This window comes from Enterobacter sp. BIDMC 29 (assembly GCF_019378755.1).
Classification (GTDB): domain Bacteria; phylum Pseudomonadota; class Gammaproteobacteria; order Enterobacterales; family Enterobacteriaceae; genus Enterobacter; species Enterobacter ludwigii.
The window spans coordinates 1,069,216-1,114,461 of the sequence record NZ_CP080000.1 but is presented as its reverse complement, the minus strand read 5'-3'; the positions used below and the strand labels follow the sequence as shown (position 1 = coordinate 1,114,461).

At 55.5% G+C, this 45,246-nt stretch carries 43 protein-coding genes, 1 other RNA gene and 1 other annotated feature (1 of these 45 only partly in view); of the genes, 17 read left to right on the top strand and 27 right to left on the bottom strand.

Annotation, left to right across the window (positions count from 1 at the left end):
• The 6 genes from JTA15_RS04955 to JTA15_RS04930 all read right to left on the bottom strand — a co-directional run.
• A partial coding sequence (locus JTA15_RS04955) for a response regulator transcription factor (RefSeq protein ID WP_047744524.1) occupies window positions 1-660 on the bottom strand: 660 nt, incomplete at its 3' end.
• A gap of 47 nt (window positions 661-707) precedes the next feature.
• Window positions 708-1,223: a fimbrial protein gene (locus JTA15_RS04950; protein ID WP_014169728.1), complete on the bottom strand. Its 516-nt coding sequence runs from the start codon at window positions 1,221-1,223 to the stop codon at window positions 708-710.
• Between the two features lie 8 nt (window positions 1,224-1,231).
• A complete protein-coding gene (locus tag JTA15_RS04945; protein WP_020884374.1) occupies window positions 1,232-2,179 on the bottom strand; it encodes a fimbrial protein in 948 nt (315 codons plus the stop codon).
• A 2-nt stretch (window positions 2,180-2,181) separates the two neighbouring features.
• Window positions 2,182-4,707 (bottom strand): fimbria/pilus outer membrane usher protein, encoded by a 2,526-nt coding sequence (locus JTA15_RS04940; protein WP_219372926.1) that lies wholly within the window; start codon window positions 4,705-4,707, stop codon window positions 2,182-2,184.
• Between the two features lie 44 nt (window positions 4,708-4,751).
• On the bottom strand, window positions 4,752-5,429 hold the full coding sequence (locus JTA15_RS04935) for a molecular chaperone (protein ID WP_020884376.1): 678 nt from the start codon (window positions 5,427-5,429) through the stop codon (window positions 4,752-4,754).
• 54 nt (window positions 5,430-5,483) lie between these two features.
• Window positions 5,484-6,014, bottom strand: a complete 531-nt coding sequence (locus JTA15_RS04930) for a fimbrial protein (RefSeq protein WP_020884377.1) — start codon at window positions 6,012-6,014, stop codon at window positions 5,484-5,486.
• Window positions 6,015-6,464: 450 nt separating this feature from the next.
• Here JTA15_RS04930 and JTA15_RS04925 point away from each other — a divergent pair, with 450 nt between their 5' ends.
• Together JTA15_RS04925 and JTA15_RS04920 are read left to right on the top strand one after the other, a co-directional pair.
• Window positions 6,465-7,124, top strand: a complete 660-nt coding sequence (locus JTA15_RS04925; protein ID WP_025204381.1) for a winged helix-turn-helix transcriptional regulator — start codon at window positions 6,465-6,467, stop codon at window positions 7,122-7,124.
• A 67-nt stretch (window positions 7,125-7,191) separates the two neighbouring features.
• Complete coding sequence (locus JTA15_RS04920) at window positions 7,192-7,821, top strand: winged helix-turn-helix transcriptional regulator (RefSeq protein WP_044867629.1); 630 nt, start codon at window positions 7,192-7,194, stop codon at window positions 7,819-7,821.
• A 51-nt stretch (window positions 7,822-7,872) separates the two neighbouring features.
• Here JTA15_RS04920 and JTA15_RS04915 read toward each other — a convergent pair whose 3' ends face one another.
• The 3 genes from JTA15_RS04915 to JTA15_RS04905 form a co-directional block, all read right to left on the bottom strand.
• Window positions 7,873-8,067 carry a YdiH family protein gene (locus tag JTA15_RS04915; protein ID WP_003857766.1) on the bottom strand — a complete coding sequence of 65 codons (195 nt, stop codon included), beginning with the start codon at window positions 8,065-8,067 and terminating at the stop codon, window positions 7,873-7,875.
• Between the two features lie 85 nt (window positions 8,068-8,152).
• Window positions 8,153-8,563, bottom strand: coding sequence for a 1,4-dihydroxy-2-naphthoyl-CoA hydrolase (menI, locus tag JTA15_RS04910; protein ID WP_020884381.1), 411 nt, complete (start codon window positions 8,561-8,563; stop codon window positions 8,153-8,155).
• A complete protein-coding gene (locus JTA15_RS04905; RefSeq protein WP_219372925.1) occupies window positions 8,560-11,616 on the bottom strand; it encodes an FAD-binding and (Fe-S)-binding domain-containing protein in 3,057 nt (1,018 codons plus the stop codon). The genes menI and JTA15_RS04905 overlap by 4 nt, the downstream gene beginning before the upstream one ends.
• Before the next feature lie 197 nt (window positions 11,617-11,813).
• Between JTA15_RS04905 and ydiK the strand changes: the two genes are divergently transcribed.
• Together ydiK and rprA are read left to right on the top strand one after the other, a co-directional pair.
• On the top strand, window positions 11,814-12,929 hold the full coding sequence (ydiK, locus tag JTA15_RS04900; protein ID WP_020884383.1) for an AI-2E family transporter YdiK: 1,116 nt from the start codon (window positions 11,814-11,816) through the stop codon (window positions 12,927-12,929).
• A 208-nt stretch (window positions 12,930-13,137) separates the two neighbouring features.
• Window positions 13,138-13,245, top strand: an RNA gene (rprA, locus tag JTA15_RS04895) — antisense sRNA RprA.
• 5 nt (window positions 13,246-13,250) lie between these two features.
• Here the strand turns inward: rprA and JTA15_RS04890 are convergent.
• From JTA15_RS04890 to ppsA, 3 genes are all read right to left on the bottom strand, one after another.
• On the bottom strand, window positions 13,251-15,626 hold the full coding sequence (locus JTA15_RS04890) for a glycoside hydrolase family 3 N-terminal domain-containing protein (protein ID WP_219372924.1): 2,376 nt from the start codon (window positions 15,624-15,626) through the stop codon (window positions 13,251-13,253).
• A 3-nt stretch (window positions 15,627-15,629) separates the two neighbouring features.
• Entirely contained in the window at window positions 15,630-17,030 is a 1,401-nt protein-coding gene (locus tag JTA15_RS04885) for an MFS transporter (protein ID WP_219372923.1), read from the bottom strand.
• A gap of 232 nt (window positions 17,031-17,262) precedes the next feature.
• Window positions 17,263-19,641, bottom strand: a complete 2,379-nt coding sequence (gene ppsA, locus JTA15_RS04880) for a phosphoenolpyruvate synthase (protein WP_047955489.1) — start codon at window positions 19,639-19,641, stop codon at window positions 17,263-17,265.
• Between the two features lie 335 nt (window positions 19,642-19,976).
• Between ppsA and ppsR the strand changes: the two genes are divergently transcribed.
• From ppsR to JTA15_RS04840, 8 genes are all read left to right on the top strand, one after another.
• Window positions 19,977-20,810 (top strand): posphoenolpyruvate synthetase regulatory kinase/phosphorylase PpsR, encoded by an 834-nt coding sequence (ppsR, locus tag JTA15_RS04875; RefSeq protein WP_020884387.1) that lies wholly within the window; start codon window positions 19,977-19,979, stop codon window positions 20,808-20,810.
• Between the two features lie 152 nt (window positions 20,811-20,962).
• Window positions 20,963-22,009, top strand: a complete 1,047-nt coding sequence (aroH, locus tag JTA15_RS04870; RefSeq protein WP_181240770.1) for a 3-deoxy-7-phosphoheptulonate synthase AroH — start codon at window positions 20,963-20,965, stop codon at window positions 22,007-22,009.
• A 166-nt stretch (window positions 22,010-22,175) separates the two neighbouring features.
• Window positions 22,176-22,364 (top strand): hemin uptake protein HemP, encoded by a 189-nt coding sequence (hemP, locus tag JTA15_RS04865; protein ID WP_020884389.1) that lies wholly within the window; start codon window positions 22,176-22,178, stop codon window positions 22,362-22,364.
• A 76-nt stretch (window positions 22,365-22,440) separates the two neighbouring features.
• Entirely contained in the window at window positions 22,441-24,426 is a 1,986-nt protein-coding gene (locus JTA15_RS04860) for a TonB-dependent hemoglobin/transferrin/lactoferrin family receptor (protein ID WP_219372922.1), read from the top strand.
• 47 nt (window positions 24,427-24,473) lie between these two features.
• Window positions 24,474-25,502 carry a hemin-degrading factor gene (locus tag JTA15_RS04855; protein WP_219372921.1) on the top strand — a complete coding sequence of 343 codons (1,029 nt, stop codon included), beginning with the start codon at window positions 24,474-24,476 and terminating at the stop codon, window positions 25,500-25,502.
• Entirely contained in the window at window positions 25,499-26,320 is an 822-nt protein-coding gene (locus JTA15_RS04850; protein WP_049022953.1) for a hemin ABC transporter substrate-binding protein, read from the top strand. Before JTA15_RS04855 ends, JTA15_RS04850 begins: the two co-directional genes overlap by 4 nt.
• On the top strand, window positions 26,320-27,312 hold the full coding sequence (locus JTA15_RS04845; RefSeq protein ID WP_149376639.1) for an iron ABC transporter permease: 993 nt from the start codon (window positions 26,320-26,322) through the stop codon (window positions 27,310-27,312). Before JTA15_RS04850 ends, JTA15_RS04845 begins: the two co-directional genes overlap by 1 nt.
• Window positions 27,305-28,084 carry a heme ABC transporter ATP-binding protein gene (locus tag JTA15_RS04840; protein ID WP_025204390.1) on the top strand — a complete coding sequence of 260 codons (780 nt, stop codon included), beginning with the start codon at window positions 27,305-27,307 and terminating at the stop codon, window positions 28,082-28,084. Before JTA15_RS04845 ends, JTA15_RS04840 begins: the two co-directional genes overlap by 8 nt.
• Here JTA15_RS04840 and JTA15_RS04835 read toward each other — a convergent pair.
• Window positions 28,051-28,974, bottom strand: coding sequence for a LysR family transcriptional regulator (locus JTA15_RS04835; protein ID WP_020884395.1), 924 nt, complete (start codon window positions 28,972-28,974; stop codon window positions 28,051-28,053). The genes JTA15_RS04840 and JTA15_RS04835 overlap by 34 nt on opposite strands.
• Before the next feature lie 140 nt (window positions 28,975-29,114).
• Here JTA15_RS04835 and JTA15_RS04830 point away from each other — a divergent pair, with 140 nt between their 5' ends.
• The 5 genes from JTA15_RS04830 to JTA15_RS04810 are packed head-to-tail and all read left to right on the top strand — an operon-like array spanning window position 29,115 to window position 33,901.
• Window positions 29,115-29,822, top strand: a complete 708-nt coding sequence (locus tag JTA15_RS04830; RefSeq protein WP_032677981.1) for a CoA transferase subunit A — start codon at window positions 29,115-29,117, stop codon at window positions 29,820-29,822.
• A gap of 2 nt (window positions 29,823-29,824) precedes the next feature.
• Window positions 29,825-30,481 (top strand): CoA transferase subunit B, encoded by a 657-nt coding sequence (locus JTA15_RS04825; RefSeq protein ID WP_014169704.1) that lies wholly within the window; start codon window positions 29,825-29,827, stop codon window positions 30,479-30,481.
• A gap of 9 nt (window positions 30,482-30,490) precedes the next feature.
• Entirely contained in the window at window positions 30,491-31,672 is a 1,182-nt protein-coding gene (locus tag JTA15_RS04820; protein ID WP_219372920.1) for an acetyl-CoA C-acetyltransferase, read from the top strand.
• A gap of 53 nt (window positions 31,673-31,725) precedes the next feature.
• A complete protein-coding gene (locus JTA15_RS04815; RefSeq protein WP_219373230.1) occupies window positions 31,726-33,120 on the top strand; it encodes a GntP family permease in 1,395 nt (464 codons plus the stop codon).
• A 10-nt stretch (window positions 33,121-33,130) separates the two neighbouring features.
• Complete coding sequence (locus JTA15_RS04810; RefSeq protein WP_025204395.1) at window positions 33,131-33,901, top strand: 3-hydroxybutyrate dehydrogenase; 771 nt, start codon at window positions 33,131-33,133, stop codon at window positions 33,899-33,901.
• Between the two features lie 59 nt (window positions 33,902-33,960).
• Here the strand turns inward: JTA15_RS04810 and selO are convergent, their stop codons facing one another.
• The 14 genes from selO to thrS all read right to left on the bottom strand — a co-directional run.
• On the bottom strand, window positions 33,961-35,403 hold the full coding sequence (selO, locus tag JTA15_RS04805) for a protein adenylyltransferase SelO (RefSeq protein ID WP_219372919.1): 1,443 nt from the start codon (window positions 35,401-35,403) through the stop codon (window positions 33,961-33,963).
• 64 nt (window positions 35,404-35,467) lie between these two features.
• Window positions 35,468-36,178, bottom strand: a complete 711-nt coding sequence (locus tag JTA15_RS04800) for an EAL domain-containing protein (protein ID WP_020884402.1) — start codon at window positions 36,176-36,178, stop codon at window positions 35,468-35,470.
• Between the two features lie 294 nt (window positions 36,179-36,472).
• A complete protein-coding gene (locus tag JTA15_RS04795; protein WP_008500650.1) occupies window positions 36,473-36,937 on the bottom strand; it encodes an NlpC/P60 family protein in 465 nt (154 codons plus the stop codon).
• A gap of 74 nt (window positions 36,938-37,011) precedes the next feature.
• Window positions 37,012-37,767 carry a vitamin B12 ABC transporter ATP-binding protein BtuD gene (gene btuD / locus JTA15_RS04790; protein ID WP_219372918.1) on the bottom strand — a complete coding sequence of 252 codons (756 nt, stop codon included), beginning with the start codon at window positions 37,765-37,767 and terminating at the stop codon, window positions 37,012-37,014.
• Complete coding sequence (locus JTA15_RS04785; RefSeq protein ID WP_014169696.1) at window positions 37,767-38,318, bottom strand: glutathione peroxidase; 552 nt, start codon at window positions 38,316-38,318, stop codon at window positions 37,767-37,769. The genes btuD and JTA15_RS04785 overlap by 1 nt, the downstream gene beginning before the upstream one ends.
• A 33-nt stretch (window positions 38,319-38,351) precedes the next feature.
• Entirely contained in the window at window positions 38,352-39,332 is a 981-nt protein-coding gene (gene btuC / locus JTA15_RS04780) for a vitamin B12 ABC transporter permease BtuC (protein ID WP_219372917.1), read from the bottom strand.
• A 103-nt stretch (window positions 39,333-39,435) separates the two neighbouring features.
• Window positions 39,436-39,735, bottom strand: a complete 300-nt coding sequence (gene ihfA, locus JTA15_RS04775) for an integration host factor subunit alpha (RefSeq protein WP_003857805.1) — start codon at window positions 39,733-39,735, stop codon at window positions 39,436-39,438.
• A 4-nt stretch (window positions 39,736-39,739) separates the two neighbouring features.
• A complete protein-coding gene (pheT, locus tag JTA15_RS04770; protein ID WP_219372916.1) occupies window positions 39,740-42,127 on the bottom strand; it encodes a phenylalanine--tRNA ligase subunit beta in 2,388 nt (795 codons plus the stop codon).
• 15 nt (window positions 42,128-42,142) lie between these two features.
• Window positions 42,143-43,126, bottom strand: a complete 984-nt coding sequence (gene pheS / locus JTA15_RS04765; RefSeq protein ID WP_020884406.1) for a phenylalanine--tRNA ligase subunit alpha — start codon at window positions 43,124-43,126, stop codon at window positions 42,143-42,145.
• A gap of 62 nt (window positions 43,127-43,188) precedes the next feature.
• Window positions 43,189-43,313: a sequence feature (Phe leader region), on the bottom strand.
• Complete coding sequence (gene pheM, locus JTA15_RS04760) at window positions 43,264-43,308, bottom strand: pheST operon leader peptide PheM (RefSeq protein WP_001386830.1); 45 nt, start codon at window positions 43,306-43,308, stop codon at window positions 43,264-43,266. Its footprint overlaps the feature before it by 45 nt.
• 118 nt (window positions 43,314-43,431) lie before the next feature.
• On the bottom strand, window positions 43,432-43,788 hold the full coding sequence (gene rplT / locus JTA15_RS04755) for a 50S ribosomal protein L20 (protein ID WP_000124850.1): 357 nt from the start codon (window positions 43,786-43,788) through the stop codon (window positions 43,432-43,434).
• 50 nt (window positions 43,789-43,838) lie between these two features.
• Entirely contained in the window at window positions 43,839-44,036 is a 198-nt protein-coding gene (rpmI, locus tag JTA15_RS04750) for a 50S ribosomal protein L35 (RefSeq protein ID WP_003030583.1), read from the bottom strand.
• Window positions 44,037-44,133: 97 nt separating this feature from the next.
• Complete coding sequence (gene infC, locus JTA15_RS04745; RefSeq protein WP_023616141.1) at window positions 44,134-44,676, bottom strand: translation initiation factor IF-3; 543 nt, start codon at window positions 44,674-44,676, stop codon at window positions 44,134-44,136.
• 3 nt (window positions 44,677-44,679) lie between these two features.
• Window positions 44,680-45,246, bottom strand: the final stretch of a protein-coding gene (gene thrS / locus JTA15_RS04740; RefSeq protein ID WP_014169692.1) for a threonine--tRNA ligase. The gene runs 1,362 nt beyond the window's last position; 567 of the gene's 1,929 nt are visible here — the last part of the coding sequence; its start codon lies beyond the right edge, outside the window — the gene reads right to left on this strand; its stop codon occupies window positions 44,680-44,682.

Genomic DNA, 45,246 nt, shown 5'->3' with positions numbered 1-45,246 from the left:
CGCCTCCAGACAGGGGCGGTCCTGTAAACCCTGTCTCACAGAATCACGAAAAATATTGGGGGTGCCGTTTTTCTTCACCATCCTGTTGAGCAGCGCGATAAGCTCATAATCACTTCGCAGGTTAAATTTTTGCATGATCATGTATTTGTGCGCAAAAACGGTCTTATAGCCGATCTGTAACGCGTCTGCCGTCTGCATAACGGATAAGCCTTTATACAGGTTCATGACGATGCGTATTTGCTGCGGTGATAATATCTTATGCTCGCAATCGAAACAGGACGTTTTCTGCAGCACATGCCCCTTCAACTGCGCTTTACGCCACGCGCCCCCTACCGTCTCGCCAATCATGTCAAGAGAGGCCCTGCGGGAGATGAAAATAATATCCTGATAACAGGATTGCGACGCCGTAGACCGTTGCTCATCGTCAACCCAGCCGATCACAATGCCTTTTTGCCGTGACTGTAATTCCGGAAAACAGGTCAGGGTTTCCCCCTGGCATAAAGAGAGGACAATAATATCCGCCGTGCTGACGTTATGCGGCGTCATTTCATAATCAAAGTGAATACAGTCATTAAAATTACGCCAAAAGAAATCCATAAAAAAATACTGCAGACCAGACTGAAATAACGAATCCGTCTCGCTAATTAAAATATTCAACATAGACCACACCGACGGGAAGCAAAAATGCGCGTGAAATCCCGCGCGACTTAATTGTATTGCAGCGTAATGACCACCACTGCGCTGAGGGTGCCGGGCGTCGCCCTGCCTCCGGTGGATATAACCGCAGCCTGCATCGCCATCTTCGCCGTCCGGTCTGAGGCGACATATTCCGTCATGCTGGAGCCGTTCCCTTTCAGTATGCCACTTCCGGCCTCGCGCATTGCTATCGCCACGTGGGTGGCCGTACCACGGTTAATGTAATAGTCGGCGCCGGCAACAGGGTCGGGTGTGCCCGTAAAGGTAGCGGTGACGCTACGCGTCCCCACCGGACATTGGGTAAATAACAGATCAAACGTAACCGGGTCTGAGGATGATCCTGGCGTCACCATATTACTCGCCTGGATATTGCCCAGATTAATATCGAGATTCGTATTGCCGTTATTAAACAGGCAGGGTGAGGCCACGATATTTCCGGTGACCCCGATATTTACGCTGTCTGCACATAGCGCTTTGCCGCACAGTAAACCCGACACAAGCAACGCCGCGGGAATTATTTTCATCATCTCACCGGTTATTGATAGGTTATCGTGAGCGTGGCTGACGCATTTGCCGAACCTGACTCCACGGTGGTTAACGTCTGGTAATAGCGCGCGGTTAACGGGAGCGTCTCCTGTCCTCCCGCAGACTGTTTTAATAACAGGCGACCGTTCATTACCAAAGGAGAACCGTTATAAAGTAGCTGAACCCCTACCCCTTTTGCCGTACCGGCATTCCCCTGACCGGTTAATGCCATGACGCTGGTATTGGCGCTGTCCGGATTTTGCATACCGCTGAGTGACACACTGATATTGGTGCCGGCACTGCAGGTTAACCCCAGATTTTGCGTATTTTGGGCGCCGGATGGCGTGGTTCCAATAACGGAGCCAAACGATGAGGCCGGAATATCGCCTATCGGGAACGTCAACTGCGCCGTCGTTATCGTGCATGCCAGCGCATTAATTGTGCCGTCAGTTAACTGGACCGTCAGACCGTCACGATAAACACCGTCACTTCCCTGAAGCGCCACGGTTCCGATAACGCCCGGCGTTAAAGCGCCCGACGTTACCGGGCCGGTCACCACCAGCTCAACTTTTCCACCAAACCAATCCACATACGACGTCACCGCGTTATACGAAAACGTGTAAGCCGGGTTTTCAAAATAATTCCCCGAGGAAAAGCGAATACCAATACCGCTGACATTGGTGGCATAAACATGGTTACCGTAGCTGCTCAGGTTCCCATTGTTATATCGCATACTGAATCCCAGCATCAGCGGGTTAGAACATCCCGTTAAATAGGTTCCCGTTGATGAAGCAGCGCGAGAAAAAATAATGGTGCCCACGGGGGCATCACGCTGCACGTTAATCGTGCCCACAGATATCGTCGATATTTGCGGCGTGATGGTTGTACAGGTGCCGGCACGGGCGCTATTCCACCCGCTCAGTAAACAGAGCAGGATCAGAGATAAAGCAAATTTCATTTTTAACCTTCCTGGCGGCAAAGCGCGTTAACGTCGGTTATTCCGCCGTAGGTGGGTTGTGCAGGCAGGCTAAACTGCGCGCGGCACTGCTGACCGGGTTGATTTCCCCAGGTTGCCACGATTTCTCCCTGTCCGGGCAGTCCCGTTAAATAGACCTGACCACGGTCGCCCACAATAAAGCTGCTGTTGCTGTCGCCTTTGAGCGTGACGACCGCACCAAACGGAACGGCATATTGCCCGTCGGACAGGGTCATTAGCACCCGCCGCCCGATTTTAGACACATAATCGGCTTCCACTATCGCCCCGCGAGTCGGTGTTACGGTGCGCGTATTAATCTCAAGTTCCACGTCATCCGGCATAGTTTCCGGCTCAAGAGTGATGTCGTTTTTTCGGTATACCGACAGATTGTTAACCACCGTATACCCGCGGTAATCCGTACGAACCCCGGGTTGATTGCGAATATCGACACCGTGTGCACCCGGCGCTTTCACCAGGATATTGGTTTCACCGAGCGGCTGCGAAAGCGTGATGCCGTCACGGTGAGCAATGACGCCCCCCTGCAACCCGTAATTCAGGCGCTCGCTGTGTTTGTCGTAGCTGTAGCCCGCGACAATTTCGCCATAGGTGCCTTTATAGTCGCCGTTCAGGTTGCCGGTATTTCCCGTGCCCTGTGTGCCATAACCTTGCTGCACGTTCCAGTTCAGGGCACTGTTTTCCAGAGACACGCCGTTCAGCCCGACCACGTGCGTCGTGCCGTTGTGCTTACTGGCGTTCATGCCATAGTTAGCCCAGGTACGCGGCAAGAATTTGTCCAACGGTACGCTGACGTTAAAGGCCAGCAACCGATCGTGGTCCGCGTTTTGCGCGCTCCCGCGTCCATTCTTGCTGTAGGTCCAGGTCAAACCGTAACTGACGTTGTTCCAGTCATTGTTGTAGCCCACGCTCCAGGAGGCCATCGCCTGACCAGAATTCCAGTAATCTTCGCGTGCGGCGCTGAGCGTCAGTGAACCCAGCGCGCCGCCCAGCGCCTGGCTCATGGTTAGTTCAGCACGGTTACGCCGCCGATCCTGCAGGGCGCTGCTGTCGCCGTAGGAATCCAGCACGTCCTGCATCCCGTAATAGCCACGGGTTGAATATCGGTATCCCGCAATTGAAAAGTTTGTCCCGGTCTTCGCCATATTTTTGCTGTAACGCGCGCGCAAGGACTGACCGGATGTTTTGTCGGTGTTATTCGGCGTTGACCAGGCCTGGGTCACGTCGGCAGAGATCGCGCCGATATCCCCCATATTTTTACCGACGCCAAACGCCACTGAACGGTATTTATCAGACCCCTGCATCCCACCGTAAAGGGTGATGCCGTGCTGAATCCCATAAATACCGGTGATTTGACCAAAAGACGTTTTCTCCACGCGGCTGTTGTAGGCACGATACTGCCCGGCCGTCACCGCATACTTCAGTCGTCCTTCCCGCTGCAGGACCGGCAGCGAGGCATAAGGCAGCGTGAAATGCTGCTCACTCCCGTCAGCCTCTTTGATGGTCACATCCAGATCGCCTGCGCCGCCGGTGGGATACATGTCCGAGATTTCAAACGCGCCTGGCGCCACGTAGCTCTGATAAATTTGATAACCATTCTGGCGGACCACCACCTGCGCATTGGTTCGCGCGATGCCGCGGACCACGGGCGCATAACCTTTAAGAGAGTCCGGCAGCATGTCATCATCCGAGGCCAGCTGACCGCCGCGAAATGGCATACTGTCGAAAACATCCGCCGGTGCGGTACTGTCCCCGATAATCAGCTGTGCTTTCAGCGGAATGACGGCGCGCTGCGCATAGGTATATACGTTGTCCCACCGATCCTCACCGGTGGAATCCCGTGACCAGGTGGTGTAATTACGTAAGCGCCACGGCCCGATATTGACCCCGGGGCGCAGATTGGCGTACTGGCTATCATTCTGGCTGCCGCGAGTGTTCTTCGCCCACGCGTTTGCGCCGCTCAGACTGTAATTAAGCATGGCGGCATTAATCCCCTCATCCCACATCTCTGGCGGGACCGCGTCCCTGGCTGGCAGGTCGATGGCGGCCTGAGGAATGCTGATCACCAGCCGCTGTGTGCCAAACTGAAAATCGCTACTGGCCTGCGGGATCGCCTGAAGGTTTGCGCATTCACCGTTGTTCGCCGCCAGCTGCGGGAAAAGCGTGGTTCTCACGCCCCACTGTTTTAACTGGTCAAGACTCAGGCACGGCCGGAGGACGTCATTGCCTTTTTCGTCTTTTACTGCAGTAAAGGTGATATCGCGGGTCGCCATTAGCTGGTCATCAAGAACAATATCGACGTGATAGGTGCCGGGTGCCTGCGATCCGGATTCAAATGCCGATAAATCCGTTCTCCCTCTTCCTGGATTATCAAGTTCAACCAGTTCGGCATTAAATGTCTCACCGGCAAAAAGCGCCTGCGATGAACCTGCAAGTATTAATCCGATCACTGTCGCCAGGGGTGCAGGTCGAGCCCGAAAATAGTGTATTGCCATCGCTTTTAACTCATTTATGACAGGCAATGCCCGCATTTCACCGGTTATAAGGTTGCCTGATGAGCCCCCCCAGGGCTGCCAAAGTCATTAATCACTTTAAACGTCAGTACGCTGCCGCTGGCCCCTTGCGGTAACGTGAAACGGACTGAGCCACCGGGTAAGACATACGACACGTCATCGATTTTTTTACCCCCAAGGGTGATTTCATTAAAATTGATGACATACGCGGTCGGGTTATTAACCTGAAGTTCATTCCCGGTTCTGCGCCAGCGTAATTGACTGGCCTGTTCGTCAGGCGTGGACGCGTGCAGCTCAGCGGGCCGATAAATCAGTTTGATGCGCGTTTTAACCGCAATTTGTAATGCGTTCATCTGCGTTGAGGCAGACGGAATCGCTTTAATATTCAGCCAGAATAAACTTTCCCGATCCTGAGGCAGTGCCCCCGTCATCACGATGCGCTCAACGTTTTTTTGCCCGCCATCCAGACGATACAAAGGCGGCGTAATAATAAAAGGCACCTTGCCTGACGCCCCTTCCTGCACGTCGATCCATGACTGAATTAAATACGGTGTACCATCAGGGTTATTCACACTGAGTGACGTTTCCTTTTTAGCGCCATCAAAAATAATGCGCGTACCACCAATAATGACGCCGGCATGAGCCGTTGACAGCATCAGAGATAACAACGCTGTTGCCAGTAAAGGGGTTCTGAAAAAATACATTCTGTTCCTCATAAAATTGGGGGCCGGGGCGGCCCCGACGTTCAGGCAAAAGAGCTAGTTATAAACCACCGAGAAGTTGGCGACAGAATTCGCCGGGCCCGCCGTGACGCTGGCCGTGGTCGAAATATACTGGGCATAGAAATTGAGCGTATTGTCTGCAGAGCTGCTGAGCATGTAGGTGTAACCATTACTGCCATGCAGAGGCAGGTCGGCTTTATCCGCGGTCATCAGGTTGATCGCCACGCCCGTTGCGGCACCCGCCACGGAGGTGTCAATTGCCAGAAGATTGCTATTAGACGCATCCGGAGTACCGTCAAAGCGCACTTTGGCATTCGTGACCGAGACCGGACAGTTTTTCAAAATAATATCGAATTTCGTTGCCGCGGTTCTCGCCCCCGTCGCGGTAAACTCTGTTTTATAATAATCCCCAAGTACAACCACCTGGTTCTGCGATGCCACATCAACATCACAGGCAGAATCCAGAATATTTCCGTTAAAATTAACGGTACCTGCAGCGGCAAACGCATTGGCCATTGTCAGTACGGAACCTGCTGCGATCGTTGCCAGAAGAAGTGTTTTTTTCATCATGCTATATCCTGTATCACTTTATTTATTATTAACATTCAGACAAAAAGACGCGTCGGTTTTTTCACCCACTTAATGTTTTGTCTTTTACAGACAGCAGCAAAAAAATGAAATAACTTTATTTCATTAAACGTCTGAAGACGCATATGACTTGCTGTCGATGAAATAAAATTTATACAACTCCGTTGACGTCGACAATCATTTTCGGAGTCTTTCCGTAGACCCGTAATTAACAAAAATAAAACATTGTAAATAAGGAATGCCTTATGCATATAACGGGCAGTCTATTAATAGACCGGAGTGTTAAGATCATTAAATTCAAAATGTTAGTCAGGATAATATTGAAAGTCTACTTTTAGACCTGTGCTGCATATTCCCGTAGTCGCTGTTTTTTAAGATAATTCTCTACGCCGGTCACCCATGATCGCAATGAAAGCAGTGGAGCACCTTATGAACACGCGAATGACAGCGGTCCTCACCGATGTAAAATCTACCGTACTGGATTTAAAGCCGTATGCCCATATTGATAAGTTAATCAGTACTGTGCTGCCTTTTACGGAAAGGCATATTCTCGCGAAAGGCGAAATTATTCAGTATCACAATAATGATGTTCGCCTCTGTTTTTTGCTGTTACACGGCAGCGTTGCGCTGCATCGTCGTGGCGATGGTATTGTTTTAAACTCAGAGTCCTCACCTTTTATTCTGGGTGTCAGCAGCCAGTTCTCCTCTGAACATCTGTACGTCAGAGCGCTTGAAACCTCAGAAATAGCGCATGTCTCTCTGGATAATTTTAATAAGATCGTGGCGGAAAAAAACTTATGGGAACATTTTTCAAAGCTACTCATCTATACCGCCTCCCGGGTATACGAGCACTGCGCGCAAATATCGCAGATGTCAGCCTATGACATTATCCGGTTTCAGCTGGTCGAACTGATGCAGGAGCCAGATGCCGTACGGAAAAACATCACGGCGGCAGCGTATATCAAGAGTCGAACCTACCTTTCGCGCAGTGGGATTATGCGTATTCTCGCGGAACTGCGTACCGGAAAGTACATCACGATGGAGCGTGGCGTGCTGCTGGAAATCCGTCATTTACCACGTAAATACTGATTGGCCTCGTGTTTACGATAAGGAGTAACGCTATAATCAGGGGGGTTATCGCTACGGGTTATAGGTTATGTCCTCTACTGAAAAAACGCATCGTGGTTCTCCTTACGCACGAGAACTGATTTCATTCCTGCAACCCTACTGTACCACGCGCAATGTTGCTCCCGGCGAACAGCTGGATCTCCAGGTGAATGGCCAGAGCGTGTGCTATTTGATCCTCGAAGGCACCGTTGCTATCTACCGCAGAAGCGACAACATGATGCTCACCACCGCACGTAGCCCGGCGCTTTTTGGCCTCGCCAATCTGACAGACATCTACTTCAATGATTATCTTAAAACCGTGACCCCCTGCCTGACGGGTATGCTTACCACCGTTCAGGTGGAAGCCGTTATCAAAGAGAATGGGTTATGGGGGTTGTTGTCTAAGCACCTGATGTTTGTTTATAACCGGCTATACAATAATGTGATGCCTCAGGGCGCGCCCACGGCCTATGAGATGATTCGCCAGCAATTGATAAAGCTGATGGATGAAGATGAGAGTTATCGCAACGCCATCACCGCAGAGCGGTATATTCGCGAAAAAACCCAGCTGTCGCGCAGTGGGGTAATGCGTATTCTGGCGGATTTAAAAACAGGCGGGTTCATTGAGATAGAAGATGGCAGGCTCGTTAAAATCAATAAACTGCCTGCCCGGTACTGAACGTCAGATACAAAAAAGACCGCTGACGCGGCCTTTTTTTTACTGTCACGATCAATGGACGTGAACGCCCAACCGCCAGGCAAAGTAGATCTCTTCTTTAAGCTCATTTGAAGAGAGCGCCAGCAAATCTGTGAACTCCAGTTCAAGCTGTTTCAGCTTTTTCAGGTACTGCGCCGGAGACAGGTTGCTTTTATCACGACGTAAATATTCAATTGCCAGCTGTGTTGGGGTTATTTCAGTATCCATGATGTCCTCGCTTATGTACAAAACCTGACCAGTATATCACAAGAGACTGGCTAGTTTTTGACCAAAGGCAAAACATCTGAAAACTTTACACGACCGCCGTCGTCAGTCGCGACGAGCAGCAGAGCCGATCCTGCTCGTCAAGAATGTCAATCTGCCACACCTGATGGCGGCTACCGGCGTGTAGCGCGCGACAAACGCCGCGCACCCGTCCACTTCGCACCGAGCGAATATGGTTCGCGTTCACCTCCAGCCCGACGACCTTTTGCTCCCCTTCGGTGCAAAGATAGCCCGCCACGGACCCCAGGGTTTCGGCCAGCACGACGGATGCGCCGCCGTGCAATAAACCAAACGGCTGATGCGTGCGATGATCGACAGGCATCGTGGCCTCCAGTTCATCCTCGCCAATACGCGTGAACTGAATGTCCAGCAGCCCTACCATATTCCCCTCGCCCATGGCATTCAGCGCCTGCAGCGTCACGGCTCGTTTCCAGATCATCCAATTATCTCCAGTAAGGCCTGTAATGGGTGACGCACCCCGTTCCCTTCAACCCGTTTCACCTGGCTTCGGCAGGAGTAGCCCGTGGCCAGACAGCGGTTCCTCGGCAAACGCTGTATCGCCTGATGCCACGACAACTCATAGATACCGAGCGAGTTCGCGTGGTTTTTCACTTCGTGCCCGTAGGTACCTGCCATGCCACAGCAGCCCACGTTGACGCTCTCAAGCTTCGCCCCGAAGCGGGCAAAGATAGACGCCCACTGCGCCGGGGCGCCCGGCAGTGCCGTCACTTCCGTGCAGTGGCCGAACAGATACCACGATTCACCGCTCACATCCTTCACGGTCGCCTGTTGCAGCGCCGCCGGCAGCCACTCGTGCACCAGCATGACGTGGAAATCACCGCGTTGCTCCCCCAGCGTCTGCTTATACTCATCGCGGTAGCAGAGCACCAGCGCCGGATCGACACCGACCATCGGCATCCCTAGCTGCGCCACCCGGTTGAGGAAGTCAGCGGTTTTCCGCGCCGTTTTCGCAAAACGGGTAAGGAAACCTTTAATGTGCTGCGCTTTGCCGTTTGGTGAGAACGGCAGTACCACCGGCTGATAGCCCAGTTTTTCTACCAGACGGATAAAATCGGCTACCACCTGGGCATCGTAGTAACTGGTAAACGGATCCTGCACCACCAGCACCACATTGGCTTTCTGCTCAGGGGTCAGCGCCTCAAGCTGCTCCAGCGTCATATTCGCCGAACGGTGCCCCATGAGCTGACGCTGTAGCGAAGGGACTGACAGCAGCGGCAGGTCCACCATCCCGATATGTTTTTCGGAAAGCTTTCGCACCAGCGGCTGATTGATGAAGAAGTTAAAGGTCTTCGGCGCACGCGCCATCAGCGGGGCATAGCTCTCCACCGTCGCCACCAGATGGTCACGCATTGGACGCAGATAGCGGGTATGGTAAAGCTGCAGGAACCGTGAGCGAAACTCCGGCACATCAATCTTGATCGGACACTGGGTTGAGCAGGCTTTACAGGCCAGGCAGCCGGACATGGCCTCCTTCACCTCGTGGGAGAAATCATACTCGCCTTTGTTCGCATGCCAGCTGTTGCGGGTACGTTCAATCAGCGAGCGCAGACTGGCGCGTTTTTCCGGTAATTCCTGTTCCAGCTTCAGCGGATCAACCCCGCGGTCGGCCAGCAGACGCAGCCATTCGCGGACCAGCGTTGCCCGGCCTTTGGGCGAGTGAATGCGGTTACTGGTAATTTTCATCGACGGGCACATTGGGCTTTTCACGTCGAAGTTGAAACACAGACCGTTACCGTTACACTCCATTGCACCACGCCAGGAGGCGCGCACCGCAATCGGGATTTGTCTGTCATAGGTGCCGCGCTTGACGGCATCCACCTGCAGCATTGGGGCATCGACGCCCTCTGGCGGGCAAATTTTACCCGGGTTGAGACGGTTATCCGGATCGAATGCCGCTTTGACCTTACGCAGTTCAGCGTAGAGCGTTTCACCGAAGAACGCCGGGCTGTACTCCGCGCGGAACCCTTTCCCGTGTTCTCCCCAGAGCAGGCCGCCATATTTCGCGGTCAACGCCACCACATCGTCGGAGATCTGTTTCATCAGGATCTCCTGCTGCGGATCGCACATGTCCAGCGCCGGACGCACGTGCAGCACCCCGGCATCCACGTGGCCGAACATGCCATAGCTCAGACCGTGGCTGTCCAGCAGGGCGCGGAACTCAACGATGTAATCCGCCAGATGCTCAGGCGGGACGCAGGTGTCTTCAGCAAAGGGAATCGGTTTGGCAGCCCCCTTCGCGTTGCCCAGCAGCCCCACCGCTTTTTTACGCATCGCGTAAATACGCTCAATGCCGGAGAGTTCGCTGCAAAGCTGCCAGCCAATCACCCCACCTTCGCCTGCTGCAATCAGTTCGTCCAGCCGCTGACAGAGCGTGGTGACCTGGCTTTCAATCAGCGCTTCGTCATCGCCGGCAAATTCAACGATGTTGAGACCCAACATCTCTTTATCAGGTACATCGGTGATAAGCTCACTCACCGAGTGCCAGACGATGTCTTCCCGAGCCAGATTAAGCACTTTAGAGTCGACGGTTTCCACCGACAGCGCCCGCGCGTCAACCATAAAGGGCGCATTGCGCAGGGCAGAATCGAAGGAATTGTATTTGACGTTCACCAGCCGACGCACTTTCGGCAGCGGCGTAATATCCAGCCGCGCCTCGGTAATAAATGCCAGCGTCCCTTCGGAGCCGGTCAGCACGCGGGTTAAATCAAACTGCGTCAGGTCATCGTTAAAGACATGACGCAGATCGTAGCCGGTTAAGAAGCGGTTCAGTTTAGGGAATTTGTCGAGGATCAGCTGGCGGTTATCGCGACAGCGCTCAAGCACGGTGCGGTAAATCCGCCCGTTGGCCGTGTTGTCTTTACCCAGCGTTTCCGCCAGTTCGACCGGCATCGGCTGGGTATCCAGGATATCGCCGCCCAGCAGCACCGCACGCACGCCAAGAACGTGATCGGAGGTTTTACCGTAGACCAGCGACCCCTGCCCGGAGGCATCGGTGTTAATCATCCCACCGATTGTCGCACGGTTGCTGGTTGAGAGCTCGGGGGCAAAGAAGTAACCATAAGGCTTGAGGTACTGGTTAAGCTGATCTTTGATGACGCCCGCTTCGACACGCACCCATCCTTCTTCGGGATTGATCTCAATGATGCGGTTCATATAGCGCGACATATCAATGATGATGCCCTGGTTCAGCGCCTGACCATTGGTGCCGGTGCCGCCGCCGCGTGGCGTGAACACCAGCGAGGTAAATCGCTCCTGCGTTGCCAGTCGCGCAATAAGCGCCACATCGGCCGTTGAACGTGGAAACACGACTGCATCGGGAAGAAGCTGGTAGATACTGTTGTCGGTCGCCATTGTCAGCCTGTCGGCATAATGTGTGGCGGTATCCCCTGTAAAACCCTGTTGCTCCAGTGCCTGCAAAAAATTAAGCACCAGCTGAACGACGCCAGGTGCCTGAGAAATCTGTGGGATCATTACTGTCGACCCTAATTAGAGGTGTGAAATCGTTTGCGTGTATCGTAAAAGTTTTATCACATTTTTTTCTTATACGCTCTGCAGAATTACAGGCAGAATTCGCCTGTCAAAAATCGCTGAAATCATTAATGATTAGAGAATCGCGGTTTTCCGTTCCCGCCAGCCACGCTGGTGTTCAATTAAGGAAAGTTTCATTTATGGTCAATCTTCGCCAGCCCAGGGATGTTGCGCAAATTTTGCTGTCGGTGCTGTTCCTGGCCCTCATGATTATTGCGTGTTTGTGGATCGTTCAACCCTTCATTCTCGGCTTCGCCTGGGCTGCAACCGTTGTGGTTGCCACCTGGCCTTTACTGTTACGGTTGCAGAAACTGCTCTTCGGACGTCGTGGGCTGGCGGTCCTGGTGATGACGTTGCTGTTGTTCCTGCTGTTCATTATTCCCGTTGCGCTACTGGTGAACAGCCTTGTCGACTCCAGCGGCCCGGTGATTCGCGCCGTGACCAGTGGCGATCTGACGCCGCCGGATCTCGCCTGGCTTAACAGCATTCCGGTTGTTGGCGCAAAACTTTACAGCGGCTGGCATGGCCTGCTGGAGATGGGTGGCAGCGCCCTGATGGCGAAAGTGCGCCCGTATATTGGCACCACTACCACCTGGTTTGTGGGTCAGGCGGCGCACATTGGCCGCTTTATGATGCACTGTACGCTGATGCTGGTCTTTAGTGCCCTGCTGTACTGGCGCGGTGAGCAGGTGGCTTTGGGCGTGCGTCATTTTGCCACTCGCCTGGCGGGCAAACGGGGTGATGCCGCGGTTCTGCTGGCGGCGCAGGCCGTGCGCGCGGTTGCGCTTGGCGTCGTGGTAACGGCGCTGGTTCAGGCGGTGCTGGGCGGTATTGGTCTTGCGATTTCTGGCGTGCCGTACGCCACCGTCTTCACCGTGGTCATGCTGATGACCTGCCTTGCGCAACTGGGTCCGTTGCTGGTGCTGGTACCCAGCATTATCTGGCTGTACTGGACCGGCGATACCACGTGGGGCACCGTTCTGCTGGTCTGGAGCTGCGTGGTTGGCACCATGGATAACGTTATTCGTCCCATCCTTATTCGCATGGGCGCAGACCTGCCGCTGATCCTTATTCTCTCAGGCGTAATTGGTGGATTGATTGCCTTTGGGATGATTGGTCTGTTTATTGGCCCGGTGCTTCTGGCCGTGACCTGGCGTCTGTTCTCCGCCTGGGTGCACGAAATCCCGCCTCCGGGAACGGACCCGGACGTGATTTTGAGCGAACTGGAAGAGCTGGAAGATAAGAACAAGCAGTAATGGACAGGCCGGGTAACGCAGTCGCGTACCCGGCCTACATATTCCCCTTTAATACTTAAACGTTGCTAAAGTATTTATTCGTTGCGCACTGGTCAGACCCGCTATTACGGCTCTAAGTCCCCTATTAACCTCAAGAAATCTTTACGTCTCTTTAACTATTGAGACGAATCTGATCGACGCTAAAAGCTGACATGCCTACTATTAGGACACGGTTATAAATCAACACCTTGATTTATAAGCATGGAAATCCCCTGAGTGAAACAACGAATTGCTGTGTGTAGTCTTTGCCCATCTCCCACGATGGGCTTTTTTTTATCCTGATTACGCGCGGCTGACGTCACAGGTGCTGAGCATCCGCCATTCCGTTGACAATACACGGGTTTCCCCGGTCACATTGACCGTCACCACCTCGCGAATATCCGCCGACGATGCACCAATCTGCAACTCAAATTCACCCGGCTCGACGATCCGTTTGCCGTCACGACGGGTAAAGTTGAACATCTCAACGGGCAACGTAAAGGTGAGCGTGGCGGTTTCACCTGGTGAGAGCGTGACGCGCTGGAACGCCTTCAACTCCTGCAGTGGCCGCACCTGCGTGGCGACGTTATCCCGGACATAGACCTGTACCACCTCGCTGCCGCTGCGCTCACCGGTATTGGTGATATCCAGGCTTACGACCACCTCGCCGTCGATCGGAACGCGGGGTTCAGCCACGCGCGCCGTTCCCCAGCTAAACTGCGTCCAGCCGAGACCGAAGCCAAAGGGATAGCGGGAGCCAAAATGGAAAGCGAACGGTGTGCCGCCACTTTTGAGCTTGTGGTTGTAGTAATAGGGCATTGCTCCCGCGCTTTTCGGCACGCTGACCACCAGACGTCCCTGCGGTTCAGCGCGGCCCGTTAATACATCCGCAATCGCCCAGCCGCCCTCCTGCCCTGGTGCCCAGGCCATCATCAGCGCGGCGACGTTATCTTCCAGCCCCTGAAGGTTGTAAGGCCTCCCGCCGGTCATGACCACGATAACCGGCTTGCCGGTGGCCACCAGCGCAGCCAGCAATTGTTGCTGTACGCCCGGCAGATTCAGAGAGTCGGTATCAGAGCCCTCCCCGACGGTTCCGCTCTGGAACAGCCCGGCGAGATCGCCAACGCAGGCCACCACCACGTCACTCTCCTGTGCGGCTTTCACGGCTTCAGGGATCAGGTCGGTACGCTGCGAGACCGGAGATTGCTGCATGGGTTTACCGCCGCTGTCACCCGGAAACACCGGCGCACCCGCCATCCGTTTTTCGATAATGTGACAGCCTTTGGCATAACGTACCCGCGAGGCCCCCAGATACTGCTCGAGCGCCGCGCGCGGTGTCGTGACCTGCGAGGTCTCTTCCACCATGTCGCTAATAATTAAGTGCACCGGAAAGCTGTAACCGCTGAGGAGCGCCAGCGGATCGTCTGCCGTTGGCCCGACGACCGCCACGCGAGGGTTGCCGCCGAGGGGCAAAATGCCGTTATTCTCAAGCAGCGTTAGCGAACGGGTCGCCACTTCCCTTGCAACCTGACGCGTTGCCTCATTTTGCAAATCGATGCCCTGTTCATCGGCATACGGTTTTTCAAACAAGCTAAGACGGAATTTTTCGGTCAGGACGCGTGCCACTATTTCATCGACTTTCGCCATGGAAATCAGTCCGCGCTCAACGGCTTGTGGCAGATGACGCGCGCAGTCATCTTTTGGTAGTTCGACATCCAGCCCGGCATTGAAGGCCAGCGCTGCAGATTCGGCGGCATCGTGCGAGATGCCATGATGCTGGTGCAGCAGGCTCACGCCGCCGTAGTCCGCAACGATGATCCCATCGAACCCCCACTGTTCACGCAGCACGGTTGTCATCAGGAAGTGGTCGCTGTGTCCGGGCTGGTTATCGATATCGTGATAGGCAGGCATCACCGAACCGGCATTGGCCAGCTTCACTGCCATCTCAAACGGCAGCAGGAAGGTGTCGTTCAGTTCGCTAAAGCCCAGATGCACCGGCGCGTGGTTGCGTGCCCCTTCGCTGAAGGAGTGGCCCACATAATGTTTGAGCGTTGCCAGAAGATCGCGCTTATCGCCCTGCAAACCCTTCACGTATGCCGTGGCCATCACCCCCACCAGCCACGGGTCTTCTCCGAAGGTCTCTTCGGTGCGTCCCCAGCGAACGTCGCGAGAGACATCCAGCACCGGGGCCAGCCCCTGCTGGCAGCCAACAGAGCGTGCTTCTTTGCCAATCTGTTCTGCCGCACGCTGCACCAGCTGCGGATCCCAGGTCGAACCGTAGTTCAGCGACGACGGGAACAGCGTGGCATCTTTGCACAACAGCCCCACCAGGCACTCTTCATGGAACAGCGCCGGAATACCGAGGCGCGTCTCTTCCATCATCATGCGCTGCAGGCGGTTAGCGGCACGCACGCCTGTTTTCGCATCAACGATATGGGTGCCCAGTGGACGCGTAATCTGTCCCACCCCCAGTTTCAGCCGTTCGCTAAGCGCAGCCTGTTCGCTCACGCCCGCGAATTCATCGCTCAGATCGCTGCGTTCGCGGTGGTTACCGTTTTCATCGAGGATCAACCAGTAGGCATGCATCTGGGCGAACTTCTCTTCCGGGGTCATGCGTGCCAGTAGGTCGGCGACGCGTTCATGCACGGGACGTCCCGCGTCCTTATAAATCGCAGTCATGTGTTACTCCTGTATTGCGGAATGGGTGGCCGGGGTGAGTTGTCCTGTCTCGTCTCGCACCTCGCGTTTGCTGGCCAGCTCGCGGGCGATGGAATTGACGAGCTTGCTGTTGAGTTTGTAAATGGTCAGCAGCGCGACCATACAGAGGAACAGCACGCAGGGGATGAGGGTGAAGAGCGCATTAATGGTAGAGAGCACGTGCGGTGCCTGGGTTGCCTGACCGGGCGCATAATCCACCATCCCGAGAACCCAACCGACCACCGCCCCGCCCAGCGCCAGACCAAATTTGATGGCAAACAGCGCGGTAGAAAAGACCAGACCATCCAGACGACGGCCGCTGCGATGCTCCTCATAATCGACCACATCAGAGAACATGGTCCACTGCAGCGGCGTGGTCAGGTTCTGAATAAAGCTAAAGATAATGTTGAGGCCAAAAATCAGCCAGATCTGCGAAGGCGGCAGGAAGAAAATCAGCGCGCCGAAAATCACGAAGGAAATAATGGTCCACTGATAGGCGCGGACGCGGTCAAATTTCCCCAACAGACGTTCAGATAATAATGCCCCCGTTAAGGACGCTACCATCCCGGAAACAATAAAGGCAAATACCAGCTCCGGGCGCAGAAGCACATATTTCACGTAATACATGGTGGCAGAACCACGCGTCACCACTGCGGTTAACAGCAAAATATTAAACAGGAAAACAATTCGCCACTGGCTATTTCCGGCCAGCAGTTTTAAATCGTCGATCATCGAACCCGAGGTGTCATTGCGCGGGGAATAACGCTCGCGGGTCATCAGGAAACAGCAGAAGAAGAGAATAATACCCAGCAGGCCCATCATGCTCATGGCATAGAAATAGCCTTTCTGAACGTTGCCCTGGCCTAACAGCGAGACCAGCGGTAAGGCGATCACCGTCACAATCAACCCGCCGATGAACGACAGGCCAAAGCGCCAGGACTGCAGCGAGTGACGCTCACGCGGATCCAGCGTCAGCGCCCCGGGCATGGCGCAATACGGGACGTTAATTGCGGAATAAATAAGGCTTAAGATGGCGTAAGTGACGCAGGCATATACGATTTTTGCCGTCGGTCCGACGTCCGGTACATAGAAGGTGATAAGGCAGCTTACGCCAAATGGGATGGCAAACCACAATAGCCAGGGACGAAAGCGACCGTGCCGCGTCTGGGTGCGGTCGACCAGCGCGCCGATGCAAGGGTCGACAAAAGCATCCACCACGCGCACCACTAAAAACATGGTGCCCATGATGGCCGCCGGCAAACCGAAAACATCCGTATAGAAATAGGCGAGAAATAAGGTTGCCGTTTGCCAGACCAGCGCGCTGGCCATATCACCTAAGCCATAACCTATTTTATCTTTGGTACGCAATACAGAGGAGATTGTCATTGTTATTTGCCTTTTTATCAGGTTAAAACGTATTTCAACCAGTTGCGCATCAGCGAGGTAAATGCACGGTAAGGCTCAAGTATTAGCAACGCTTTGCGCGCTAACAATTGTCTAAATTAACAGACAAATTATGATATTTGGTTTTTTACTTTATTTGTGATGGGGAGCAAATAAGGCATGAAATAAAAAAAGGCGAGGAATATATCCTCGCCTTTTTCTGGTGCTGTTGGCGTTACTTGTTGAGTTCGGCCAGGCTCAGCCAGGTTTGTACCACGGTGTCCGGGTTCAGGGACAGGCTGTCAATCCCCTCTTCCATCAGCCATGCGGCAAAGTCTTCATGGTCAGACGGACCCTGACCGCAAATCCCGACATATTTACCCTGTTTCTTCGCCGCGCGGATGGACATCGACAGCAGCGCTTTCACCGCCTCGTTACGCTCATCAAACAGTTCAGAGACCACGCCGGAGTCACGGTCAAGACCGAGCGTCAGCTGCGTCATGTCGTTCGAGCCGATAGAGAAGCCGTCGAAGTACTCCAGGAACTGCTCAGCCAGCAGGGCGTTGGACGGAATTTCACACATCATGATAATCTTCAGCCCGTTTTCGCCGCGCTTCAGACCCTGACGTGCCAGCTCCTCCACCACCGCTTTCGCCTGATCCACGGTACGCACGAACGGGATCATGATCTCAACGTTGGTCAGTCCCATGTCGTTGCGCACGCGCTTCACGGCATCACATTCCAGCGCGAAGCAGGCACGGAAGCTTTCAGAAACATAACGTCCGGCGCCACGGAAGCCGAGCATTGGGTTCTCTTCTTCTGGCTCGTAACGCTCACCCCCGACCAGATTCGCGTATTCGTTTGACTTAAAGTCGGACAGACGCACGATCACGCGCTTCGGATAAAACGCCGCGCCCAGCGTGGCGATCCCCTCGGTCAGACGGCCGACGTAGAACTCTTTTGGCGAGTCGTAACCTTTCATCATCTCGCGGATTTCGTTCTGCAGCTTCGCGTCCTGGTCGTCAAATTCCAGCAGCGCGCGGGGGTGAACGCCAATCATACGGTTGATGATAAATTCCAGACGCGCCAGGCCAACGCCTTCGTTCGGCAGGCAGGCAAAGTCAAACGCACGATCCGGGTTACCAACGTTCATCATGATCTTCAGCGGCAGATCCGGCATGGTATCGACGCTTGAACTCTTCACGCTGAAGTCGAGAATATCGGCATACACGTAACCGGTATCGCCTTCCGCACAGGAGACGGTCACTTTCTGATCGTCCTTCATGCGCTCGGTCGCGTCACCGCAACCGACAACGGCAGGGATCCCCAGCTCACGGGCGATGATTGCCGCGTGGCAGGTACGGCCACCGCGATTGGTGACGATGGCCGCCGCTTTCTTCATGATCGGTTCCCAGTCCGGGTCGGTCATGTCGGTCACCAGCACATCGCCTGGCTGAATGCGGTTCATCTCGCTGATGTCATGGATCACTTTGACAGGACCGGCACCGATGCGATGGCCAATCGCGCGGCCTTCCGCCACGATTTTGCCCTGTGCGTGCAGGGTATAACGCTCCATCACCTGACCGCGGGAGCGGACAGTTTCCGGACGCGCCTGCACGATAAACAGCTTGCCGGTGTTGCCATCTTTGGCCCATTCGATATCCATCGGACGGCCGTAGTGTTTTTCGATCTGTACCGCCTGTTTCGCCAGCTCCTGCACTTCTGCATCGGTCAGGGAGAAACGGTCACGCATTTCCTGCGGTACGTCTTCAATCTTAACCTGCTTGCCATGCTCCTGCGTCGGGGCATAGATCATGCGGATTTTTTTCGAGCCCATCGTGCGGCGAACGACCGCCGGACGGTTTGCGGCCAGTGTCGGCTTATGAACGTAGAATTCGTCAGGGTTCACCGCGCCCTGTACTACCATCTCACCCAGACCCCACGCCGAGGTGATGAACACCACCTGGTCGAAGCCGGATTCGGTGTCGATGGAGAACATCACGCCGGAAGAGCCCACGTCGGAGCGCACCATGCGCTGTACGCCAGCAGAAAGCGCCACGCCGCGATGGTCATAGCCCTGGTGCACGCGGTAAGAGATGGCGCGGTCATTGAACAGGGACGCGAAGACGTGCTTCACCGCCACCAGCACGGCGTCATAACCCTGGACGTTAAGGAAGGTTTCCTGCTGTCCGGCGAATGACGCATCGGGCATATCTTCCGCGGTGGCAGAAGAACGCACGGCAAACGACGCCTGGGCATCATCCGCTGAGAGCTGGTTGTAGGCTTCGTGAATGGCTTTTTCCAGTTCCGGCTGGAAAGGTGTGTCGATAATCCACTGGCGGATTTGGGCACCGGCTTTCGCAAGCTCGGTCACATCATCAATATCCGTTTTATCCAGCAGGTCATAAATGCGCTGGTTTACACCGCTCTGGTCTAAAAACAGGTTAAAGGCATCGGCGGTTGTGGCAAACCCGTTCGGTACGGAGACACCCATACCCGACAGATTTGTAATCATTTCACCCAGGGAGGCATTTTTGCCCCCAACTCTGTCTACATCATTCATGCCGAGTTGGTTATACCAAAGCACCAGCGGTGACGAGCCATTGTTGGACATCGAAACAATCCTTTTGTGATATTTGATCGGAGTAAGAAACACCTGACTACGTATTTATACTGGCATAATTATTTCCGCTAAAAAAACGGTGAATCGTGTAAGCAATTTAAATTTTCAACTTTTCGGATACTTTCCCACCATCCGCTAACCCGATGATTCCTATATATTCAGCCAAAAACCCTAAAAATAAAGTCGCTAATTGAAAAATGAAATCCACTTTTCAGGAAAATCAAAAACACCGTTTCATTTATAATTAGGATAAGTTCTTTGCTGTGTAATTTACTTTTTTAATTTATGCTTTCAGACAATTACGTACGATATTCAGGGTGGGTAAAATGGATAATGCTGTCGATCGCCACGTTTTTTATATTTCTGATGGTACGGCGATTACCGCCGAAGTGCTGGGACATGCGGTGATGTCGCAGTTCCCCGTTTCGATTAACAGCATCACGCTGCCGTTTGTGGAAAATGAGAGCCGTGCAAAGGCGGTGAAGGACCAGATTGACGCCATCTTCCAGCAGACGGGGGTCCGCCCGCTGGTCTTCTACTCCATCGTGATCCCTGAAATTCGCGCGATTATTTTGCAAAGTGAAGGGTTCTGTCAGGATATCGTCCAGGCGCTGGTGGCCCCGCTGCAGAGCGAACTGAAACTCGATCCGACGCCTATCGCTCACCGAACGCATGGGCTGAACCCCGGCAACCTGACCAAATACGATGCGCGTATCGCCGCCATTGATTACACCCTGGCGCACGACGACGGTATTTCGCTGCGTAACCTCGACCAGGCGCAGGTGATACTGCTGGGCGTCTCGCGTTGCGGGAAAACCCCGACCAGCCTTTACCTGGCGATGCAGTTCGGTATCCGCGCCGCCAACTACCCCTTTATTGCTGATGACATGGACAATCTGGTGCTGCCGGCCGCCCTTAAGCCGCTCCAGCACAAGCTGTTTGGCCTGACCATCAACCCGGAACGACTGGCGGCAATACGTGAAGAACGCCGTGAGAACAGCCGCTACGCCTCAATGCGCCAGTGTCGAATGGAGGTTTCCGAGGTGGAAGCGCTGTACCGCAAAAACCAGATCCCATGGCTAAACAGCACTAACTATTCGGTAGAAGAGATCGCCACCAAAATCCTCGATATCATGGGACTCAACCGCCGCATGTACTAACATGCTAGTACAATAACTCAGAATCGGGTATCATCACCACATCCTCGGCGCGCAGACGCGCCGAACTTGAATTCAGCAGGGATTGGTTTAAGGTGATGCCCATCACTTCCCGGTAGTCTGCCGATGAAGCAAAAATTTTTCTGAGACATTTCATGAATAAAACCGATGAACTCCGCACTGCGCGCATTGACAGCCTGGTCACACCGGCTGAACTGGCACAGCGGCATCCTGTTTCCGCGGGTGTAGCGGAACATGTCACGGCATCCCGCCGTCGCATTGAAAAAATCCTTAATGGCGAAGACAAACGTCTTCTGGTGGTGATTGGCCCTTGCTCCATCCACGATCTGGATGCCGCAATGGATTACGCAGAACGGCTTCAGGGACTGCGGGACAAGTACCAGCATCGCCTTGAAATTGTCATGCGCACCTACTTTGAAAAACCGCGCACCGTCGTGGGCTGGAAAGGGCTGATTTCCGACCCGGACCTGAACGGCAGCTACCGTGTTAATTATGGCATTGAGCTGGCGCGTAAACTGCTTTTGCAGGTCAATGAGCTGGGCGTACCGACGGCCACCGAGTTTCTCGATATGGTGACCGGACAGTTTATCGCCGATCTCATCAGCTGGGGCGCTATCGGTGCGCGCACCACGGAAAGCCAGATCCACCGTGAGATGGCCTCTGCCCTCTCCTGCCCGGTTGGTTTTAAAAACGGTACCGATGGCAACACGCGAATTGCCGTTGACGCGATCCGTGCATCGCGTGCCAGCCATATGTTCCTGTCGCCGGATAAGCGCGGTCAGATGACCATTTATCAGACCAGCGGCAACCCATACGGGCATATCATCATGCGTGGCGGGAAAAAGCCTAATTACCACGCGCAAGATATTGCTGCGGCGTGCGAAACGCTGGCCGAGTTCGACCTGCCGGAACACCTGGTGGTGGATTTCAGCCACGGCAATTGCCAGAAACAGCATCGCCGCCAGTTGGATGTGTGTGATGAGATCTGCCAGCAGATCGTCAGCGGTTCAACCGCCATCGCGGGCATTATGGCCGAAAGTTTTATCCGGGAAGGCACGCAAAAAATCGTAGCCGGACAGCCAATGGTTTACGGCCAGTCGATCACCGACCCGTGCCTGAGCTGGGAAGACAGCGAACTGCTGCTGGAGAAACTGGCGGCAGCGGTCGATTCACGTTTTTAGTCCTCACCTTTTACCCTCTCCTGCGGGAGAGGGTCTACGTTCGCGCACGGCCACATCCTCTTCTGTTTTGATCCCATCACAGTTTTTTCACAAAAACGCTTGCCGTGAATTTTCACTTTGTTGATAATGATTATCATTGTTACATTGATTGTTATTTATAAACATTATGTCACGTACGGATAACAACGCGGCAACGCCCGAAAACACACACACAGCACCTGCCCCAGCGCGCACCGATCGTCGGATCGACAGTAAAAGCCTGCTGGGGGACGAGGGACGCGTGATCATCGAGCATGACGGCCAGCTTTATCTGTTGCGCCAGACCCATGCCGGGAAGCTGATCCTCACCAAATAAATACCACAATACCTTCGCCAGCCACCCAGGTGATCCCCAGGCAGCCAGCGCTTTCGATTCTTTATGGAGAGTTGCTATGCCACACCTGCATTCCGCATTTTTGCGCCCGTCCTGCCTTGCGCTATCCGTTGTCAGCGCCCTGCCGGGCGTCGCGTTTGCGGCCACAGATGACATGACCGTTATCGCCACCGGCAACGCCCGCAGCGCCTTCGAAGCCCCGATGATGGTCAGCGTGATTGACACCGCGGCCCCGGAAAATCAGACCGCCAGCTCGGCCGCCGACCTGCTGCGCTACCTCCCAGGCCTGATGCTTGACGGCACCGGGCGCACCAACGGTCAGGACGTCAACCTGCGCGGTTACGACCGCCGCGGCGTGCTGGTGCTGGTGGATGGCGTGCGCCAGGGGACCGATACTGGCCACCTGAACAGCACGTTCCTCGACCCGGCCCTGATTAAACGTATCGAAGTGGTTCGCGGCCCGTCAGCCTTACTGTACGGCAGTGGCGCGCTGGGGGGCGTGATCGCGTATGACACCGCCGATGCAAATGACCTGCTGGAACCGGGCAAAAACAGCGGCTACCGCGTGTTTGGTACGGGCGCGACGGGCGATCACAGTCTGGGCATGGGGGCCAGCGCTTACGGGCGTACCGAAACCCTGGACGGACTGGTTGCCTGGTCGAGCCGCGATCGCGGCGATCTGCGCCAGAGCGACGGTGGAAAAGCGCCGAATGACGAATCCATCAACAACATGCTGGCAAAAGGCCGCTGGGCCATCGACCCGGCCCAGACGCTGAGCGGATCCCTGCGCTATTACAATAACGCGGCGCAGGAGCCAAAAAACCCGCAAACCCCCGCCGCAGACGCCAGCAGCAATCCCATGACCGATCGCTCCACCATTCAGCGAGACGCTCAGCTGGGCTATCACCTGGCTCCCCAGGGCAACGACTGGCTGAATGCCGATGCGAAACTCTACTGGTCTGAAGCGCGTATTAACGCCCAGAACATTGACGGCACCGGCGAGTTTCGCAAGCAGACCACCAAAGGTGGCAAAGTGGAAAACCGCACCCGTCTGTTCAGCGACACGTTTGCCTCACATCTTCTGACCTATGGCGGCGAATACTACCGTCAGGAGCAACATCCGGGGGGCGCCACCACCGGCTTCCCGGAGGCTAAAATCGATTTCAGCTCCGGCTGGCTGCAGGACGAGATCACCCTGCGCGACCTGCCGGTCACGCTTCTCGGCGGTACCCGTTACGATAATTACCGCGGGAGCAGCGAAGGATACGACGATGTGAACGCGGACAGATGGTCCTCCCGTGCCGGACTGACCGTCAGCCCGACCGACTGGCTGATGCTGTTCGGCTCTTACGCACAGGCCTTCCGTGCGCCGACCATGGGTGAAATGTATAACGACGCCAAACACTTCTCCATCGGCCGCTTTTACACTAACTACTGGGTACCGAACCCGAACCTGCGTCCGGAAACCAATGAAACGCAGGAGTTTGGCTTCGGACTGCGCTTTGACGACGTCATGCTTGCTAACGATGCGCTGGAGTTCAAGGCCAGCTACTTCGACACCAAAGCCAAAGACTACATCTCCACCAGCGTCGATTTTGCGGCTGCGACCACCATGTCCATGAACGTTCCCCACGCCAAAATCTGGGGCTGGGACGTGATGGCGAAATACACGGCCGACCTGTTCAACCTCGACGTCGCCTATAACCGCACCCGGGGAAAAGATACCGATACGGGCGAGTATATCTCCAGCATCAACCCCGATACCGTCACCAGCAAGCTGGATATCCCGGTGGCGCAAAGCGGTTTCTCCGTGGGCTGGATCGGCACCTTCGTCGATCGCTCAACCCATATCAGCAGTAGCTACAGCGAACAGCCGGGCTATGCGGTTAACGATTTCTACGTAAGTTATAAAGGCCATGAGCAGCTCAAAGGAGTAACCACGACGCTGGTGCTGGGTAACGCGTTCGACAAGGCGTACTGGTCTCCTCAGGGCATTCCTCAGGACGGACGCAACGGTAAGATTTTTGTGAGTTACCAGTGGTAATCCCCACGCCCCGGCCTGCCGGGGCCCTTATTCGAAAGGAAGAGACAATGAATCACTACACACGCTGGCTTGCGCTGAAAGAAGAAAATCCGGGTCAATACGCACGTGACATCGCAGGCTTAATGAACATCAGCGAAGCAGAGCTGACCTTCGCCCGCGTGGGCCACGACGCCTGGCGCCTGCACGGCGACATCCGCGAAATCATCGGCGCGCTGGAAGCCGTGGGCGAGACCAAATGCATCTGTCGTAACGACTATGCAGTTCACGAGCAGGTGGGCGCGTTTACGCATCAACACCTTGGCGGCCACGCCGGGCTGGTACTGAATCCGCGGGCGCTGGATCTGCGCCTGTTTCTCAACCAGTGGGCGAGCGCGTTCCACATCAGTGAAACCACCGCCCGCGGTGAGCGTCAGAGCATTCAGTTCTTCGACCTTCAGGGCGATGCCCTGCTGAAAGTTTACACGACCGATAACACCGATATTTCTGCCTGGGGCGACCTGCTTACGCGCTTTATCTTTGCCGATAATCCGCCACTGGCACTGAAGCATGCCGATGTCCCTGCCCACAACGAAAAGGCTGATGCCGCCCTCGTTGACCAGGAGTGGCGCGCCATGACCGACGTGCATCAGTTCTTCGGCCTGCTGAAGCGCCACAATCTGAGCCGCCAGCAGGCGTTTCGTCTGGTGGGCGACGATCTGGCCTGCAGGGTAGACAACACCGCTCTGGCACAGCTGCTGGAAACGGTCCGCCTGGAGGGGAATGAAATGATGATCTTCGTCGGCAACCGCGGCTGCGTGCAGATCTTTACCGGCGTGGTGGAAAACGTCGTCCCGATGAAAGGCTGGCTCAACATCTTCAACCCAACCTTTACCCTGCATCTGCAGGATACGTCCATCGCCGAAACATGGGTGACGCGTAAACCCACCGCTGACGGGCACGTCACCAGCCTGGAGCTCTTCGCCGCCGACGGGACGCAAATCGCTCAGCTGTACGGTCAACGCAGCGAAGGTGAACCAGAGCAGCGTCAGTGGCGCAGCCAGGTCGACGCCCTGACCCGAAAAGGGCTGGCCGCATGAAAAAATGGCTCGCCCTGCTCTGCGCCCTGCCGCTGGTGACGTTCGCGGCCACACCGCAAAAAATTGTCGCCCTGGGGGGTGACGTGACTGAGATTGTTTATGCCCTTGGCGCGGGATCGTCACTGGTTGCCCGCGACAGCACCAGCCAGTGGCCGCAGGCGGCGAACGCCCTGCCCGACGTCGGCTATTTGCGCCAGCTTAACGCGGAGGGGATCTTATCCATGCGCCCGACGCTGGTGCTGGCCAGTGCTCAGGCACAACCATCTCTGGCGTTAAAACAGGTCGAGGAAAGTCACGTCAGTGTCGTCACCGTTCCCGGCAGTCATGATCTGAGTGTGATTGACGAAAAGGTGCGAGTCATTGCCGAAGCGACGCATCGCGAAGCACAGGGGGACGCATTGCGCGCTACGCTGCGCCAGGCGCTGGCAGCCCTGCCCACCTCGCCACTCGACAAACGGGTGCTGTTTATCCTCAACCACGGCGGGATGACCGCGATGGCTGCCGGACAACAGACCGCCGCGGATGCAGCCATTCGCGCAGCGGGTTTGCAAAACGCGATGCAGGGCTTTACCCGTTATCAGCCGCTGTCCCAGGAAGGGGTGATTGCCAGCCAGCCTGACCTTGTGGTGATTTCACAGGATGGCGTAAAGGCATTGGGCGGCGAAGCGAATGTGTGGACACTTCCCGGCCTCGCGCAAACGCCGGCGGGACGGAACAGGCAGGTGCTGGCTATCGACGATATGGCACTGCTGGGCTTTAGCGTGCGCACGCCGCAGGCCATACAGCAATTGCGCACCCGGGCGGAGCAACTGCCCTGATGTCCCGACGGATCGCATTGTCGCTGTGGATGCTGGCCGCCATCCTGACGATCATGACGCTGGCGGCTTCCGGGGCTGGCGCACTGCATCTGCCGGTCAGTCTGCTGTGGCGCGGCAGTGATGAAAGCCTGCGTCAGATCTGGCTGACCATTCGTCTCCCCCGGGTCCTGCTGGCGCTGGTCACCGGCGGCTCGCTGGCACTGGCAGGCTGCGTAATGCAGGGGCTTTTTCGTAATCCGCTGGCGGATCCGGGACTGCTTGGGATCAGCAGCGGCGCGGCGCTGGCCGTGGCGCTGTGGGTGGTTATTCCCCTCTCGCTCCCCGCGCTGATGATGCTTTACGCTCCCATGATCGCGGCATTTGGGGGTGCGCTGGCGGCCACTTTCGTCATTTTCGTCCTAAGCCAGCAGCGTAACAGCACACTTTCACGGCTGTTACTGGTGGGCATTGCCCTCAATGCCCTGTGCGGTGCGGCAGTCGGCGTACTGTCATGGCTCAGCAATGATGCCCAGCTTCGCCAGCTCTCCCTCTGGGGCATGGGCAGCCTGGGTCAGGCACAGTGGTCTACGCTGCTGGCCGTCACCTCGCTGATGGTGCCAGGCGTTCTGATTATCTGGCGTCTTGCCTGCGCGCTCAATTTACTGCAGCTGGGTGAAGAAGAAGCGCACTACCTTGGCGTGGCGGTAGCAAAGGTACAGCGGATCCTGTTGCTGTGCAGCGCCTTACTGGTTGCCGCCGCGGTTGCCGTCAGCGGGGTGATTGGTTTTGTCGGTCTGGTGGTGCCGCACCTGATACGGATGTGGCTGGGATCCGATCACCGGGCCGTGATCCCCGGCTCCGTACTGGCCGGGGCGTCGCTGCTGCTGGTTGCCGATACGGTGGCGCGCACGCTGGTCGCACCGGCTGAAATGCCGGTCGGTTTACTGACCAGTCTCTTCGGCGCGCCGTGGTTCCTGTGGCTCATTTTTCGTCGTGGAGGCGCACATGGCTGAACGTTACTGCGCGGAACGTCTTGTTTATCAGGTCGGGCAACGGACAATTATCAACAACGTGTCGCTGGCGTTATCTCCGGGGGAAATGGTGGCGTTGATTGGGCCTAACGGTGCCGGAAAATCGACGTTACTGCGCCTGCTCACGGGCTATCTCACGCCTTCTGGCGGGCAATGCAGCCTGGCGGGTACGCCACTTGAGGCGTGGCACCCGCAAAAGCTCTCACGCCGCCGGGCAGTGATGCGCCAGAATACGCAGCTCGGTTTCGACTGGCCGGTCGACGCGGTGGTGGGTATGGGCCGCGCGCCCTGGACGCGCTACCCGGAAGCCCCGGTTGTCGAAGCCGTAATGGCGATAACGGGCTGCCTGCCCCTCGCAGACCGACACTTTTCGGCCCTCTCCGGTGGCGAGCAACAACGGATCCAGCTCGCCCGCGCCCTGGCGCAGCTCTGGCATGACGGCGGGCCACGCGGCTGGCTGTTTCTCGATGAACCCACTTCCGCGCTGGATCTTTACCACCAGCAGCATCTGCTGCGGCTGTTGAAATCCCTGACCCGTCAGGGCGATTTTCACGTGTGCGTGGTGCTGCACGACCTCAATCTGGCAGCGCTGTGGGCGGACCGGATCCTGCTGCTGCATAACGGCACGCTGGTTTCTCAGGGCACGCCGGAAACGGTTTTACAGGCCGACGCGCTGGCCCGGTGGTATGGCGCGCAGGTATACGTTGGCCCACATCCGGTTCACGCCTCGCCGCAGGTGTTTCTCGCCCCCTGACCGGGCTGATAAAAATCTTTCAGCGTCTCAAGCAGGGCATGCGCCGCTTTTGAAAGCTGCGTGTGCCCGGGATGGATCACGCCGATGCATTTTTCAATCGGCGGGTTATCGAGTGGAATACAGACCGCGCCTAACGAGGTCATCTGCGCCTCGCACAGTGCCGGGACCGCACTGCCGCCCAGGCCGCTGGCGACCATTCTGCCCACCGTCACCAGCTGATGGCTCTCCAGCGCCACATCCAGTTTACGACCGCTGCGGGCCAGCTCCTCTTCCATCATCAGACGAACGGCCGAAGGGCGCTGCAGGGTAATGAAATCCAGCGTCAGTAGCGCCTCCCATGAAAGGCGTTTTTTGGCTGCCAGAGCGGATGATTTCGGCACAATGGCGACAAATCGATCGAGACCCAACGGCGTAAAAAGCAGGTTATGGGTCGGCGCCGGTTCAAACGCGATCCCCATCTCGACCCGCCCTTCCCGCACCATTTCAATTACCTGCTCGTTGATAACATCGTGCACGGTGACGTTGATCCCGGCGTGGCGATCGCGAAATGCCTTGAGCACCTCCGGCAGGACATTCGCCGCAAATGACGGCATCGCCGCGACTGAGATTTTGCCGCGCTGCAGCGTAAAGCACTGATGCATGGCCTCTTCGGCGTTATCCCAGTCCGCCAGCAGCTGCCGCGCCATCGGTAAAAAGGTCTCCCCCTCCTGCGTCAGCGCCACCTTGCGGGTGCTGCGCTGCAACAGCGGTCCCCCCAGCGCCTCCTCCAGGCCTTTAATCGTCAGGCTAAGCGCCGGCTGGGAAAGATTCAGCCGTTCACTGGCATGCGCGAAATTCAGAGTGTGAGCTACCGCTAAAAACGCGCGTAACTGTTTGACACTCATTCTCATTTTTCACCTTGTTAACTAATTGAAAAAATTTAGTTAACAGTAAATTAATAAAAAAACCAAATGAGTGGGTCACAAATTCAAAATTAACAAATGAGTCGCCGCCCCTAATGATACCGGCACGGATAACGGGAGGGATGATTATGGCGGGACTGGATAAGCGCGTCGGCAGCTATGCGCAGGCGCTGGACGGGCTGACGGACGGAATGACATTGCTGGCAGGCGGCTTCGGCCTGTGCGGCATTCCTGAGAACCTGATTGCCGAAGTCAGACGCCGTCAGGTGCAGGGGCTGACGGTGGTTTCAAACAACTGCGGCGTCGATGGTTTTGGTCTCGGGATACTCCTTGAGACGCGCCAGGTACGAAAAGTGGTGGCGTCGTACGTGGGCGAAAACGCGCTGTTCGAGCAACAGGTGTTGAGCGGCGAGCTGGAAGTGGAACTCACCCCGCAGGGAACCCTGGCAGAAAAGGTTCGCGCTGGCGGAGCGGGTATTCCGGCGTTTTACACGGCCACCGGCTATGGCACCCCCGTGGCTGCTGGCAAGGAAGTTCGCCAGTTTGCCGGCAAGCATTATGTCCTCGAAGAGGCCATCACCGGCGATTTTGCGCTGATCAAGGGCTGGAAAGCGGACTGGTACGGCAACGTTATCTATCGCCATACCGCGCAAAACTTTAACCCGCTGATGGCCACCGCGGGCCGGATAACGGTGGTGGAAGTGGAAGAGATCGTCGCCCCGGGCGAACTGCCTCCGTCGGCCATTCATACCCCGGGGATCTACGTCGACAGGCTGATTGTCGGTCAGTTCGAGAAACGCATTGAACAGCGCACGCTGCGCGCAGAGGGAGTCTGAAGATGTTAACCCGTGAACAGATGGCCATGCGCGTTGCCCGAGAACTGCGCGACGGTTACTACGTCAACCTGGGGATAGGGATCCCGACCCTTGTGGCGAACTATATTCCGGCGGGAATGGACGTGATGCTCCAGTCTGAAAACGGCCTGCTGGGGATGGGAGCCTTTCCGGATGAGCAGAGCCTTGACGCCGACATGATCAACGCCGGTAAGCAAACCGTCACCGCGAGGATCGGTGCAGCCATTTTCGACTCGGCTCAGTCGTTTGCCATGATCCGGGGCGGTCATGTTGACCTGACCGTACTCGGGGCGTTCGAAGTGGATGTCGAAGGCAACATCGCCTCGTGGATGATCCCGGGCAAGATGGTGAAAGGGATGGGAGGCGCGATGGATCTGGTCGCCGGGGCGCAGAACATCATTGTGGTGATGACCCATGCCGCAAAAAACGGAGAGTCAAAACTGCTGCCGCGCTGCACGCTGCCGTTGACCGGCGCTGGCTGCATCCGTCGGGTGTTAACCGACCTTGCGTTGCTGGAGATTGAAGACGGCGCGTTCATTCTGCGGGAATACGCCCCCGGCGTCAGTATTGACGACATCGTCAGTAAAACAGCCGGGAAAATCATCGTGGCGGACGACGTGCGCGAGATGCGCTTCAACTGAGGAGTGAACATGAATGAGGTCATGATTGTCGGGGCCACGCGAACCCCTGTAGGCAGTTTTCGCGGATCGCTCTCCTCCCTTTCCGCGGTTGAACTGGGTGCCGTAGCGGTTCGTCGCCTGCTTGAGAACAGCCAGCTGTGCGCAGATCAGGTAGACGAACTGATTTTCGGTCAGGTGCTGACGGCAGGGTGCGGACAAAACCCCGCCCGTCAGACCGCTCTCACGGCCGGATTGCCCGTCAGTACGCCCGCGACAACCGTCAATCTTGTGTGCGGTGCTGGTTTAAAAGCGGTGCAGCTCGCCGCGCAGGCTATCCGCTGCGGCGATGCCGACGTGGTTATCGCTGGCGGCCAGGAGAGCATGAGCAATGCCCCTTACCTGCTGGACGGTGCGCGGTCAGGGTTGCGTTTTGGTCATACAGGGTTGCAGGACAGCATGATAACGGACGGCCTGTGGGACGCATTTAACGATTATCACATGGGCATCACCGCGGAAAACGTTGCCCGCCAGTATGGCATCTCCCGCGAGCAGCAGGACGCTTTTGCCGCCCGGTCGCAGCAAAAAGCGGCGTCGGCCATTGAGCACGGTCTGTTTGACGCGGAGATGGCTCCGGTCACGGTGAGCGAGGGTAAAAAGCCGCCGCGCCTGGTCAGCAGTGATGAACAACCCCGGCCGGGAACCACCGCTGAGCAACTCGCGCACCTGCGCCCTGCCTTTCGTCGTGAAGATGGAACGGTGACGGCGGGTAATGCCTCAACCCTGAACGATGGTGCCGCTGCGGTGCTGTTAATGAGCGGTGAAAAAGCGCGGGAAAGCGGATTACCGATCCTGGGACGGGTCGTGAGTTATGCCGTGACCGGCGTTGATCCATCGGTGATGGGCATCGGGCCGGTCAGCGCCTGCCAGGCGGTTCTGGCCCGGGCTGGCTGGGCGCTGGATGAGGTGGACGTCATTGAAGCGAATGAAGCCTTTGCCGCGCAGGCGCTGGCCGTTGGCAAACTGCTCGGCTGGGATGAACGTAAGGTGAACGTAAACGGTGGTGCGATTGCGCTTGGCCACCCCATCGGCGCTTCTGGCTGTCGGATCCTCGTCACGCTGCTGCATGAGATGCAACGCCGCGACGCGAAAAAAGGGCTCGTCACCCTGTGTGTGGGAGGTGGGCAAGGCATTGCATTAACCCTTGCGCGCTAACCGCGCCCGGACATCTCGTTGGTACCCGAATATAACAATGATAGTGAGGAGTCATAATGAGTGTGTTGATTGCCCTGGCGGCGCTGGCATTGCTGATGCTCGCGGCTTATCGCGGATACAGCGTTATTCTGTTTGCCCCCATCGCGGCGCTGGGTGCCGTGCTGCTGACCGACCCGGGGGCCGTCGGCCCGACGTTTACCGGTCTGTTTATGGAAAAGATGGTCGGCTTCGTCAAGCTCTACTTCCCGGTGTTCCTGCTGGGTGCCGTGTTTGGCAAGCTGATTGAGCTTTCCGGTTTCTCACGCGCTATCGTCGCTGCAGCGATCCAGATCCTCGGGCGCCGCCATGCGATTCCGGTCATTGTGCTGGTGTGTGCATTGTTAACGTACGGCGGCGTTTCGCTCTTCGTGGTGGCCTTTGCCGTCTATCCTTTTGCGGCCGAACTGTTCCGCCAGAGCGGCATCCCCAAACGTCTTATCCCGGCGACCGTGGCTCTGGGTGCGTTCTCGTTTACCATGGACGCCCTGCCCGGTACGCCGCAGATCCAGAACATTATCCCCACCAGCTTCTTTGGCACTAACGCCTGGGCCGCCCCGTGGCTTGGGCTGATTGGCTCGCTGTTTATCCTCTGTTTTGGCCTGCTCTGGCTGGAGCGTCAGCGGCGAAAGGCGCTCAACAACAATGAGGGCTACGGTTCCGATCTGAAAAATGAACCTGAAACGCCGGACAACATTAATCTGCCCCATCCGCTGATCGCCATTTCCCCTCTGCTGCTGGTCGGGATCCTCAACCTGCTGTTTACCCGCTGGATCCCCGGCTGGTACGGGACGCGCCATGAACTTACCCTGCCCGGGCTGGCGAAGCCGATTGTCACCGAGGTCAGCAAAATCACCGCCATCTGGGCCGTGGAAGCGGCGCTGATCGCGGGTATTGTCATGGTACTGCTTTTTGGATTTCGCAATATCCGGGGACGGCTGGCAGAAGGCAGCCGGACGGCGGTCAGCGGCGCCATTCTGGCGGCAATGAATACCGCGTCTGAATACGGTTTCGGGGCGGTGATCGCTGCGCTGCCCGGTTTTCTGGTCTTATCCAAAGCGCTCGCCGCTATCCCGAACCCGTTGCTCAACGAAGCCATCAGCGTGACCGTGCTTGCCGGGATCACCGGTTCGGCGTCGGGCGGGATGAGCATCGCCCTTGCGGCCATGGCCGAAACGTTTGTCGCGGCCGCCCACGCAGCCAATATCCCTCTGGAGGTTCTCCACCGCGTGGCCTCGATGGCCAGCGGCGGCATGGATACGCTTCCCCATAACGGGGCCGTGATTACGTTGCTTGCCATTACGGGTCTGAGCCATCGTCAGGCGTATGGCGGCATTTTCGCTATCACTCTCATCAAAAGTCTGGCGGTGCTTTTTGTCATTGCCGTGTTCTATCTCACCGGCATTGTGTAAGGAGAATAAAATGAATCTGAACGGTAAAACCGCACTGGTGACCGGCTCGACCAGCGGTATTGGACTTGGGATCGCTGGCGTGCTGGCGAAGGCTGGCGCGCAGTTGATTCTTAACGGTTTCGGCGACAGTGAATCGGCAAGAGACGAAATCGCGAAACGGGGTAAAACGCCGGGCTATCACGATGCGGACCTGCGTGACGTCCAGCAGATTGAAGCCATGATGCACTACGCCGAAACCCGGTATGGCGGAGTCGATATTCTGATCAACAACGCCGGTATACAGCACGTCGCACCTGTTAATGCGTTCCCGGTGGAAAAATGGAACGACATTATCGCCATCAACCTCTCTTCCGTCTTTCACACCAGCCGGCTGGCGCTGCCTGCGATGCAGGCGAAAAACTGGGGGCGCATCATTAATATCGCCTCCGTGCATGGGTTGGTCGCGTCGAAAGAGAAATCCGCCTATGTTGCCGCCAAGCATGGCGTGGTGGGCTTTACCAAATCCCTGGCGCTGGAGACCGCCCGCACCGGTATTACCGCCAATGCCATCTGCCCGGGCTGGGTGCTGACCCCGCTGGTGCAGCAGCAAATCGACAGACGTATTGCCGATGGCGTCGCACCGGATGTCGCTCGTGAGCAACTGCTGGCAGAGAAACAGCCCGCCGGTGAGTTTGTTACGCCGGAACAGCTAGGCGAACTGGCGTTGTTTTTGTGCAGTGACAGCGCCGTACAGGTCCGCGGCGCCGCCTGGAATATGGATGGCGGATGGGTCGCACAGTGACCGCGGTATCGGCATAAAAAAACCTGGCACCGCAAGGTGTCAGGTTTTGTCCGCCCGGGCTAGCTCGAACAGCTCACTTCAAGGCGTTTTCCCCAGTCCGGCGGACGGCTGACATAGTCGTCGTCACGGTCAGCAAACGGCGTACGCAGAGCCACATGCAGGCGATGTAGTTCGTCATACTCCCCCTGCTCTGCCTGTTCAATGGCCCGCTGCGCCAGCCAGTTGCGCAACACCATCGCCGGGTTCGCCGCGTTCATTTGCGCCTGCCGGGTTGCGTCGTCGACCTGCTCTTGCTGCAACCGCGCACGATAAAGCGCAAACCAGTCGTCAAAGCCCTGCCTGTCAATGAACTCGTCGCGCAGCGGTGAGGCACTACTGTGTTGCTCAGTCTGGCTCAGCATCCGGAAGGTGCGGGTGTAATCGCTGCCTTCACGTTCCATGAGTGCAAACAGAGCGTTCAGGATGTCGTTATCGCCCCTCTCCTGCGTCACCAGCCCCAGTTTGTTGCGCATCAACGCGCCGTATTCGCGCAGTAAAATGTCCTGGTAGCTGTCGAGCGCATCATTCAGGGCATCAACGTCGATAAACGGCGACAGAGTTTGCGCAAGGCGCTGCAGGTTCCACAGGCCAACAGCCGGCTGATTGTCGAAACTGTAACGTCCCTGATAGTCAGAATGGTTGCAGATGTACCCCGGCTGATAGTCATCAAGGAAGCCAAACGGACCGTAATCAAAGGTCAACCCGAGAAGCGACATGTTGTCCGTGTTCATCACCCCATGGGCAAACCCGACCGTCTGCCAGCGGGCAATCATGGTTGCGGTACGGGCTACCACATCGCGGAACCAGAGAATGTACTTATCGGCCTCGTCCTGGAAATGAGACCAGTGATGACGAAGGGCATAATCCGCAAGCTGGCGGACTTTTTCCGGCTCACGACGATAATAAAAGTGTTCAAAGTGGCCAAAACGCAGATGGCTTTGCGCAACGCGCATGAGCATCGCCCCTTTTTCCATCGTTTCACGCGCCACCGGGGTGTCACTGGTTACAATCGACAGTGCGCGGGTGGTGGGGATCCCCAGCGCATGCATCGCTTCTGAGGCCAGACATTCGCGAATAGTCGAACGCAATACCGCGCGCCCGTCGCCCATTCGCGAGTAAGGGGTCAGGCCGGCCCCCTTCAGGTGCCAGTCCACCGTCTCCCCGTTGGGCAGCCGTTGTTCGCCCAGCAGGATCCCCCGGCCATCGCCCAGTTGTCCTGCCCAGACGCCAAACTGATGTCCGCTATAGACCTGAGCCAGAGGCTGCATACCGGCAAGCAGCGTTTCGCCTCCCCAGACGCCAGCGCCGTCGGAGGGCTGAAACATCTCAGGTGGAACAGCCAGCTCATCTGCCAGCCGATCGTTATGCCAGATAAGACGGGAATTTTGTAACGGTGTGGGTTTGAGTGCGGTATAAAAACCCGGCAACTCGTCATGCCAGTGAGCAGTAAAAGACAGGGTCATAGGTCCTCCTGCTTTTAGTGTAGAGGGTTTACCCGGACTTAAACACGGGCGAAAGAGAGGGTTATCACTGAACGAGCGTGGTGACGTGCTCTGCAGAGACGGCCGGCCAGAGCGCCCCCTGCATTGCGCCAAAGTTAAAGGACAAGACGCGCTGCAATAAACCGTGGTCATCAATGCCGCCGACGAGCACTGACTGACAGTGAGGCGTTATTTGCCAGAGGATTGCGCGCATAAAAGGCTCAAAAGAGAGTTCAGAAGCACGCTGCTGGATAAATCCCTTGTCGAGAATGACCCGTTTAAACAATCCATCATAAACGGCTTTCAACGACGCTGCGCCTGCGCCAAAGTTTGCCAGCACCAGCGGAAAATGGATTGCCATTCTCGCCAGTTGCAGATCGTCCTTCCCGTTATTTAAACCTGGATAATTCTCATTAACAGTAAACTCAAGAAACGGATAACGCTCAAGTATTGAAACAGCGTTCCCATTACTTAATAAAAATTCAACAATTACAGGTGTAATATTGATCCATGCAATTAACTGATGCTGAATAAAAAACAGTTTACAGGTATCAAGCAATTGCAGTTTCTCGTTAAACAACGCTAACTCTTCTTCAGCAGAAAGCCGCGGGATAACGAGTTCGGTGGGGATCCGAACGTGGGTACCGACGCCAGTAAAGTTAACCAGAACCTCTAAACCTTTAAGCTCGCCGGCGCTATTACGGGCAGGCAGAAGCATCAGTTCAGACTGGTAAGCATTATCTAGCGTAATAATCATTGCACTCGCCCCGCATTAAAGATGAGAGAGGACATCCTGGAGCAATTGCCGACACAATTCCACTGTCTTGATTTTAATAAGATTAATTTCATTAGTTCCGTATTATTTTTCAGATTTATCCCTGAATCTAAAATAATCTTATCCTGGTTGCTCAGTAATAGCCAGTTTTAGATAAAACAGACACCTGAGGAGATAAGTCATTTTTCGTAAATTTAACTTTAAACCTCTTATTTGAGAAAAAATGGCATGATTTATTAGTTATCATGCCATCATAAGAGACTGCTCTTTGACAGACTAAATACGTCGTGCCTGCCAGAAGTTTTTACGCCAGTAAACATTATCGAGCGACGAGCGCATCACCCCACGACTGGTCGAGGCGTGAATAAACTGATTATCGGTATCATAAATACCGACGTGAAGCCCACTTTCACCCGAGCCGGTTTTGAAAAAAACCAGGTCGCCGGGCAGCAAATCATCTTTATCGATTTCCGTGCCAATTTCCGCCTGTTTGCGTGTTTCGCGCGGAAGCTGTAAATCAAACTTATCGCGAAACGTCATCAGAACAAAGCCAGAACAATCTACGCCCCCACGGCTCATGCCGCCATAACGATAGGGCGTGCCGCGCCAGTTGCTCAGCTGATCGTTAAGGCTGGCAATGACGGTAATAGAATCTGAAAGCCGCGGGTTAGGCGGCGGCGCACGATGGCTACTGCATCCCGCAAGAAATAACGCGGCCATCAGGAGAAACCAGAATCGCATTTTCAGACGAATCCTCTGCTTTTTTTGTTCTTTTCGTAATTTAGCGTGCAACGGCGTTAACAGGCAAGAAACGGTTACGCCTGCGCGGTAGAAATCAGCATCTTATGCCCTTCTATATCCAGCCTGCGGAAAGACATATTGTACGCGCGGGCAAGATTTGGCGGCGTCAATACCGCATCGCGCGTGCCGCTGGCAATCATCTTTCCTCGCGCCAACAGCCACACCCGGTGGGCGTGACGCAGCGTATGGTTCAGGTCATGACTGCTCATGACCACGCCGATCCCTTTTCTGCTCAGGGAGCTTAACAGGGTGTCCAGCGCGGCCTGTTGTGCCACATCCAGACCGCTCATCGGTTCATCCAGAAGCAGCAGTCTGCCGTGCGGATTGCCGGCCGGGTGAATCTGCAAAATGACGGCCGCCAGACGCACGCGCTGCCACTCGCCCCCCGAAAGCTGGCTGGCATGCCGGGACAGTTTATCTTCTAGCCCTAATCCCGCCGCCACCTCAGTGAGCAGCGACGTATGCTGTTTATCGTGCAGATGCAGCATCAGGTAGTGCCAGACGGGCATCGCAAAGGGCGGGGCCTGCTGCTGCACCAGATAGCTGCGCCTGTGCGCCAGTGAGACTGGCGACCAGTCAGCAAGGTTATGCTCCAGCAGGGTTATCTCCCCCGCGCCGGCGGTCAGCCCCGCCATGCGCGCCAGTAAGGTGCTTTTTCCTGCGCCGTTCGGCCCGACAAGATGCAGGATTTCGCCTGCATTGATGGCACCGGTTATCGGCTCCAGACGCCCCGTATCGGCGACGTCCGTGAGCTGCATCAGCAACGTCATTATTTCGCCAGCGCCAGCTTGATAGACTCCATCACAATCGGATCTTCAGGCGTCATGTCCGGTGAAAAACGCTGCACCACCTGTCCGTCACGACCAATAAGGAATTTTTCAAAATTCCACAGGATATCGTCCGGATAGAGCGGCGCGCGTCCTTTACTGGCCATGCGCTCATAAAAACCGCTGCCTTCCGGCGCAACGGCGGTCGGCGCGGCCGCCACCAGCTTCGCATACAGGGGATGGCGATGTTCACCGTTAACGTCGATTTTGCTGAACATCGGGAACGTCACACCGTAGGTGGTGCTGCAAAACGTTTTGATTTCGTCTTCGCTGCCCGGCTCCTGGCCCAGGAACTGGTTGCACGGGAAGCCCAGTACGGTGAAACCGTCTTTCTCCCAGGCTTTTTGAATGTTTTCCAGCTGCTCGTACTGCGGCGTCAGGCCACATTTGGAGGCCACATTCACGATGAGCAGCACGTTGCCTTTATAGCTTTCCAGCGTGGTTTTCTCACCCTCAATGGTGGTCACTTCGGTATTCAAAATATCAGACTGCATAGCATTCCCTCAGGTTATCTTACGGGTAGTGATTTAACGTCCGGATTTTAATAGTAGCCAGATAAATACCGGCGCGCCCAGCGTGGCGGTCACCACGCCTATTGGCAGCTCAGCGGCTGTCAGGGCGAGCCGGGCGATGATATCCGCCACCAGCAGCGTTACCGCCCCGGCAACCGCCGAGGCCGGCAGTAAGGTTCGATGGTCGGTTATCCCGCACAGACGCAGCATGTGCGGGATAACCAGCCCAATAAAGCCAATCGCCCCGGCCAGTGCCACGCTCACACCAACCAGCCAGCCAATGGCAATGACCAGCACGTTACGCCAGAAGCCTATTGGCATGCCAAGCTGGCGGGCCGAGGTTTCCCCCAGCGCGAGAATATTCAGCGGCTGTGCCTGCAGGCCCGCCCATAGCAAGACCGGTATCAGCAGGGCCATCAGCCAGCCCTGGCGCCAGTCTACGCCCCCGAAGCCGCCCATCATCCAGTACATCAACTGACGCAAGTCAAAGGCCGTGGAGAAGTACACCGCCCAGGTCATCAGCGCGCTACAGATGATCCCCAGAGCCACCCCGGCAAGCAGCAGCCGACTGGTTGATAAGTGCCGTCTGGCAAAGCGCAAAAGAATTACCGTTATCAGCAACGCGCCGATAATGGCGCTGAGGCTAATTCCCCATGAGGAGAGTTCCCCCCCGCCCAACATCACCGCCGCCACCAGCCCTACGCCCGCGCCATTCGACACGCCGAGCAGCCCGGGCTCCGCCAGCGGGTTATCAAATAATGCCTGCATAATGGTGCCGCACAGTGCCAGCGCGGCGCCCACCAGGATCACCGCCAGCGTGCGCGGCAGACGGATTTGCCAGACGAAAAGCTGCCCCTCAGGCTCAAACCAGTGTTCAGGCCCTATCCACTGTTCCCCGGCGCACAGGCTAACGCCTGCGGTAACAATGAGCAGCAGCACGAGCAAAAGCAGGTGTCGTTGATTTAAACGGTGCTGGCGATGGGCATAATCAAGCATGGATATGGTTTTAGTAGCGTGTGATGTAATTGATTTTACGGCGGGTTTACCAAAGAGCGCAAAGAAAAAAGGCCGCGTGAGCGGCCTTTTTAGTTAGTTCATATTACTCTGCTTTGGGCGTTGCGTTTTCGACACGGCTTTTTAACTTCTGGCCGGGTCTGAAGGTCACCACGCGGCGGGCTGTAATCGGAATATCTTCCCCCGTCTTTGGGTTACGGCCCGGACGTTGGTTTTTGTCACGCAAATCAAAATTGCCAAAACCGGAGAGTTTTACCTGCTCACCATTTTCCAGAGCACGACGGATCTCTTCGAAAAACAGCTCTACCAGCTCTTTGGCATCTCGTTTGCTAAGCCCAAGCTTATCAAACAGATATTCTGACATTTCAGCTTTTGTAAGCGCCATAGGTTCAATCCCTCAATGATGCCTGGAATCGCTCTTTTAATGCCTCTACACATTTGGCGACGGTAGCGGCAATCTCCTCTTCTTCGAGTGTACGGCTGGTATCCTGAAGGATAAGGCTAATAGCGAGGCTCTTGAAACCTTCTGCTACGCCCTTGCCGCGGTACACGTCAAATAAGTTTACGCCAACTACCTGATTTACGCCAACTTTCTTACATTCGGCCAAAATATCTGCTGCGGGCACATTTTCCGCGACCACAACCGCGATATCACGGCGGTTTGCCGGGAAGCGTGAGACGTCGCGGGCCTGAGGAATGACGCGGTCTGCAACCGGGCTCCATTCCAGCTCGAACACGATGGTACGGCCGTTCAGGTCCAGCTTGCGCTCCAGCTCAGGATGAACAACGCCAATGAAACCAATGCGTTTGCCGTCTAAATAGATAGCCGCGCTCTGGCCTGGATGCAGCGCAGGGATCGCTTCTGCACGGAATTCAATTTCAGATAATTTACCGGTCAGATCGAGAATTGCTTCCAGATCTCCCTTCATATCGTAGAAATCAACCGTGCCTTTTGCCAGGTCCCAGTGCTCTTCGTAACGGTTACCGCTGATGGCACCAGCCAGCATGAGATCCTGACAGATGCCTAAATTTGCCTGATTATCCGGTACAAAGCGTAAACCACTTTCGAAAATTCGCACGCGGTTTTGCTGACGATTCTGGTTGTAAACGATAGTCCCCAGCAGACCGGTCCACAGGGACAGGCGCATCGCGGACATTTCGCTGGAGATTGGGCTTGGCAGAATCAGCGCTTCCTGGCCCGGATGGATCATCTGCTGCAGTTTTGGATCAACAAAGCTGTAGGTGATCACTTCCTGATAGCCTTTGTCGTTCAGCATGGTTTTCACACGCTTAAGAGACAAATCTGCTTCACGGTGGCTTCCCATCACCAGACCCGCCTGAACAGGCTCATCCGGGATGTTGTTGTAGCCGTATACGCGAGCCACTTCTTCCACCAGATCTTCTTCGATCTCCATGTCGAAACGCCAGGATGGCGCAACGGCTTTCCACTCGTCCTGCCCTTCGGTCACGTCACAACCCAGGCGGCGAAGGATATCGCTGACCTGTGCGTCAGCAACATGGTGACCAATCAGACGATCCAGCTTGCTACGACGCAGGGTAATGGTCGCACGCTTCGGCAACGTCGCTTCGTGGGTGACGTCGATAACCGGGCCCGCTTCACCGCCGCAGATGTCGATCAGCAGACGCGTCGCACGCTCCATCGCTTTGTGCTGCAGTGCCGGATCGACGCCACGCTCATAACGGTGAGAGGCATCGGTATGCAGGCCGTGACGACGTGCGCGACCGGTGATAGAGAGCGGGCTGAAAAACGCACACTCCAACAGAACGTTTTGCGTTTCATCGTTTACACCGGAGTGCTCGCCACCGAAGATACCGCCCATCGCCAGCGCTTTAACGTGGTCCGCGATCACCAGCGTATCAGCATTCAGTTTTGCTTCGCTGCCGTCGAGCAGAACCAGGGTTTCGCCCTCTTTCGCCATACGCACCACAATACCGCCTTCGATACGATCTTTATCGAACGCGTGCATCGGCTGCCCCAGCTCCAGCAGAACATAGTTGGTCACGTCAACGACGGCGTCGATAGAACGAATACCACAGCGACGCAGCTTCTCTTTCATCCACAGCGGGGTTGGTGCTTTTACGTTGATGCCTTTCACCACACGACCAAGGTAGCGTGGGCACGCCTCAGCGGCTTCAACCTGAATCGGCAGTGTGTCACTGATGGTAGCGTCAACCGGTACGATTTCCGGTACGTTCAGTTCAGTCTGGTTCAGCACGGCCACATCGCGGGCCACGCCGATAATGCCTAAGCAGTCCGCACGGTTTGGCGTCACGCTGATTTCAATGGTGTTGTCATCAAGTTTCAGGTATTCGCGGATGTCGGTACCAATAGGCGCATCAAGCGGCAGCTCAATGATGCCATTGTGATCGTCGGAAATACCCAGCTCAGAGAACGAACACAGCATGCCTTCAGACGGCTCACCGCGCAGTTTCGCTGCTTTAATTTTAAAATCGCCCGGCAGTACAGCCCCCACGGTCGCCACGGCCACTTTCAGGCCCTGACGGCAGTTTGGCGCGCCGCAGACGATATCCAGCAGGCGATCGCCGCCTACGTTAACTTTTGTCACACGCAGCTTGTCAGCGTTAGGGTGCTGACCGCACTCAACCACTTTGCCCACAACGACGCCATTGAAAGCGCCAGAAACCGGCTCTACACCGTCAACTTCCAGACCCGCCATGGTGATCTGGTTGGAAAGCGCTTCGCTATCAAGCGTGGTGTTCACCCATTCGCGTAACCACAGTTCACTGAATTTCATTGTTCTGTCCTGCCCTTATTTAAACTGTTTGAGGAAACGCAGATCGTTTTCGAAGAATGCACGCAAATCGGTCACGCCATAGCGCAGCATTGTCAGACGCTCCATGCCCATACCGAACGCAAAGCCGGAGTAGACTTCTGGATCGATACCTACGTTGCGCAGAACGTTTGGATGCACCATGCCGCAGCCCAGCACTTCCAGCCATTTGCCGTTTTTACCCATCACGTCAACTTCCGCAGACGGTTCAGTGAACGGGAAGTAGGACGGACGGAAACGAACCTGCAGGTCTTCCTCAAAGAAGTTGTTCAGGAAATCGTGCAGCGTACCTTTCAGGTTGGTAAAGCTGATGTTCTTATCAACAATCAGGCCTTCCATCTGATGGAACATCGGGGTATGGGTCTGATCGTAGTCGTTACGGTACACGCGGCCCGGTGCGATGATGCGGATCGGGGGTTCCTGTTCCTTCATGGTACGGATCTGAACGCCCGAGGTCTGAGTACGCAGCAGACGGGTGGCGTCGAACCAGAAAGTGTCGTGGTCAGCACGTGCCGGATGATGGCCTGGAATGTTGAGGGCGTCGAAGTTGTGGTAATCATCTTCGATTTCCGGGCCAGTCGCCACGGTAAAGCCGAGCTCACCGAAGAAACTTTCAATGCGATCAATGGTGCGGGTAACCGGATGCAGGCCACCGTTTTCGATACGGCGCCCCGGCAGGGAGACATCGATAGTCTCTGCCGCCAGACGCGCATTCAGCACCGCGCTTTCCAGCTCAGCTTTGCGCGCGTTCAGTGCCTGTTGCACCTGCTCTTTGGCTTCGTTAATGACCGCACCCGCTGCCGGGCGTTCCTCTGGCGGCAGTTCACGCAGGGTTGTCATTTGAAGGGTCAAATGCCCTTTCTTACCGAGATATTCGACGCGGACATTGTCTAACGCGGCAACATCTGAGGCCTGATTAATGGCGGCTGTTGCACTGGCAACCAGCTCTGCGAGATGTGACATGATTTTCCTCATTATGTCGGTGCAGACACCGATTTGGTGGAGTTATTCTCTCGAATTTAGACACAAAAAAAGCCTCCATCAGGAGGCTTATCTGGCGCTGTTTTTCGTTTCATCTTTCACGCGCTAGCCTCCTGAATTCAGGTGCTAAAGTAAAAGAAGAAGCGGAAAATAGCAGCATTCATGCTTGCGTTACCTTGTGTGGTAAAAAACCGTTAAGACCTTATTGAAAAGGTTGCACGGGTAAAAGTCAATCTTCTGATGGTGTTAAATGAAAAGAGGGAGCGAAGCCCCCTCTTTCAACTGGCTTATGCCAGTGCTGCTTTCGCTTTTTCGACCAGAGCGGTGAACGCTACTTTGTCGAATACTGCGATGTCAGCCAGGATCTTACGGTCGATTTCAACAGAGGCTTTTTTCAGGCCGTTGATGAATTTGCTGTAAGAAATACCGTTCTGACGTGCTGCTGCGTTGATACGCGCAATCCACAGTTGACGGAACTGACGCTTACGTTGACGACGGTCACGGTAAGCGTACTGACCTGCTTTGATAACAGCCTGGAAGGCAACGCGGTATACGCGTGAACGCGCACCGTAGTAGCCTTTAGCTTGTTTCAAAATTTTCTTGTGACGTGCACGTGCAATTACACCACGTTTTACGCGAGCCATATGTGCTCTCCTGTATCTATATTCTTAGTAAAAAATTAAACGTTAACGGCTTATGCGTACGGCAGGCACGCGATAACCAGACCCAGATCGCCTTTAGAAACAAGGCCTTTTGGACGCAGGTGACGTTTACGCTTAGTAGATTTTTTGGTCAGAATATGACGCAGGTTTGCGTGCTTACGCTTAAATCCACCACCACCGGTTTTTTTGAAGCGCTTAGCAGCACCGCGTACGGTCTTAATTTTTGGCATCTTAATTACTTCCACTTCGCATTGTTAAATAAACGAAACATAGGCGAACAAAACCTATGAGACCCGAAGGCTCCACAGGTTTTGCTGCTTGAAGGCCTTACTGTTTCTTCTTAGGAGCGAGCACCATGATCATCTGGCGGCCTTCGATCTTCGTAGGGAAGGATTCGACTACTGCCAGTTCACTCAGATCGTCACGGACGCGGTTAAGCACTTCCATACCAATCTGTTGGTGGGCCATCTCACGACCGCGGAAACGCAGTGTGATCTTGGCCTTATCGCCATCTTCCAGAAAGCGAATCAGGCTGCGGAGTTTTACCTGATAATCGCCATCGTCGGTACCAGGACGGAATTTAATTTCCTTAACCTGGATAACTTTTTGCTTTTTCTTCTGTTCCTTAGAAGACTTACTCTTTTCATAAAGGAACTTGCCGTAGTCCATGATACGACAAACTGGCGGTTCGGCGTTAGGGCTGATTTCAACTAAATCTACTCCAGCTTCTTCAGCCTTTTCGATCGCTTCTCTCAGACTCACAATCCCCAGCTGCTCGCCTTCCAGACCTGTTAAGCGAACTTCCTGGGCGCGAATCTCGCCATTGATACGATTCGGACGTGCCGTTTGAACTCGTTTTCCGCCTTTAATACCTTATTCCTCCAGTTGTTGAAGACTGCGGCTGCGAATCTCTTGTTGCAGCTTCTCAATCACTTCACTTACGTCCAGGCTCCCCAGGTCTTTACCACGGCGGGTGCGAACGGCAACTTTGCCTGCTTCCACCTCTTTATCACCACAGACCAACATATACGGGACACGACGTAAAGTGTGCTCGCGGATTTTAAAGCCAATCTTCTCATTTCTCAAGTCTGCTTTTACGCGAATGCCCGCATTTTGTAGTTTCTGCGTCAATTCTTTAACGTATTCAGCCTGAGAATCGGTAATGTTCATCACCACGACCTGCACTGGCGCAAGCCAGGTTGGGAAGAAGCCGGCAAACTCTTCAGTCAGGATGCCGATGAAGCGCTCCAGAGAACCGAGGATTGCACGGTGAATCATAACCGGTACCTGACGTTCGTTGTCTTCGCCAACATAAGAGGCGCTTAAACGCTGCGGCAGGGAGAAGTCCAGCTGTACAGTACCGCACTGCCATGCGCGATCGAGGCAGTCATACAGGGTAAATTCAATTTTCGGACCGTAGAATGCGCCCTCGCCCAGCTG

Excerpts from the sequence above, each read along its gene's own strand:
- JTA15_RS04795 (WP_008500650.1), bottom strand. The coding sequence starts at position 36,937 with ATGCGATTCTGGTTTCTCCTGATGGCCGCGTTATTTCTTGCGGGATGC.
- rplT (WP_000124850.1), bottom strand. The coding sequence starts at position 43,788 with ATGGCTCGCGTAAAACGTGGTGTAATTGCACGTGCACGTCACAAGAAA.
- selO (WP_219372919.1), bottom strand. The coding sequence starts at position 35,403 with ATGACCCTGTCTTTTACTGCTCACTGGCATGACGAGTTGCCGGGTTTT.
- JTA15_RS04850 (WP_049022953.1), top strand. The coding sequence starts at position 25,499 with ATGAAAAAATGGCTCGCCCTGCTCTGCGCCCTGCCGCTGGTGACGTTC.
- JTA15_RS04905 (WP_219372925.1), bottom strand. The coding sequence starts at position 11,616 with ATGATCCCACAGATTTCTCAGGCACCTGGCGTCGTTCAGCTGGTGCTT.
- JTA15_RS04915 (WP_003857766.1), bottom strand. The coding sequence starts at position 8,067 with ATGGATACTGAAATAACCCCAACACAGCTGGCAATTGAATATTTACGT.
- JTA15_RS04885 (WP_219372923.1), bottom strand. The coding sequence starts at position 17,030 with ATGACAATCTCCTCTGTATTGCGTACCAAAGATAAAATAGGTTATGGC.
- JTA15_RS04940 (WP_219372926.1), bottom strand. The coding sequence starts at position 4,707 with ATGGCAATACACTATTTTCGGGCTCGACCTGCACCCCTGGCGACAGTG.
- menI (WP_020884381.1), bottom strand. The coding sequence starts at position 8,563 with ATGATCTGGAAACGAGCCGTGACGCTGCAGGCGCTGAATGCCATGGGC.
- JTA15_RS04800 (WP_020884402.1), bottom strand. The coding sequence starts at position 36,178 with ATGATTATTACGCTAGATAATGCTTACCAGTCTGAACTGATGCTTCTG.
- JTA15_RS04925 (WP_025204381.1), top strand. The coding sequence starts at position 6,465 with ATGAACACGCGAATGACAGCGGTCCTCACCGATGTAAAATCTACCGTA.
- JTA15_RS04890 (WP_219372924.1), bottom strand. The coding sequence starts at position 15,626 with ATGACTGCGATTTATAAGGACGCGGGACGTCCCGTGCATGAACGCGTC.
- hemP (WP_020884389.1), top strand. The coding sequence starts at position 22,176 with ATGTCACGTACGGATAACAACGCGGCAACGCCCGAAAACACACACACA.
- JTA15_RS04825 (WP_014169704.1), top strand. The coding sequence starts at position 29,825 with ATGTTAACCCGTGAACAGATGGCCATGCGCGTTGCCCGAGAACTGCGC.
- JTA15_RS04855 (WP_219372921.1), top strand. The coding sequence starts at position 24,474 with ATGAATCACTACACACGCTGGCTTGCGCTGAAAGAAGAAAATCCGGGT.
- JTA15_RS04810 (WP_025204395.1), top strand. The coding sequence starts at position 33,131 with ATGAATCTGAACGGTAAAACCGCACTGGTGACCGGCTCGACCAGCGGT.
- JTA15_RS04945 (WP_020884374.1), bottom strand. The coding sequence starts at position 2,179 with ATGAAATTTGCTTTATCTCTGATCCTGCTCTGTTTACTGAGCGGGTGG.
- JTA15_RS04845 (WP_149376639.1), top strand. The coding sequence starts at position 26,320 with ATGTCCCGACGGATCGCATTGTCGCTGTGGATGCTGGCCGCCATCCTG.
- ppsR (WP_020884387.1), top strand. The coding sequence starts at position 19,977 with ATGGATAATGCTGTCGATCGCCACGTTTTTTATATTTCTGATGGTACG.
- JTA15_RS04840 (WP_025204390.1), top strand. The coding sequence starts at position 27,305 with ATGGCTGAACGTTACTGCGCGGAACGTCTTGTTTATCAGGTCGGGCAA.
- JTA15_RS04935 (WP_020884376.1), bottom strand. The coding sequence starts at position 5,429 with ATGTATTTTTTCAGAACCCCTTTACTGGCAACAGCGTTGTTATCTCTG.
- pheT (WP_219372916.1), bottom strand. The coding sequence starts at position 42,127 with ATGAAATTCAGTGAACTGTGGTTACGCGAATGGGTGAACACCACGCTT.
- rpmI (WP_003030583.1), bottom strand. The coding sequence starts at position 44,036 with ATGCCAAAAATTAAGACCGTACGCGGTGCTGCTAAGCGCTTCAAAAAA.
- btuC (WP_219372917.1), bottom strand. The coding sequence starts at position 39,332 with ATGCTTGATTATGCCCATCGCCAGCACCGTTTAAATCAACGACACCTG.
- ppsA (WP_047955489.1), bottom strand. The coding sequence starts at position 19,641 with ATGTCCAACAATGGCTCGTCACCGCTGGTGCTTTGGTATAACCAACTC.
- JTA15_RS04950 (WP_014169728.1), bottom strand. The coding sequence starts at position 1,223 with ATGATGAAAATAATTCCCGCGGCGTTGCTTGTGTCGGGTTTACTGTGC.
- ydiK (WP_020884383.1), top strand. The coding sequence starts at position 11,814 with ATGGTCAATCTTCGCCAGCCCAGGGATGTTGCGCAAATTTTGCTGTCG.
- JTA15_RS04820 (WP_219372920.1), top strand. The coding sequence starts at position 30,491 with ATGAATGAGGTCATGATTGTCGGGGCCACGCGAACCCCTGTAGGCAGT.
- btuD (WP_219372918.1), bottom strand. The coding sequence starts at position 37,767 with ATGACGTTGCTGATGCAGCTCACGGACGTCGCCGATACGGGGCGTCTG.
- JTA15_RS04860 (WP_219372922.1), top strand. The coding sequence starts at position 22,441 with ATGCCACACCTGCATTCCGCATTTTTGCGCCCGTCCTGCCTTGCGCTA.
- aroH (WP_181240770.1), top strand. The coding sequence starts at position 20,963 with ATGAATAAAACCGATGAACTCCGCACTGCGCGCATTGACAGCCTGGTC.
- JTA15_RS04785 (WP_014169696.1), bottom strand. The coding sequence starts at position 38,318 with ATGCAGTCTGATATTTTGAATACCGAAGTGACCACCATTGAGGGTGAG.
- JTA15_RS04930 (WP_020884377.1), bottom strand. The coding sequence starts at position 6,014 with ATGAAAAAAACACTTCTTCTGGCAACGATCGCAGCAGGTTCCGTACTG.
- pheS (WP_020884406.1), bottom strand. The coding sequence starts at position 43,126 with ATGTCACATCTCGCAGAGCTGGTTGCCAGTGCAACAGCCGCCATTAAT.
- JTA15_RS04920 (WP_044867629.1), top strand. The coding sequence starts at position 7,192 with ATGTCCTCTACTGAAAAAACGCATCGTGGTTCTCCTTACGCACGAGAA.
- JTA15_RS04835 (WP_020884395.1), bottom strand. The coding sequence starts at position 28,974 with ATGAGAATGAGTGTCAAACAGTTACGCGCGTTTTTAGCGGTAGCTCAC.
- JTA15_RS04830 (WP_032677981.1), top strand. The coding sequence starts at position 29,115 with ATGGCGGGACTGGATAAGCGCGTCGGCAGCTATGCGCAGGCGCTGGAC.
- ihfA (WP_003857805.1), bottom strand. The coding sequence starts at position 39,735 with ATGGCGCTTACAAAAGCTGAAATGTCAGAATATCTGTTTGATAAGCTT.